Below are 57,671 nucleotides of genomic sequence, written 5' to 3' on the forward strand. Positions count from 1 at the left end.
ATCAACTTGCACATCTAACTTACCCTGTAAATTAAAAATCAGTACACAGTGGCCATGGCTAATCCATGATGTTACCGACTCGCTGGATACCCACTGTAGGCGCGCTAGATACTTTTCAGGGTTATAAATCACATTAAAATCGCGGATGGCTTCATTGATTAATTCGGCATACACATCACTTTCACCATGAAAGGCATGAAACTGTTTTTGTAATAAAGAAACGGGCGGGTTGTTATCTATCTGCAATACCATCCCAGAGCCTTCAAGCACCCCAATTATCCGTTGCTTGTTCGGAAAATACGAGAATGGACCTGCTGATTTCACATCCGCAATCGATACCCGCCAATCAAAGTTTTCTAACCCTTCACCGTGGCTTCGCGCCAGCTCTAAAGTGAATCCCTGACCATTTTTCCATGGCATTTTTTTATAATCTTGAGATGTTAGTATTTGGATCATGGCGCAGTATGACCTCTGTTGATGAACGAAAATGTAATTTGCAAGTGCACAGATAGTACGCGGAAAGTGAATGTATAGACAACCTAAAATGAGGCTGATAAAAAAAAAGCCCCTAAAAGGGGCTATAAAGACAGGGATGGTGTCTATGGCAAGGAAAAACTTCAGTTATTGCTACTTCACTACTTACTTCAAAAATCAACGATCAACTCAAAACTCAACTACAGGCTTTAAAAACTCAACTACAATCACTACTAGGATCTCTACTGCTTCACTTGATACTCAACGAACTTATGCTGATTAATCTGCTCAAGTTGCGCCTTCTGTTCTGGCGTCAGTAACTGGTAAAGTTCATGATGGATGCGAGCCATCTCAACGCGTTCATCCAATTCTTTTTGCAATTGTTTCTCAAGTTGCGCTCGGACAGCTTTATCGTCAAAGCGATCCGCTATAATAAGTTTGTGTAATGACTCACGTTCTTGTATTGAGTCAACATTTTCAACATGGCGATGGCGTTGTGTTGCCATTAAGTCGCGAAGCTGTTGACGCTGTTTTTCACTCAACGTGATACCATTAAACATAAATTCACTGGCACGTTCGTCGCTATTTAATGATTCAGGAAGCTGAAATTGAATAGCGATATGTGTTGTTTGTAGTGGCTGGTCAGGCTGCATTTGTAGCACTAATGAGGGTTCATCATTACTACTACTTTCTGATGCTTCACCAAACGCGGCGACTGGACCGAAAACAAATGCAGAAGCTAAAACGTATGCGGCTGTTTTATGTACTGAACTGTGTTTTGTTCTGTGTACTATTCTTTGCATTTAGATACCTTGTCTCCGAACGATGCTCGTGATTCAATGGAGATAAATATACGCGGTCGGCTGCAAACTAGCGTCAGAGCATGTAAAAGAACGTAAAGTCATGGAATCGTGAAGATTGTTATCGTATTTTGGCAGTTGGAGGACTTAATTAATGCATAAAATCCTATTAGTTGATGACGACCGTGAACTCACGTCGCTCTTAAAAGAACTGCTGGAAATGGAAGGTTTCAATGTTGTCATCGCCTATGATGGTGAACAGGCATTACAGCAAATCGACTCATCCATTGACCTATTATTACTCGATGTCATGATGCCGAAGAAAAACGGTATTGAGACCTTAAAAGAGTTACGCCAAATTCACCAAACGCCTGTCATTATGTTAACGGCGCGCGGTAGTGAATTAGATAAAGTATTGGGCTTGGAGCTCGGTGCGGATGACTATTTACCTAAACCATTTAACGATAGAGAGTTAGTGGCACGTATTCGTGCGTTACTACGCCGCTCGAACTGGAGTGAGCAAACTCAAGGGGATAATAGCAACACCCCAACGTTACAAGTGGACAAATTGCAGCTGAATCCAGGTCGTCAAGAAGCTAGCTTCGATAACGAAATCCTTGATTTAACAGGCACTGAATTTACGTTGCTTTATCTATTAGCGCAGCATTTAGGACAAGTGGTTTCGAGAGAACATTTAAGCCAAGAAGTGTTAGGCAAACGTCTCACACCATTTGACCGTGCTATTGATATGCATATTTCCAATTTGCGCCGCAAACTCCCAGAACGCACCGACGGTCAACCTTGGTTTAAAACCTTGCGTGGTCGCGGCTACTTGATGGTTTCTGCCACATGATCAACAGCTTAACCGCTCGAATATTTGCGATTTTTTGGTTTACCCTCGCACTCGTCTTAATGCTCGTGCTGATGGTGCCCAAGCTCGACTCTCGGCAGCTCACCGTCCTGATGGAAAGTGAGCAACGCCAAGGGGATATGCTTGAACAGCATATCGAAGCTGAACTCGCCCAAGCACCCATGAACGACCTACTTTGGTGGCGACGAATCTCTAACGCCATCAAAAAATGGGCGCCCCCAGGTCAACGCTTGATCATTGTGACTAGCGAAGGTCGGGTAATTGGCGCGATGCCGAGTGAAATGCAAGTGATCCGTAATTTTATTGGTCAATCCGATAATGCAGACCACCCGAAGAAGAAAAAGTATGGGCGCGCAGAAATTTTGGGCCCATTTTCGATTCGAGACGGTGAAGATCACTACCAACTGTATTTAGTTCGACCGGCAAGCAGCCCACAGTCAGACTTTATTAACCTCTTGTTTGACCGACCATTTTTACTCTTAATTGCCACCATGTTAATCAGTGCACCACTATTATTATGGTTATCATGGAGCTTGGCTCGTCCTGCCCGTAAATTAAAAATGGCGGCAGATGATGTGGCAAAAGGTAATTTACGTCCGCATCCCGAGCTGGAATCTGGTCCGCAGGAATTTTTATCTACGGGCAACAGTTTCAACCAAATGATCAGTGCGTTAGACGGTATGGTGACCGCTCAACAGCGACTTATTTCTGATATTTCGCACGAGCTGCGTACCCCGCTCACTCGGCTACAGTTGGCGACTGCATTATTACGTCGCCGCCATGGTGAGAGTAAAGAGCTGGAGCGCATCGAAACGGAAACTCACCGTTTAGACAGTATGATCAACGACCTACTCGTTCTATCTCGCAGTCAGCACAAAAATGAAATTCTCCGCGAACACATCAAAGCTGATGAGTTATGGGGAGATATTCTGGATGATGCAAGCTTCGAAGCGGAGCAGATGAACAAAACACTGGATGTCACGTCACACCCAGGTCCATGGCCGTTATATTGTAATCCATCCGCCATTGGCAGTGCGTTTGAAAACATCGTGCGTAACGCACTTCGCTATTCAAACACCCATATTGCGGTTGATTTCAAAGAAGAAAATAACGGTATTCTGATTACTGTCGATGATGATGGACCTGGCGTCAGCCCAGCTGACCGTGAGCACATCTTCCGTCCGTTCTATCGTACAGATGAAGCGCGAGACAGAGAAACTGGCGGCACAGGGCTTGGCTTAGCGATTGTTGAAACGGCAATCTCCCAGCATAAAGGCTGGGTGAAAGCGGACGACAGCCCATTGGGCGGGTTACGCCTACAGATTTGGCTGCCAGAGCACGGTCGTTAATCGCCTCTCCTTATTGAGGTCTTTGGTGCTGATGTGCCAAAGACCTTTTTTATATAACCGCCATATATTCCTATCATATTCCGACAAATATTCCTTTCATCGTACAAAGCTGTAGATAATTAATCTTCCAGAACAAACAAAATGATTATATTAATTCCTCAATCGTTTGATGATATTTGCATATTCGGGTTTGCTGCATAAACTAGTAAGTAACAAAAATGCTCAGACAATTCTTATAAATATTATATTTCAACAACTTCATCATTGTTCGAGTATTTATCTTTATCTACACCATACGAGCGTGTTCTTCTGAAATATTAATAACATACATCAAGTCACACGTGTCATTATCATTATTTTTTATACTATTTAACCGTGTACAGGCTTTTCCTTGACTATAGCCTCAACCTCTACCCGCCATTGAGACCTTTATCAATATATCGATCAATCTCAAATTTCACATTTAAAATGGAATGATATGCTAGTAACTGACCAATTATCTCCAGATAATGACTAAGAAATTCCACACACAGTAGTGATTTCTAGACGCCTCACATCGATAGTCACCCCGATACTTTAGTGCTATTATTAAGGGCTTTTGATTGATCGTGCTTACGGCACGAGCCAACCGATAAGAGAAGGCGGTCATAAGCAGTGTTTATTAATTGAGCGATTTTGTAAAAAATGCAGTATTTTCAATTAATAAGTACTAAAATTGAAAATCTAATGGCGCTCTGGGACCCGATAACCCAGTGCGGTAGCTATGGGTGTTTGTTGATATATTCGCTCGTTATAATTCGTTTAAAATATACATCTCCATGAAGAATTTTTAATCAGATATTCATAGCTAAAGAGTGTTATTGATTCATTTTAGTATTAATTGAATAGCCCTAATTATTTAATAATTGGAGCTCAATTATTAAAATATAAAAGAACAATTAGGAATTGAAAAGTGAAGGGCATTATTTTAGCTGGTGGTTCAGGAACAAGATTATATCCAATCACCATGGGTGTATCGAAACAATTACTCCCTATTTATGATAAACCAATGATTTATTATCCACTTTCAGTTTTGATGTTAGCGGGTATTCGTGAAACACTCATTATTACAACTCCTGAAGATCTAGAAAGCTTTCAACGTTTATTAGGCGATGGCTCTCAATTCGGTATCTCTCTCCAATACGCTGTGCAACCTAAACCTGAAGGCTTAGCTCAAGCCTTCATTATTGGTGAAGAGTTTATTGGCAATGATAGTGTTTGCTTAGTACTTGGCGATAACATCTTCTGGGGTCAAGGTTTTTCTCCTAAATTACTCCATGCAGCAAATACTAAAGACGGTGCAACCGTATTTGGCTATGAAGTGCCAGATCCTGAACGTTTTGGTGTAGTTGAATTTGATGAACACTACAATGCGATTTCAATTGAAGAAAAACCATTAAAACCAAAATCCAAATATGCTGTCACTGGTTTATATTTTTATGATAATGATGTCATTAATATAGCTAAAAATATCCAACCATCAGACCGTGGTGAATTAGAAATTACAACCGTCAACCAAATTTATCTTAAAAATAAAAAACTTAAAGTTGAATTACTTGGTCGTGGATTCGCTTGGTTAGATACAGGTACCCACGATAGCCTTTTAGATGCATCTAGCTTTGTTGAGACGATTGAAAAACGCCAAGGCTTTAAAATTGCTTGCTTAGAAGAAATAGCCTTTAGACAAAAATGGTTAACTACAGAACAAGTATTAAAAACAGCAAATAAGTTCCGTAAAAATAATTATGGGCAATATTTAATTAACCTCATTGAGAAAAGAAATGAAATTAATTAATACTATTGAATTCAAGAAACTCGGGGATGACCGAGGTTCATTAATTTCATTGGAACAACATAAAAATATTCCATTTGAAGTAAAACGTATTTATTACATTTTTGGCACTAAAGAAGGCGTTTCTCGCGGATTTCATGCACATAAGGAACTAAGGCAACTCGCCGTTTGTGTTAGAGGAAGCTGCCGCTTTATTATGGATGATGGTAAAAATAAGGAAGAATTAGTTCTTGATTGTCCTCATAAAGGCTTACTAATTGAACCAATGCAATGGCATGAAATGCATGATTTTTCAGAGGATTGTATCATAATAGTTCTCGCTAGCGATTACTACGATGAAACTGACTATATCCGTGATTACAACCTCTTTTTAGAAGGATATAAAAATGTATATTCATCCATTAAGTGATGTCCAAACTTGCCATATTGGTGAAAATACACGGATATGGCAATTCAGTGTTATTCTTGAGCAGGCTCAAATAGGTACTGATTGTAATATTTGTGCTCATACTCTAATCGAGAATGACGTTATCGTTGGTAATAATGTAACGATAAAGTCAGGCGTCTATTTATGGGATGGTTTACGGATAGAAGATAATGTTTTTATTGGTCCCTGCGTAACATTTGCTAATGATAAATATCCTCGCTCAAAGCAGTACCCTGAACAATTTCCAAATACCATAATTCAAAAAGGTGCATCTATTGGTGCAAATGCAACCATCCTGCCCGGCATAGTGATTGGTGAAAACGCCATGGTGGGAGCAGGAAGTGTGGTAACAAAAAATGTTCCCGCTAATGCCCTTGTAGTGGGAAATCCAGCTAAAATTACACGTTACATAGAATAACTGTAGGATTAAAATAAATATGATAAATTTTCTCGACCTTAAAAGCATTAATCAACAATATCAACAAGAATTACATGATGCTTGCAAGAGAGTAATTGATTCTGGTTGGTATATTATGGGTAACGAACTCGAAAGTTTTGAAAAAAACTTTTCTGACTACTGTGGAACAAAATATGCTTTAGGTGTCGCCAACGGACTTGATGCACTAACACTTGTACTAAGGGCATGGAAAGAACTTGGAAAAATCAAAGCCGGCGATGAAGTGATTGTACAAGCAAACACTTATATTGCTTCTGTTTTAGCCATCACCGAAAATGATCTTATCCCTGTACTAGTTGAGCCAGATGCGGATAGCTATAATCTTTCAATTAGCAACGTAGAAGCTGCAATCACAAATAAAACTAAAGTTATCCTACCAGTTCATTTATATGGGCAAATTTCACCAATGCCAGAAATTATGGCATTAGCGAAACAGCACAACCTGCTAGTTTTAGAAGATTGCGCTCAATCTCATGGCGCTATGCTTGATGGAATCAAATGTGGTAATTGGGGTGATGCAGCGGGCTTTAGCTTTTACCCTGGTAAAAACCTCGGAGCTTTGGGGGATGCAGGGGCAATAACAACAAATAGTGAAGAATTAGCAAATACCCTGAAAGCTTTGCGTAACTATGGGTCACATCAGAAATATTTAAACCTTTTTCAAGGTGTAAATAGCCGATTAGATGAAATTCAAGCTGCAATGCTAAATGTGAAATTAAAATATTTAGACAAAGAAACTGAAACTCGTCAAAAAATTGCACTTACTTACCTTGAGAATATTGATAACCCATTAATTAAATTACCACTTACTGCAGATAAATATAAACAGAACCTTCAAAGCCACGTTTGGCATTTATTTGTTATTGCAACAGAGCATAGAGATACATTTCAAACTCACCTAAATAATCTAGGTATACAAACGTTAATTCATTACCCTACACCACCACATCAGCAACAAGCATATATAGGCTATAATAATTTATCTCTTCCTATTACCGAGTCAATTCATAAAGAAGTACTGAGCATTCCATTGCATACTTCACTTAAAAATTATGAAATTATAAATATATCGCGAGCAATCAATGAATTTTCTTATAAAAAAAATAATTATAAAAATATTTAAAATAACTAGAGTGCTTGCCTACTCATATATTTCAGATCAAAAACTGAAATGTAAAAAATTACAACCTGTTTTAGTCAAAGGTGATGGAGTTATTAATATAAACAGTAGTGTAACATTTGGAGTAGAAAGATCTAATCACTTTTTTACTAGTTATGCTTATATTGACTCCAGAGGGAAGAGCTCATCTATTAGTATTGATAAAAATTGCGTATTCAACAATTCAGCAACAATAATTTCAGATCATGAAAAAATTACAATAGGAGAAAATTGTATATTTGGTTCCAATCTGGAAATTATTAACTCGGATTTTCATAAACTCTATAATTCAAATGCTATTAAACGAAAAAAATAATTATTGGAAATAATGTATTTATAGGTAATAATGTAAAAATTCTAAAAGGAAGCATTATTGAAGATAACGTAACAATTGCAAATGGTTCTATTGTATGCTCGCATATACGAATGGGAGTCACTGCAGCAGGTATACCCGCAAAAGAGATTAAACAAAATGAAAATGCTTGAAACATCACTACTCACAGGCATTTACACCATTTTAAAAATGAGTATATCCTTCATATCTAATAAAATAATCGCGATATATGTTGGTCCTGCCGGAATTGCAATACTAGGGAACATACAGAACTATATAACCTTAGTGTATCTTATATCTGGTGATGTGTTAAAGTCAGCTATAACAAAATATACTGCCGAGGATAAAACAAAAAGCAGAGAGTATATAAAAAGTGCTATTTATATATCTTTCATGCTAAATACAATCATAATTAACTTTATTATTTTCTTTTCAAATGAAATAAGTGAATTCCTAACTAAAAGCACTGAATTTTCATTGTATTTAGCTGCATCATCTATCACTATACCTTTAGCTATAATCCCCGTTATTATATTATCCTATTTAAATGGGATACAAAAAATAAATTTATTTATAAAATATAATTTCATCTCCAGCCTACTTGGATTATTTTCCACTATATTTTTAACTATTAATTATGGTTTAATCGGTGCTATAATATCTGTATTAACAAATCAGTCATTAATTTTATTTTATATTTTAATTGAAAATAGAAAGCACCTATATTCTGTTCTATCCATATTGAAGACAAAGACCTCCATTAAAACATATAAAAAGCTATTCACTTTTAGCTTTATAACTTTCATTGCTATCATATGTTCTACTAGTTGTATATTCTTCATTCGTGAGTTAACCATCTACTATACATCTATCAATATTGCAGGAGAGTGGCAGTCCGCTTGGACAATTTGCCAATTAATATTAACACTATTAACAATTTCATTAAATACATATTTCTTACCTAAGATATCGAGCTTAAAGATTAGAGATGATTTAAATAAAGAAATATATAAAGGAATTAAGATATTTATTCCACTTACACTTATTGCTTGTTTCTTTCTCTATATCTTGCGTGAGAACATTATAATTTTGTTGTATACAAAAGAATTTTTACCTGCAAAAGAATTATTTCCATTCCTACTTGTTGGCATATTTTTTAAATCTGTCAGTTGGTTTTATGGTATTAGCTTTGTAGCTAAAGCAAAAGTTAAGATTACTGTATTTAGTGAAATATTTATTTCTATTTTATGGTGTTTAACATCTTGGTTTCTGATAGCGAAGTATAGCGTTGTAGGATTAACATACTCATATGCTATAACATCATTTATACATATGTTAATAATGTATTTATTATATATAAGAGAGAACAGGCTGTGTATATTGTAACAAATCCGTATAATTCATTTAAAGTAACAATAATAATTTTATCTTACAATGGTGATTTATACATAGAGGAAACAATAAACTCAGCGATTAAGCAAAGCTATAAAAACATTGAAATCATTATAATTGATGACCATTCAAAATCAGAAACTGTAAATAAAATTCTGCATTTTAATGAAAACCCCAAAATACAAATATTTTTAAATAAAGAAAATAAAGGGATTACTTATAATTTAAATAAAGTGGTTTTAAATTTAGATAGCGATTTTTTCCTATTACTTGGCCATGACGATATAATCCCAGCTAATCATGTAGAAACAATGCTTTCAGAATTTGATGATGAAACTATTTCTGTTCATTGTAATTCATACATTATTGATTCTTTAGGAAAGAAAAAGAAACTACTAAAAACAGATTCTATTCAACAAGATCATAGCCAACCTGAAAAAATATTCAATGCTTTAGCCATTGACAACTTTATTTCAAGTTGCGGAATGCTCCATAGAACTAAAATATTTAAACTAGTAAAAGGCTGGGAACCTAAATATAAAAACTATGGAGAATGGCTTTACTATATTAATTCTCTAAAATTTGGACATATAAAGTATACAACAAAAACTATAGCTTTCTATAGGATTCACGAAACAAACATTACAAAAACCTTTAATAAAAAAGGTATAAAAAACGATGTAATTTCTTATAAGAACTATTGCCGCCATAAAGCGTTCAAACTAGCAAAAAAAAATCTACCTTTTTTAATTCGTTATTTATTTATCAAAATTAAGAGTCGTTACTAGTTATGAAAGAAAAAGTAATATTAGTGATTAATGAAGGGTATTCTGATAATCTTGGTGACAAAGCAATTCAGAGGTCTGCATTATCATTCTTCAATAAAAACGATATCCAAGTTCAATACTCTGACTTTACTAGAGTTAACAATACAGAAATATCATCTAATGTTAAAGAATCAAAAATGGGAAAAACAAAGTACTTTAGATTTCTACTAAAGATTATCCCACCAAAAATACGATGGACAGTTTTGAATTTAAAGAGACTCCTCAAGGATGCGAAGGAAAAATATTCGCTCGTTTCGATTGGCGGAGGTCAGTTGATACTTTCCAATGAAACATTTTCAATAGCATTATACCTTTGGGTTAATATTCTTCATTATTATAAAAATAAGAATATAATTTTATTATGTGTAGGTGTTGCCGATAAATTCACTTATTTCAATAAGTTTCTTTTTTTACGTTCGTTGAATAAGATTAACAAGATTTATGTTCGTGATGAACAATCACTAATCAATCTAAAAAAAATATTTAATATTGATGGAGAGATAACATACGATATTGCTTTTTATGAAAAACACTGCAGTACTTCCTATATTCCTCAGTACCATCTATTGGGAGTTACAGAACTTAGTGTGTACAATAATTATAATATTCCAGTATCTAAGAATGAATATTATCACTCATGGATAAATTTATTAAATAAGAATAATATTTCTTTAAACAAAGATGTCAAACTTTTTTATACTACACATGGTGACTTATGTGAATGTATAGAGTTTAAAAAGTTTTGTATGACAGCGTTTAATATAGACCTTGAAATTCTAAATACAAATGATTTAGATAAACTAAACGTATCATTACTTAAAGCTAGAACAGTAATATCTGGTAGAATGCACGCATTAATATTAGCTTATAACTTAAAAATAAAAGTAATTTCATATCCTATATCTCAAAAATTAATAGCCTTTGACAGAGAGATAATATCTTCCAAAGCTAATCTTCAAGTAATAAGAGAAAGATTGACCAATACAAAAAATGAGATACTTCAAGCATACGATTTATGAACATACTAATTATCAGCCATGAATTTCCGCCTAGTGGCGGAGGCGCAGGAATTGTTGCAAAACAGTATTGTAATTATTTCATTGAAAATGATCACAGTGTTACTTTACTTTCAGCTACCGCAAGAGAAAAAAATAGCAATTTATTTAAAGTCATAAAACCTACCAATATTAAATTACTTTGGCCAATAGCTTACTATTTTAAGCTAAAAGAATTAAATCTAGAAAATTACGATAGAATTATACTAAATGATATAGGTGCTACAATTGTAGCCGGCTTATTTTTCAATACTAATATACTAGCAAAGTCTATTATAGTTTTACATGGGCAGGAGCCCGAACAAGTTTATGAAAATCCAAGCTGTATATACAAAATAATTAATGTGGAAAAATATTATCATCGTTCTATTTTGTTATCAAAAAAAATTATTGCTGTAAGTTTTTATATGAAAAGTAAGTTTATAGATTCCTTACATAAAAAAGATAAAAAAATAATAGAAAGCAAAATAATTGTGGCATATTCAGGTGTGGATTTAAAAAAAAGCAGCCATCTGAAAAATAAAAATAAAAATAAAAAAATAAAAATAATTACTGTAAGTAGAATAGAGAAAGATAAAGGCATAGATGATATAATTTATTTATCTAATAAATTTAAAAGCATGGGGTTGGATTTTGACTGGACTGTTATTGGTAGTGGCTCTTATCTTAAGAAAATAAAAAAAATAACCCTTAAGAGCAATCTAAACGACTCTGTTTTCTTCATCGGAAAAATTCCTCATGATAATTTATCTTCATATTATGAGATGTCAGATGTTTTTGTGTTACTTTCTAGGTTAAAAGAATCTTTTGGTTTAGTATATCTAGAATCTCAGTTATGTGGTTGCCCTGCAATAGGTTTAAATCAATATGGAGTGAAAGAAAGTATATTTCATAATAAAAGTGGCTTCCTTGTAAATAATATTGAAGAGATCATTCCTATTATATCCAATAAACTATATGAAGAATTAGTATTTGATGTTAACTTATTTTCTGAGTTTTCGAATTCAAAAGCAAAAGAAAGAATAAACAGGATAATTCATGAGTAACGCAACTGTTTTTCTAGAGAAAAACTTAATAAAAAACACTTTCCTGTTCCTATTTGTTTTTGGAATCCCATTTTCTTTCATCCCAATGAATTCGTCAAAATTAATCTTCTTTGCTTTAATAATGATTTTTTTATTGAAAGGTAACATCTATGGGATAAAAAAAGAAAAATAATTACTATTGTCATATTACTCCTTGCTCTTGTTTGCTCTAGCTTAACACCAATAATTATAAATAACACAGAAGACTTCAGCAATATTTATTCTACAATTATTTTTTCAACAGAGGCCTTTTTAGGTTCAATTCTTATCATCTATTTTTTATTTAAAAAAACAAATGTTAATGAATTCCTATATTCAATAGTAATTATATCATTCATTCAAGCTGTAATAATTTTATTAATGCTATTTAGTTCTTTTTTTAGAGAGCTTATTTTTAGTATAACACTTACAACAGGTGCAACACTATTTGAAAGGTATGATGGCTTTCGTGGATTAGGCTTAGCGGCTAGTTTAACATATGATTTAGCAGTTTTTTTATCTATTTCTCTAATACTACTTTCATACCTATTTATAAATGCCTTCATAGGTATAAAAAAAATGTTTTTCTTTTGGCTTGTCATATTCTTTGCCATTTGCATTACAGGTCGAACTGGTTTGCTAGGTGCATCATTTTCACTTCTAATGTTAATAACATTATCAAGAGAAAATATAAATAGAATTTTAAAACTATTTTTTTATTCAGCTCTATTTTTTTTAACTTTGATAATATTACTAGATTTTTTATCACCTAAAACATTTGATACCTTATCATCCATCTTAACAAAATATACTTTTGAATTTATTTCAAATATAAATAATTCAGGAAAAATAGAAACTGAATCAAGCAATGTATTAAAAAACATGTATTTCCCCATTTCAGAAAATACTTTCCTTTGGGGAGACGGAATGTGGCTAGATCCCCTTGGAGATGGATATTACATGCATACAGATGCTGGCTATATGAGAACAATTCTATATGGTGGCATAGTAAATTCGATTTTAATAATATCTGTTTATTTAGTTGGATTTTCATTTATATATAGTTTTCAAGGTAAAAAGAAATTTAAACTTACAATATTCTTTATAGCAACAATATACTTTATATCCCAAATAAAAGGTGACTTTTTATTAGGTTCTTCTATTAATATAAAATTATTCTTTATCTTATTATCATACTTTTCGCTTTTAAATTTCCATAAAAATATATTTAAATTAATTAAAAGGGAATGATGCAAATGAATTTGATGTACATAGTTCCATCTTTAGGTAATGTTGGCCCCACTAATGTAGTTTTAAGTTTAGTTAAAAAACTATCACAAAACGGCATTGATATTTCAATATTTTCATTTAGAGATGGTGAAATGAAAGATGAATTTTCACACTATTCTAAAGTAATTATAACTAGAAATATATTTACAATAATAAAAGCCGCAAGAAAAGAAGAAACTGTCGTACACTCTCATGGCTTTTTCCCTGATTTCATTAACGCTATATTAAACACTTTACTGTTAAATAAAAATAATTTCTCAACCATTCATAACTTTATCAAGTTAGATTATAAGTTGTTAAAGGGAGATATATTAGGAACTATATATACCAGTATTCATAAGCTATTTTTAAAAAAAATAAACTTCACCGTAAACTGTTCAAAATCAGCAATGGTATATAATAACATCAGCAAATACTATATTTATAATGGTGTTGATGATTACTACTCACCATTAAATCATCATTCGAAAGAAATAGAAAAAAAATTAGGCTTGTTTGCCTTGGCGTATTGAGCAAACGCAAAAATATAGAAGTAATTCTTTCTGCTTTTGCATCTAAAGATAGAGATAATATGGAACTATATGTTATTGGAAATGGAGAAAACTATAAAAATTTCAAGGAAAAGTATAACCAAAAAAATATATTCTTTACGGGGAAAATAAACTATCCATTCAATATAATTAATGATTGTGATTTCATCATATCGTCATCTTTAGCTGAAGGTTTTCCTCTAGCAGTATTAGAGTCTCTATCCTGTAGGCTTAGTTACATATTATCTAAAATCCCTCCCCATGAGGAAATTTTCAGCCTTACTCATGAAAATGGATTTCTTTGCGAAAACACTACTGATTCTTATATAAAAGTAATTGACTCCCTTGAAAAAATTGATTACGAGCACCTAAAAAATAATTGTCGCAACTATTACCTATCTAACTTCACAACTGAAATTATGGCAGCTAAGTATTTGGATTTATATAAACAAGCTTTATATGGAACTAACTCATGATGGAGAATTCCCATAGTAAAATTGTAGTTTTGATGAGTGTCTATAAAAATGATAGTTATGATAACTTTATGAGTGCACTGGATAGCATATTACATCAGTCAGAACCATCCGACTTAGTTATATTTTTAGATGGACCAGTAGCCCCGACTATAAAAAATGAGATAGAAAAACTTGAAACTGAACCTTCTGTTAAAGTTCTACAATCAAATAAAAGTTATGGATTAGCTAAAGCTTTAAATGTAATGATAGATTATTGTTTGAAATATGACTACCAATATATAGCCAGAATGGATAGTGATGATATATCTCTCCCTGAAAGGTTATTCTTACAAAAAACTTTTTTAGATAATAATCCTAATGTTGATATCCTCGGCACAGGTTGTGAAGAATTTGGTACATCATACTCTCTTACTGAAAAAAGGCTTCCGTCAGAACACAATGATTTAATTAATTTTAGTATAACTCGTTGCCCATTTATACACCCATCCGTAATGTTCAGACGTAAAGTTTTTGAAGATGGAAACCGCTACCCAACACATACCTGCTTTACTGAAGATATGGCATTCTGGTTAGAGTTATTATATAAAAATTATAAGTTCCACAATTTACCCGATGTCTTATTAAAATATCGACTAGAAAAAAACACAATGAGTCGTAGAGCTGGTTTATCTAAAGCAAAAAGTGAAGTTTCACTACGCCTTGGTTATATGTTCTTACTGAACAAGTTCAGTTTTAAAAATTTAATTTTTATCTACAGCCGTTATTTTTTCCATTTGCTCCCACCAAAACTAATGAGTCTAGCGTATAAATATTTACGATAGTTTTTATTATTCCATTGAGTCTATTATTTAATTATTCACATATTAAAATGACATTTCCTAATTTTATATTAAAGTTAATAATTGACAGGATGCAATCATGAGTAGTTCTTGTGTATTAGTCACCGGCGGTCTTGGCTATATTGGTAGCCATACCTGCGTACAAATGATCCAGCAAGGTATTCAGCCGATCATTTTAGATAACCTCCACAATGCTAACCTTGAAGTATTGAACCGCATTGAAACCATCACGGGAACTAAACCGACGTTTTATCAAGGTGATGTTCGTGATAAAGCCGTACTTGATGCCATTTTTGCACAGCATACGATTAGTTCTGTGATCCACTTTGCGGGTTTAAAAGCGGTAGGCGAATCGGTTGAAAAACCGATTGAATACTATGATGTGAATGTGAATGGCACCTTAGTTTTAGTCCAAAGCATGCGTCAGGCGGGTGTTAAGAGCTTAATATTCAGCTCATCTGCAACGGTATATGGTGAACCTGAACATACCCCGTTAACTGAAGAATCCTCCGTAGGAAACACCAACAGCCCATATGGCACGAGCAAATATATGGTTGAGCGTATTTTAACTGACCTCAGTATCTCTGATAGCGAATGGTCCATTTCCTTACTACGCTACTTCAACCCAGTTGGCGCGCATAACTCCGGTTTGATGGGTGAAGACCCGAATGGAATCCCGAATAACCTCACGCCATTTATTGCACAAGTGGCAGTAGGTCGTCGTAAAGAACTTGCCGTATTCGGCGGAGATTACGCAACCAAAGACGGTACTGGCGTCCGCGATTATATCCACGTTATGGATTTAGCTGATGGACATATTGCTGCATTAAATCATATGAATCAGGGTTCTGGGCTTTATATCTACAATTTGGGTACCGGTACTGGAACAAGTGTGCTAGAAGTTATCGCTGCTTTTGAAAAGGCAGTAGGTAAACCAATTCCTTATAAAATAGCAGAGCGTCGTGCGGGAGATATCGCTGAATATTGGTCAACGCCAGCAAAAGCAGAACGTGAGCTTGGTTGGAAAGCGAAATATTCTATTCAAGATATGGCTGATGATGTATGGCGCTGGCAATCCATGAATCCAAATGGTTATCAAAGCTAAGTAACATTTATTTTGTAATAATCAGGCGAGCACTCAGCTCGCCTTTTTTATATTTAAAAATCCCCCTTCTATACCCCCCGTTCGAACTCTCTTCCTTAACTCTCTTTTCCTCTAAAAATAACGCTCTGATATTTAAATAAAGTCTTAAAAATAATTCCATTCTCGTCATTACACAAAAACATCCAAAAAATCAATAACCTTTTTTATTCTATTATATTTTTATATAAGTGGATTTTTCAGACAAAATATTTGAATATCAATTAAGAATTAAATTATTATGCCAGCCAGAATTATATGTTTGTGTAACTTCAATGTCTGAAATGCACGATTTCCTATCCTGATTTAGGGCGATTACCATGTTGATTAAATACCTTATTCCTATAGCAGCCAGCGCGCTCATTGCTGGGTGCCAAATCGTCCCTGGAACGTATATTTCCACATCAGAAAAAACCATTATTAACACTGGCAAACATGACATTAATACGCTTGTGGATATCTACCCTATCTCCCCACAGTTGCTAAATGAAATGCAGGTCTTCCCTGTGATCGCAAAGCCAAATCCACAACTGGAAAAACAATTAGCCACTTATGACTATCGAGTTGGCGTTGGCGATGTATTGGCCATTACGGTTTGGGGTCACCCCGAGCTCACCATCCCTGCGGGTTCTTATCGCAGCGCAGCTGATTCCGGAAATTGGGTTCACTCCGATGGCACAATGTATTATCCCTATATTGGAAAAGTATCCGTTATCGGAAAAACAATTAGTGAAATACGAAAATTAGTGAGCCTCCGACTCGCCGCCTATATTGAAACACCGCAAGTTGATGTCAGTATTGCGGCATTTCGCTCACAAAAAATGTATGTTTCTGGTGAGGTCATCAAGGCGGGAGCGCTTCCCATCACAAATATACCGCTAACCCTCTTAGAGGCATTCAATACGGCAGGTGGACTCACTGAAAACGCAGATTGGAATAACGTGGTGCTTACCCGTAACGGCAAAGAAATCAAGATCTCACTGCAATCCTTAGTTCAGTATGGCGACCTAACTCAGAACCACTTAATGCAGCCCAATGATGTACTATATGTGCCCCGCAATGATGCACAAAAAGTATTTGTGATGGGAGAAGTCGAACAACCAGCGACCCTGACGATCGACCGTGCAGGCATGAGTATTACCGAGGCACTCAGTAAATCCAGTGGACTCAATCAAACAACAGCAAGTGCGACCGGTATATTTGTGATTCGCCCTATTAATAAGCAAGTACCGAATAATCATATGCCAAATGAGCTACCGCCTCAAAAAATAGCGGTTATTTATCAGCTAGATCTATCCGATGCGACCGCATTAGTGATGGGAACCAAATTTAAATTACAGCCTTATGACCTTGTTTATGTGACCGCAGCGCCTATAGTTCGCTGGAACCGTTTAATTACCCAACTCTTGCCAACCATCACGTCATACAACCTGTTAACCGAAAGTACTAAGCGTATTTATAACTGGTAATACCTATGTTCAATAATATCCTTATTATATGCATGGGTAATATCTGCCGTTCCCCCACTGGAGAACGCTTAATGCGGTCGTTTTTCCCTCAAAAAATGATTCATTCCGTCGGCTTTATCGCGCCACTGAACAAACCTGCGGATAACAATGCTATCCGTATTGCTAAAAACCATAATCTCTCTTTAGAGGGGCATTATTCTCGCCGTTTAACTGAACCCCTATGCCAATCAGCAGACTTAATCCTTGTGATGGAAAACCACCATATCCAAAAACTCTATCAGCAGTTTCCGCAAACTCGCGGTAAAGTCATGCTATTCGGTGAATGGCTAAACAAATCTGAAATTCCCGATCCTTATAAACATAGTGATGAGATGTTTGAACATGTTTATCAACTTATGGAACAAGCGGCCAGTTCCTGGCAAGGGAAAATTTAATTTTTAACTGATGGCAAAACTAACATAATGATAAATAAAGAAAAAAACCAATCGCTAAATGCAGATGAAATCGACCTTCTCGCCTTATTTAAAGCATTACAATTCAATTATTTAACAATAAGTATTTCGACTGTTATTTTTATATTCATTGCAGGAATATACTGTTTTATGGCTGCCCCCATCTATCAAGCTAATGCCACGCTGCAATATGACAAAGCCAACCAAGCATCATTATTAGATCAAATGAATGACGTGATGCCCTTCGGCAGTCATGCAAATCCGGTAGAATCAGAAGTTGAAGTGATAAAATCCCGCATGGTTTTAGGTAAAACAGTCTCAGACCTTAATTTGGATATTCAAATATCACCATCAGGGCTGTTGCCTAAACTGAGCAGAAATACAATCGCCATCGATATTGGGCAATATTATTTACCCTCTAGCTTAATGGATCAGCCAGCAACACTAACGTATCTCAATGAACATCAATATACTTTGGCTATTGCAGGGGAAACTTATCACGGCAAAATTGGCTTCCCCATCGAGCAACAGGGTATTCGCCTATTAGTGAATTCATTCATGGCAGAAACGGGAGATAAACTGACCCTGATAAAAAATGATCGGTTTTCCACTATCGAAAATTTGCGTAGCCGTATCAGCGTTAATGAGCTTGGAAAAAGTACTGGAATCATTAATCTATCGATTAAGGGACTCAATAAGCAAGAAAACACCAAAATACTGGATAGCATTATTCAAAATTATATCGATCAAAATATAGAGCATAAGAAAAAAGCCACTGATAACTCGTTGGTCTTTTTAGAGAATTATTTGCCCCAAATAAAAAGTAAGCTTGACCATTATGAAAATCAATTAAATGCTTTTCGTAAAAAAAATGAGTCTATTGACCTCTCTTTAGAAGCGAAATCCGCACTTGAAAGCGCATTACAAATAGAAGAAAAACTCAACGAGCTGACATTTAAAGAAGTGGAAATTCAACAGTTATATACCCGTAATCACCCTGCTTACCAATCCTTGATAGATAAACGCCAAACATTACTACTCGAAAAAGAACGTATCAGTAAAAATATCCAACAGCTGCCAAATACTCAGCAACAGATTGTTCGGCTAACTCGAGATGTTGAATCTGAGCAAGCAATTTATAATCAATTGGTTGCGAAGCAACAAGAGCTCAGTGTACTCAATGCTGGGATAACCTCTAACATGCGCATCATTGACCCGGCAGAATCGCAGCCCGCGCCTATTGCGCCGAAAAAAACCTTAATTATGGCTTTAGCATCCATTCTAGGTTTCATTGTCGGTAGCGGTTATGTGCTCGCCAAGGAATGCCTGAATAATAAAATTAAAAATTCTGAAGATATCGAAGCGCTCGGTGTTCAGGTTTATGCAGCCATTCCATTTTCTTTTGATGAAAAAAGATTACAGTCTAATCAACATCGAAAGCCATTAGCGATTGAAAATCCATGCGATCTTGCAATAGAAGCCATCCGTTCATTAAGAACGAGCATCTATTTTTCAGTCATGAACCAAAACAATAACATTGTCATGCTGACTAGCGCGTCGCCCAACATTGGCAAAAGCTTCATTGCTTCAAATATCGCTGTTGTCCTGGCAAATGCAGGTAAAAAAATTCTGCTTATTGATGCCGACTTACGTAAGGGCCATATCCATAAAACTTTTGGCTTAGAAAATAAATCGGGGCTTTCAGAGTTCTTATCTCAACACAATCCTGACCCAATCATTATTCATAAACAAGTTATTGATAATTTGGATATTATAAGCCGAGGAAAGAGTGTTTCTCACTCTTCAGAGCTCCTCATGAGTGAACAATTTAAACATTTATTGGACTCTCTTAAGCATCAATATGACATGGTACTGCTTGATACGGCGCCTATTTTTGCAGTAACCGATCCTGCAATTATTGGTAAATATGCGGGAACCTCGCTTCTAATTGCACATTATGATGTCAGTACCGTGAAAGAGATCGAACGTGCTCTTAAACATTTCGCTCAAAATAATATTGAGATTACAGGTGCAATCCTTAATGGTATTCACAAGAAATCAGAGGATTATCGCTATGTTTACCAGTATTAATGGGATGGCGAGCGATTAGCTCGCCTTTTTATACCCTCAAATTATTCCGTTTCACCCTCGTGCCATGCAATAGATGCATCTTTCCAAATTTGCGCGTAAACTCTGCATCATCTTTTTTCATCTAGACCAATAGCCATTAACGTTATGCCACATATTGTTTTATTCGAACCTGAAATCCCACCCAATACGGGCAACATCATCCGCTTATGTGCTAATACAGGTTTTAGCTTACATCTTATTCACCCGCTGGGTTTTACTTGGGATGACAAACGCTTGCGCCGCGCAGGACTCGATTACAGTGAGTTTGCGGACATCAAACATCACCATGATTATTATGCATTCTTAGAAAGTGAAGGGTTAAATCCTGATAATAATCAGTCGCCAACAGGCGCTCGTGTGTTTGCGTTGACAACCAAAGGTAAACCGAGCCACAGCAATGTGAGCTATCGGGAAGATGATTATTTGATGTTTGGACCAGAAACTCGTGGCTTGCCGCCTTATGTTCTCGACAATATGCCAATCGAGCAGAAAATTCGTATCCCGATGCTAGCTGAAAGCCGCAGTATGAATCTTTCTAACTCAGTTGCCGTTGTGGTATTCGAAACTTGGCGCCAGCTTGGATATCCGGGTGCGCTGCTGAAAGACTAAAACAACAAAGGAGCTGGTTAAGCTCCTTTGGTTTTTAATCTTAATATGACGCCTAATTCTCTATTTCAATATTACGGACATCAGTTAATCCATCTGAATGGCTATTATACTGATCGAGATTTTTAAGCAAGTCTACTTCTAAAAGGACAGGTGAATGTTTCTTACTTAGCTGAGAATAGCGGCACCTAAGTAGCTCAACAAACCGAATTGAGCTCGAGCCCTGAATTTTTTTCACCAGCTAGATCCCATCCCCGCTTTCAAAACCATCAACGTTACCATTAAAGTTTTGATCCATCTCTAGCGATGGCTTATCGCTTGTTGGCTTACCAACAATACGAGCAGGAACGCCCGCCACTGTCGTATGAGGAGGAACGGGATGTAATACCACAGAGCCAGCGCCAATTTTCGCGCCACGACCAATTTCAATATTGCCCAGAATTTTAGCGCCAGCGCCAATCATCACCCCTTCACGTACTTTAGGATGACGGTCGCCACAGGTTTTACCGGTACCGCCTAGTGTAACAGACTGAAGAATAGACACATCATTTTCGACAATCGCCGTCTCACCAATCACAATTCCTGTCGCATGGTCGAGCATAATTCCGCAACCAATTTGTGCAGCAGGATGAATATCAACACCAAAAGAAACTGAAATTTGGTTTTGTAAGTAGACCGCAAGTGCCTTACGACCTTCTCCCCATAACCAATGCCCAATACGGTAGGCTTGTAAGGCGTGAAAGCCTTTTAAATACAACAGAGGAGTCGAGTACTTATCAACCGCGGGGTCACGTAAACGTACCGCAGAAAGATCCATCGCCGCAGAAAAAATCATTTGCTCATCATTGCGGTAAGCTTCTTCTACGATCTCACGAACTTCGATTGCAGGCATAATGGGGGAACTAAGCTTATTTGCCAACATATAGCTAAGCGCGCTACCTAAATTATCATGCTTTAGTAATGTCGCGTTAAAAAAACTGGCGAGTAAGGGCTCACAGTCAGCAAGCGCCTTGGCTTCTTCCTTAATGTAACCCCAAATTCTATCCAATTCTTCACGCGACATAATGGCTCTCTTCTATATTATTATTGGCTTATTATTAGCTTGGTAATTTAGGCATATCCGCAATTTCATCTTTAGTTGCCCGACCTAACAGCGCTTGGGAGGCTTCTAACACATTTTTATTGCAATAGAGGATTTGGTAGATTTGTTCTGTGATTGGCATTTCAACACCGGCACGTTCCGCAAGGGCTTTCACCTCTTTGGTATTACGATAGCCTTCAACCACTTGCCCAATCTCTTTTTCCGCCTCTTCAACACTGACACCATTTCCTAGCATCATACCAAAACGGCGATTACGAGATTGGTTATCCGTGCAGGTTAGCACTAAATCACCTAACCCAGCCATACCCATAAATGTTGAAGGGTCAGCGCCTAATGACACACCTAAGCGGCTCATTTCAGCTAATCCACGCGTGATTAATGCTGTACGAGCATTTGCACCAAAGCCCATTCCATCCGAGATCCCAGCGCCAATCGCAATCACGTTTTTCACGGCACCACCAAGCTGCACACCTATCATGTCTGGGTTTTTATAGACACGGAAGCTTTTGCCACAATGGAATAATTTTTGTAAATCATCACCAAACTGGCTATCAGATGCTGCCACTGAAATTGCAGTAGGAAGACCCGCCGCTAACTCTTTCGCAAACGTAGGTCCAGACAATACCGCCAGAGGAATTTCATTACCTAATACCTCACGCGCGACATCTTGCAACAAACGTCCAGTATCTCTCTCTAGCCCTTTGGTTGCCCAAATAATGCGGGAGCCCGCTTGCAGATACGGTTTGATTTGCTTCAGTACGTCACCAAATACATGGCTAGGCACTACAATCAAGATATTCAGGCTCGCTTCAACAGCACTTTTTAAGTCCGTCTCGAGAGATAAACTATCAGGGAAAGAAACGCCAGGCAAAAACGCCTGATTGCTACGTTCTTGGTTTAATTTGCGGATATGTGCAGGATCATGCCCCCACAGCACCACCTGATGACCATTACGTGCAAGGGTAATGGCTAAAGCGGTGCCGTACGAGCCGGCACCGATCACTGTCATTGAAGCAGTATTCATTAAGCGACCTTATTGAACTTCAGGGTTCTGCGCTTGTTCACCTTGTTGCTGCTGTAAATAATTCATGAACAGTGCATCAAAGTTAACTGGCGCTAAGTTCAATTGTGGGAATGTACCGCGACCCACCATGTTAGTGATCGTTTCACGCGCATATGGGAACAGGATGTTCGGGCAGTATGCACCTAAGCAATGCGCCATTTGCGTTCCTTCGATACCATCGATAGAGAACACGCCCGCTTGCTGAACTTCACACAAGAATGCAGTTTCTTCGCCCAATGTTGCAGTCGTTGTTACACGCAGAACAACTTCATATACGCCTTCAGCTAATTGAGTTGAAGAAGTATCTAAATCTAATTTGATCTCTGGCTGCCACTCTTTTTGAAAGATTTGAGGTGCATTAGGTGCTTCAAATGAAACGTCTTTTGCATAAATACGTTGAATTTGAAATACCATTTCCGAGTTGTTTTGTTCTGACATAATAATTACCTTACTTCCATATTAGAGTTTCGAGATATATTCAGTTGCCGACACCGCGCCGGATGATTACTTCTTACCACGAGCCAGTGGCAGATTTTCACCCGCCCAACCAGCGATCCCTTCTTTCAGGACAAAGACTTTTTCAAAACCATGTTTAGCTAGCTGTTCAGCAGGTTTACCTGCTTCCATACCACTCGCAGAAACCATAATCACTGATTTTTGTTTGTGTTTTTCCAGCTCACCTAAATTATTATCTTTAATTTCAGATGGTGTTAAGTTAATTGAATCAATAATATGCCCTTTGCGGAACTCTTCACGCGTACGTAGGTCCACAACAATGGCTTCTTCTTTATTGATCATCGCAATCGCTTGAGTGCGCGCAATGACTTTAGTTTTAGAGAATAGGCTTCTGAAGGTCATCACGACCACAGCAACAAATAACACTATCCAAGTCAGACTAACAAACGTGTTACGACCGACAAATTGCATGATTTCTTGGATCATGGGGGGCAATTACTCCCGTTAGTTAAAAACGAATATCAAAGGGTTCAGAGTATACCTTTGTGCTGAGCTAATTACAGCCAGTTAGCGCAAACTAGAATATCTTTTTTGCGAAAACACTCGCAGAGTTAACACCTTTTTACTGAAAAAAAGAAATTTTTCCTCGAAGCTGCACGCAAGCATTTTAACATAAACATGCTCAGACTAGGCCTCGACGATAAATTAATTCCCGTCAAGATAGAAAAAAAGCCCCTAAAACTAGCTATACAAAAAAAATCAGTGATAATACGCCTATAATTTGACTTAGTATTACGTTGCATAATAGCAACATTCTTAATTTTTAAGCGTTTTTATGACTATTTTTAAGAGAACACTGGAAAGCACGACTTGCAGATGAAATAATCAGTTATTGCATTTAATTGAGGTGATCTATCACAATGGCCCATACATCCCATCGAATAAAGACATTTTTTGTTCGTCAGGCAATGATTCCTGCCCTGCTTGGTTTGGGATTATTTACTTTGGCGCCTTCTCATGTCACACTCGCGAATCCGATCACCGAAAATAAAGGTCAGCTAAACGACCTACTGAAAAGTATCGCTGAAAAAGAAAAAAGCGTTAAAGAACAGCAGGCTAAAAAAAACAATCTCCTCCAGCAACTGAAAGAACAAGAACAAAGTATTTCTGCCGCAAGCCGTGATTTGCACCTAACCCAAAACCAATTAAAACAACTAGATAAAGAAATATCCGCTTTATCCGCCAATATTAGTCGATTGCAGAAGAAAAAAAATGAACAAGAAAAACTGCTTGCTGAGCAATTAGATGCCGCATTTCGACTTGGCAAACATCAAGGTTTATCACTACTTTTAAAAGGTGAAGAAGGTCAACGCGAAGAACGTATTCTTGCCTACTATGGCTACCTTAATCAGGCCCGCGAAAAAACGATTCTTGGGCTGGAAGAAACAACCCAAGAACTGCATGAGCAAAAACAGTTAGAACAAAAAAAACAGGCGGAGCAAAAAACAACGCTCACACGCCAGCAGCAAGAAAAACAAAAATTAGATAATGCGCAAGCTTCAAGGCAAAAAACATTAACTGTCTTAGAAAGCGCATTAAAAGAAGATCAGAAAAACTTAGCGGTATTAAAGCAAAACGAAGCCAGATTACGTGACAAAATTGCCAAAGCAGAGCGTGAAGCTAAAGCTCGAGCGGAACGCGAAGCGCGTGAAGCAGCTCGAATTCGTGCCCAAGTAGCTGAAAAAGAGCGAAAAGCGAAACAGAAAGGGGCAACCTATAAGCCATCCGAAAGTGAGCAATCACTGATGTCCCGAACAGGCGGTTTAGGTCGTCCAGCCGGTCAAGCTATTTGGCCAGTACGCGGTTCAACGCTACACAATTACGGTGATGTCATCTCCAGTGAATTACGCTGGAAAGGGATGGTTATTGCGGCGAATGAAGGTACCCAAGTTAAAGCTATCGCTGATGGTCGAGTATTACTCGCAGACTGGTTACAAGGTTACGGTCTGGTTGTCGTCGTTGAACACGGTAAAGGCGATATGAGCTTATATGGCTATAACCAAAGCGCCCTAGTTAACGTCGGACAAGAAGTCCGTGCCGGTCAGCCAATTGCCTTGGTAGGAAGCAGTGGTGGTCAAGAACGCCCTGCTCTTTATTTTGAAATTCGTCGTCAAGGTAAAACCGTTAACCCTCGTCCATGGTTAGGTCGATAAAAATATCAATAGATAGCTGTACCCATAAATAAATAGATAGCGAGTTGATAACATTCTAGTCTCTCGCTAATTCTATAATCTGTTAGGAAAATCATTATGTTAAAACACTCACCCATAAAATTACTGATTAGCTTACTCCTTCTCATAATTGGCTTTCAGGTGAGTGCAGCTAAGCTTGCAATTGTCATTGATGATTTCGGCTATCGCGTAAAAGAAGATAATCAAATACTCGCGCTACCTGTGGCAATCAGCATTGCGATTTTACCTAACTCACCTCATGGTGCTGAGGTTGCGGCAACCGCCTATCAACAAGGGCGAGATATTTTGATTCATATGCCAATGAAACCTTTGAGTAAACAACCACTTGAAAAGGATACTCTCGCTCCGTCGATGAGTGCTGAAGAGGTTGACCGCATCATCAAAAATGCCATTAGCCGAGTTCCTCACGCTAAAGGAATGAATAACCATATGGGCAGCGAGATGACCTCCAGCCTTTCTGGGATGCGCAATGTGATGCGCTCGCTGTCGCAATCGAACCTCTTTTTCTTAGATAGCGTCACCATTGGCAATACACAAGCTGTGAATGCGGCAAAAGAATTCGGTGTCCCCTCCGCAAAACGAAATATTTTTATTGATAACCACCAATCTGAAGAAGAAACGCGCACTCAGCTGAATAAAGCCATTGCCTACGCACGTAAGCATGGTAGTGCGGTCGCCATTGGTCACCCACATCCTTCGACAGTACGAGCATTACAAAAATTTATTCCTCAAGTTCCCGCAGATATTGAATTAGTCCCTGTCAGCACTTTAGTCAATCATCAATCAGCAACAGGCGAGCCTCGCAAAACACTCAGAATGCAGCCTGAAGGTATGACTCATTCGTTACCAACAGAAAAGCCTGAAGTAAAAACACCAAGTCAATCCGATGAAAAACTGACTGAGCCTACGCAGCCAATCTCCGCTGACAAAACCTCCGTACCAGAAAATTCAGAACTCACAGAGGCCAATAAAAACGCTCAACAATCTGAGAAACCGACCGAATTAGGAATTTGTGAGATAGAGCTTCCAACTACCCGCCTACAAGGCATTGACCTACTCATGTTTGTGGTAGAAGCCATTTATCAAGATAAAACCTTGCAACCTTTAATTGCAGGAAAGAAAGCCTCATAGCAATAAATAGGCAGAATATAAAAAGGGTTCAAAGGCATTTATCCTATGAACCCTTAGAAATAACCGATTGATTAAACTTAATTTAGTCCCAGTTTAAAATCACTTTTCCTGATTGCCCTGAACGCATGACATCAAAGCCTTTTTGGAAATCATCAATAGAAAACTCATGAGTAATGATTGGTGATAAATCAAGACCAGACTGTACTAAAGTCGCCATCTTGTACCACGTTTCAAACATCTCCCGACCATAAATTCCCTTGATAAACAATCCCTTGAAAATCACTTGGCTCCAGTCTGTTGCCATCGATGCTGGAGGGATACCTAACAGAGCAATTCTGCCGCCATGATTCATGGTGTCTAGCATGGTTTGGAAAGCGGCTGGCGCCCCTGAAACTTCTAACGCCACATCAAATCCTTCTTTCATCCCCAGTTCATTCATCACATCTTTAAGGTTTTCACGGCTCACATTCACCGCACGTGTTACACCCATTTTCTTTGCTAATTCAAGACGATAATCGTTCACATCGGTGATCACCACATGACGAGCGCCAACGTGTCGGCAAACAGCCGCCGCCATAATACCAATGGGACCTGCACCAGATACCAGCACATCTTCCCCGACTAAATCAAAGGACAGCGCTGTATGTACCGCATTACCAAATGGGTCAAAGATCGATGCAATTTCATCTGGGATATTGTCAGGAATTTTAAACGCATTAAACGCAGGGATCACTAAGTACTCAGCGAAACACCCTGGGCGATTGACACCTACGCCAATCGTGTTACGGCACAAGTGGGTACGCCCTCCACGGCAATTTCGGCAATGACCACAAGTGATATGCCCTTCGCCAGAAACGCGGTCACCAATTTTAAATCCTTTAACTTCCTGCCCAATCTCAACAATTTCCCCTATATATTCATGACCTACCACCATGGGGACGGGAATCGTTTTTTGCGACCATTCATCCCAATTGTAGATATGAACATCCGTCCCACAAATCGCGGTTTTACGGATTTTAATCATCACATCATTGTGTCCCAGTTCCGGTTTCGGAACATCTGTCATCCATATACCTGGTTCTGCTTTTAATTTGGACAGTGCTTTCATAGGCGACCTTTTATTAGAGGCTAAATTAATTGGAGTTTTTTGCCAATACGGGTGAATGCATCAACAGCGTGTAAAATATCCTCCTCACTGTGAGCCGCAGACATTTGCGTGCGAATTCGCGCTTGTCCTTGCGGAACAACAGGATAGAAAAACCCTGTTACATAAATACCTTCTTTTAATAACTCAGAAGCGAATTCCTGTGCCACTTTGGCATCACCTAACATCACAGGAATGATGGCATGGTCAGCGCCCGCTAAAGTAAAACCAGCAGCAGACATTTTTTCTCTAAATAACACCGCATTACGCCATAATTTTTCACGACGCTCTTTTCCATCGGTCATCATATCGATCACCTTAATCGAGGCGGCGACAATGGCTGGCGCAAGAGAGTTAGAAAATAAATAAGGGCGAGAACGCTGACGTAACCACTCAATCACCTCTTTTTTGGCAGCAGTATAACCACCTGATGCGCCACCCAATGCTTTTCCTAATGTGCCAGTAATAATGTCAACGCGCCCCATCACTTTACAGTACTCATGGCTACCGCGACCATTTTCACCAACAAAACCAACTGCATGAGAGTCATCAACCATCACTAATGCGTTATACTCATCCGCAAGATCACAGACTGTTTTTAAATCCGCGATCACACCATCCATCGAGAAAACGCCGTCAGTGGCAATCAAAATATGGCGTGCCCCTGCGGCTTTAGCTTCTTCAAGACGTTGCTTTAATTCCGTCATATTGTTATTGCTGTAACGGTATCGCTGGGCTTTACATAAGCGAACACCATCAATAATAGATGCATGGTTTAACGCATCAGAAATAATTGCATCCTCAGGTCCTAACAGCGTTTCAAACAGTCCTCCATTCGCATCAAAGCAGGATGAATATAAAATCGCATCTTCCATTCCAAGGAAATCCGCAATTTTCTTTTCAAGAACTTTATGGCTATCTTGGGTTCCACAAATAAAGCGCACTGATGCCATACCAAAACCGTGGCTATCCATTCCTTGTTTTGCAGCTTCAATTAATGCGGGATGATTGGCTAAGCCTAAATAGTTATTTGCACAAAAATTAATAACGCGCTGCCCACCTTGGATTTCAATATCCGCATCTTGAGATGTCGTTATAATGCGTTCATGTTTAAACAAGCCCTCAGCTTCTATTTGCACCAATTGTTGTTTAATCTGCTGGTAAAATTGTTCTGACATGATTTGTTCCTGTAAAGAAGTTGTTTACAGAGTTTAATTATAGTCACTAGAACTAGCGATATCTGGTGAGCAAATAAGTTAACTTTGTAGACAAGATCACGATAATTCCCTTTAAAGAGGTATGACAACTAGGACAATTATCTGGTCGATATACTGTTGTCTGCACAAAGAGGTGTTATTATAGACCCCAATTTTATATCCCATTTATTCTTAACCCACTTGAGGTATTCACGATGATCGTAGTCACTGGCGGAGCTGGTTTTATTGGCAGCAATATTATTAAAGCTCTGAATGAAATAGGTCGCACCGATATTCTAGTGGTTGATAACCTGAAAGATGGTACTAAGTTTGCCAATCTCGTTGATCTCGATATCGCCGATTATATGGATAAAGAAGACTTTATCGTAAGCGTGATTGCTGGTGATGATTTTGGCGATATTGATGCCGTTTTCCATGAAGGTGCTTGTTCATCCACCACTGAGTGGGATGGTAAGTACATCATGGACAACAACTATCAATTTTCTAAAGAGCTACTGCATTACTGTTTAGAGCGTGAAATTCCATTCTTATATGCTTCTTCTGCTGCTACTTACGGTGGACGTAGCGATAATTTCATCGAAGAACGCGAATTTGAAAAACCGCTGAACGTATACGGCTACTCTAAATTCCAATTTGACCAATATGTTCGTAACATCATGCCGGAAGCGCAATCGCAAGTCTGTGGTTTCCGCTATTTCAACGTATATGGACCAAATGAAAACCATAAAGGCAGCATGGCAAGCGTGGCTTATCACTTAAATAAACAGATTAATGAAGGACAAAATCCCAAACTGTTTGAAGGAAGTGAGACTTTCCGCCGTGACTTTATTTATGTCGGTGATGTTGCTGCCGTAAACTTATGGTTCTGGGAAAACAACGTTTCAGGCATTTTTAACTGTGGCACAGGTCGTGCAGAATCTTTCCAAGCGGTAGCCGATGCAGTGACTGCATTCCATAAAGATAAAAATGTGGCGATTGAATACATTGAATTCCCAGAGAAATTAAAAGGTCGCTACCAAAGCTTCACGCAAGCGGATCTCACTAAACTACGTGCTGCTGGCTATACTGCACCGTTTAAAACGGTTGCCGAAGGCGTCACCGAATATATGCAATGGCTGAATAAGGACGCGTAATCCTCATTTATGAAAATATTGGTGATCGGTCCCTCGTGGGTGGGGGATATGATGATGTCCCAGAGCCTTTATCGCACGATCAAGGCGCTGCATCCTCATGCTCAAATTGATGTTATGGCACCAGACTGGTGCCGTCCCTTGCTGGCAAAAATGCCCGAGGTATCTGAAGCCATTTCCATGCCATTAGGGCATGGAAAGCTAGAAATTGGTGAACGTCGCCAATTAGGTATCAAATTGCGCAAAAATGGCTACGATCAGGCGATTGTTTTACCGAACTCGTTAAAATCTGCACTGGTCCCTTTCTTTGCCAAAATAGCCAAAAGAACTGGATGGCGTGGTGAAATGCGCTATGGGTTGCTCAACGATTTACGCCCATTAAATAAACAAGCATTTCCGTTGATGGTTCAGCGCTATGTCGCATTGGCGTATGATAAACAACGTATTAAATCAGCCGAAGATATCCCTGCGCCTATTTTATGGCCGAAATTAGTCACGGATAAACAACACGTTGATGAAACCGTTCGCCAGTTCAATATCGATTCTTCTCGCCCCATTATTGGTTTTTGCCCAGGTGCGGAATTTGGTCCAGCCAAACGTTGGCCACACTACCACTATGCCGCTCTTGCCGAAAAATTGATTAGTGAGCAAGGCTATCAAGTGCTGTTATTTGGCTCTCAAAAAGACCATGACGCAGGTGAAGAGATCCGTCAAAGTTTAACTGACAGTGCTCGCAATTCATGCCTTAATTTTGCTGGGAAAACGTCATTAGAACAAGCGGTTAACCTTATTGATTCTTGCCAAGCCGTGGTGAGCAATGACTCTGGTCTCATGCACGTTGCTGCCGCACTGGGTAAACCACTCGTCGCTTTGTATGGACCAAGTAGCCCAGACTTCACTCCCCCACTAACAGATAAAGCGGAAGTGATACGCCTCATCACGGGTTATCACAAAGTCCGTAAAGGTGATGGCGAGAGTGGTTATCATCAAAGTTTAATCGATATTCAACCTCAGATGGTACTTGATGCCCTTACACGTTTAAATATAGGTATTAAATAATGAGAGTGTTATTAGTAAAAACATCATCTATGGGAGATGTTTTACACTCTCTGCCTGCATTGACAGATGCGCAGGCTGCGATACCAGATATTCAGTTTGATTGGGTGGTTGAAGAGGGATTTGCTCAAATTCCCACATGGCATAGTGCTGTAAACAAAGTGATTCCTGTCGCCATTCGCCGTTGGCGAAAAAATTGGTTTTCTGCACCCATTCGAGCTGAACGTGCAGAATTTCGTCGCCAATTACAGGAAACGCACTACGATGCGATTATCGATGCACAAGGGTTACTTAAAAGTGCATTGCTAGTGACTCGTCTCGCTCATGGTCCTAAACATGGTTATGATCGCCATAGTATTCGAGAACCGATCGCCAGTTTCTTCTACGATCATCGTTATTCCATTAGTAAACAGCAGCATGCTATAGAACGTATTCGCCAGTTATTTGCCAAAAGCCTTGGATACAGCTGCCCCACAACGCAAGGTGATTACGCGATTGCTCGCCACTTTTCACAATCCAGTCACGAAGATCTCGCACCTTATGTGGTGTTTTTGCACTCGACCACGCGTGATGATAAGCATTGGTCTGAGTCTCATTGGCGTGAACTTATTCAGTTAATGAAAGAAACTGGACTGAAGGTGAAGCTCCCATGGGGTGCAGAACATGAACGCCAACGCGCAATGAGGCTAGCAGAAGGTTTTGATTTTGTTGAAGTTTTACCAAAATTAACGCTAGCACAAGTCGCACAGCAAATTGCGGACTCTAAAGCAGTGGTTTCTGTTGATACTGGTTTAAGCCATTTGACTGCGGCCTTAGATAAACCAAATTTCACTCTATTTGGTCCCACTGATCCAGGCTTAATTGGTGGTTATGGAAAGGGACAAAATGAGATAAAAAGTGCGGATAAATGTATGGATAGCATTACAGCCAATACTGTTTTTCAGCAATTAAGTGCCTATCTTTAAACTACCTGTTCTAGCTTCCCATCTACAGTATGGGATCCAAAAAAATGAAGCGGTCATTTGACCACTTCATTATTTCTCAATACAGAAGAAGATTGCTATTTTTTCTCGGGCGCGATAAACCCAAAACACATGGTTTTCGGCTCAGCATCCGGTTCAGAACGATAAATGACGTCTTCTTTCTCAATCGTAAACTGTGGCCAGAATTTACGTACTTTCGCAAAATCTTCATGTGCACAATCATCATATTTACGACCTAATAAAATAGCACCGTGTTCACGAATTTCTGCTTCAGTAATATCACGGTTATACACATTTGGTGGCATATGATTTTCTAGCGTCCACGGCTGAATAACATGTGGTCTATCTTGAGCATAGATAATAAACCATTGATGCAAGTTATCCTCTCCGCCGACATATTTCACTGGTGTGCCATAACGCTGGTACCAACGCTGCTCGCCTTCAGCAATTAAGGTTTTCACCCCAATGAACTTTTGACCAGCGCCACGAATATTTCCTGCTTGAACAACCAAGTAGCCCAGAATCATCAATACGCCAACCACTACTAAACCAATTAATGGTTTTTTCAGAGATTTCTTTGGCATTACCGTGATTGAACCAACAAACAAAGGTGCACATACCATCATAAATGGTTGTAGCCATTCCGTAATTCGTCCGCCATCATGGAACGAAAACCAACCGTAAATAACCGCTAATGGAAATAAAATAATAAAGTTTGCCATGCGATTAGATAATGCTTTTGGCCAACCAATTTTTCCACCACAACAATACAAAATAATGGCTGCAATGATCAGTGGATAAAACACACTTAATGCGGCTTCAGTCGTATGTAAATTAAAACCAGGATCAATTTGCGAACCTACCCATTTAAAGGCAGAAAAATCACTCGCTATTAGCCAGAATAAGTTTGGCAGTATCATGGCAAACCAAAGTGCTATCGCGAGATAAAATACCGGATGGCGGTAGCTTTGGCGGGCTTGCTTCACAAATACAGTTAGCAAGAACACTGAACCAACTAAGGCTAATGTAGAATATTTCCCCATCGTCGCGAGGCCTGCAACCAAAGCAAACGGTAGCCACCACAGCGGGTTATCTTCAACAGAGCGAAGAAAAAAGTAGAGTACCCACGGCCAGAGTGTTACTAAAATATAGTTATCATTATAAGGAATGATATCGAAGTTAATAACACCGGATAAATTCATCATCAGCATCGCAAACCATGCAAGGTCTCGACGCCCGGTTAATCGATACGCTAATTTCCATACTCCGAGTAGCCCAAATGCAATACCGACAAAATGGCTAAAGTACCAATAGAAACTATAGGAAATACCCAAATGGATGGCTGGCCACATCATCATGCCCACGAACCAAGGGTTTTTTGGAGACCCCCATTCACCATTCATTCCCCAGTTCACCGCTTCGACGGTATCATAGGGAACCGTTGGGTCAAAAAAGAAACTCGCAAGGATCCAGGCGATGGCATAGCCAATGATCCAAAGATACAAATACTTATTTGAGGCTGGTTGATTGGTAGTTGGCATTCTTTTTTCAGCGAAATTTATCAATAAAGTTAAAGGGAAATACGCATTGTTTTATCTCGAGATTTAGAGGATGCCCCCTAACTCGAGCGAGTATGCAAAAATGTGACTGGATAGTTTACTATACTTTAAACAAAATAATTAGAAATGAGAGAAATTGTCATTACTCATTATAGTAATATTCAAGTTAACTATATTTTTGCTAAATATTATTGTTCTCTTGGGGGTAAATAAGGCTGTAGTAATTTCAGTAAGCGTTGTAATGCGCCTTGGTTTTCATGCAATACTTCAGCCGCATGACGACCATAATACAAGCGGTAATCTTCATCAGACAATAAGCTCGTAACCGCTTGAGCCATGGATTCACTGTCTGTTACGGTAATCAATCCATCAGCTTGAATGAGCTTCGCGCAAATATCTTTAAAATTAAAGGTATGCGGTCCCATTAAAACTGGTAGTGCATGAGCCGCGGCTTCTAAGGGATTATGCCCGCCAGTTTCGACTAAACTGCCACCAACAAAAGCAATATCTGCAATTCCATAAAGCAGCATAAGCTCACCCATGGTATCACCAATAACGACTTGCGTTTCTGGAGATGGGATAGCGCCACTACTACGTCGAATAAAACTGAGTCCAGCCTTTTGCGTCAACTCTTCCGCTTTAGCAAAACGTTCAGGGTGCCTTGGGACTAAAATTAACAATAGATTAGGAAACTTTTGCAGCAACTGTTGATGCGTCTGTAAAACAATAGCTTCTTCACCTTCATGGGTGCTCGTCGCAATCCACACAGGTCGGTGTGCCGCCCACTGTCTGCGTAATGTAATGGCTTTAACCGCCAGTTCAGGGGTAACGGAAATATCAAATTTTAAGCTTCCCGTCACTTCTAACTGCTTACGCCTTAATCCTAATTGAATAAAACGCTCACCATCTTCTTGATGTTGAGCCGCAACCATCGTGACGTTTTGCAGCATACGTTTCACGAAGCTACCTAGTTTTTGGTAACCCGCGGCTGAACGTTCAGATAATCGAGCATTGGCGATCACTAATGGAATATTTCGCTTATGCAGTTGGTTGATCATATTGGGCCATAATTCCGTTTCCATAATAATGACCAACTTAGGGTCAACTTGTTTAAGAAAACGGTTCATTGAACCCGGTAAATCATAAGGTAGGTAAACATGGCTGATATCATCGCCAAAAGCAGACTGGACGCGCTCCGAGCCTGTTGGAGTCATTGTCGTGACAGTGATAGGGAGTGATGGATAGTGATGGCGTAATGCGCGAACTAGGGGCACAGCCGCAAGAGTTTCCCCCACCGAGACTGAGTGCAACAAGATACCTTTCGGAACGACTTTTCCGCTACAAAAGCCATAACGTTCCCCCCAGCGTTTACGATACGCAGGCGCTTTACGGCTACGCAGTAATAAGCGTATCCAAATTAGTGGCTGGATGAGATAAAGAAGTACCTGATATACACGCAATAGCATTCGATCTGATTCACTTACCAAAATTGGCGGTATCTTACCATAAACCATTACTGAAAGTGTGTAGAATCTGTGCCTAAAATTAGACTTAAAATAAATGTATACCTATCCGTGCTTGTTGCAACAGAACCCAATTGCCGTTAATGTGGATTTCACCGTCACTTATTCATCTTTATATATTAGAATAAGCATTAATAAACAATGAGATAGCAATATTATGAACCATAAAGCTATTTACCCGGGCACCTTTGACCCGATTACCTCTGGGCACGTTGATATCGTAACCCGCGCCGCCGCAATGTTTGATCATGTCCTACTCGCTATCGCAAATAGCCAACGCAAAAGCCCTATGTTTAATTTGGAGGAGCGCGTTGAACTGGCAAAGCAAGTAACCGCTCATTTGGATAATGTGGAAGTTGTTGGTTTTTCAGAGTTAATGGCAAGCTTTGCCCAAAAGCATGGTGCGAATATTTTAATTCGTGGAGTGCGCTCAGTCGCGGATTTTGAGTATGAATGGCAGCTAGCCAATATGAACCGCCACTTTGTTCCCGATTTAGAAACCGTGTTTTTACTCCCATCACAAAGTTTGTCTTTCGTTTCATCCTCTTTAATTAAGGATGTTGCGCTTCATGATGGGGATATTTCGTCGTTTTTACCGCCGGTTGTCGCCGAGGCCATGCTGAAAAAGCTCAATAAAATCTAGCAGTTAATTCTGACATTGAGGGCAATAAAAGGTTGTCCTCTGCCCTTGTTTAATGCTTTCAATCGGTGTTCCACATAAAGAGCATGGCTCACCTTTTTTCCCATAAACAAACAACTCTTGGGCAAAATAACCAGGCTTCCCATCTGACTGTAAGAAGTCTTTCAGAGTCGTTCCACCTTGCTCTATCGAACGTTGCAGCACTTTTTTAATCTGTGTCACGAGTTCAGTGATTTCATGGAGTGTCAGTGTATTCGTCAATTTTTCTGGTGAGATTTTTGACGCAAATAGCGCTTCGTTAGCATAAATATTTCCCACCCCAACAACCACTTTGTTATCCATCAACCACGGCTTAACCGCAACTTTACGTTTTGCCGCTAAATCAAATAAATACTGAGGGTTAAATTCATCTGAGAGAGGCTCAGGACCTAAGTGGGCAAGCACAGAGCTGGATGCTAAATCCTCACACCAAAGCCATGCACCAAAACGTCGAGGGTCGGTATAACGCAAAACTTTTCCATCACCTAAAATAAGATCTACATGGTCATGTTTTTCTTCTGGAAGTTCTTCGGTTAAAATCCTGACACTACCAGACATGCCCAAGTGGACAATAATCCATCCTTTGCGCAGCTCAATCAGCAAATATTTTGCCCGGCGTTGGACACTTAGCACGGTTTCATCAGATAAACGTTTGATTTGTTCACTGACCGGCCAACGTAAACGTTCATTACGCACAATCGCATAACTAATTGTATTACCAACCAAATGAGGCTCAATACCTCGGCGACTGGTTTCAACCTCGGGTAGTTCTGGCATGGTGAGCTCCAATCTCTCTTATATAAATTCAATCATTTCTTCTAAGTTGAATTAACATCAGTTATTCTAATGAGAAATATTTTATCCATTATCATCATTTCTGAGCAATGATATTATGACCAAATTATCTTTCAGCAATAATTTTTTAGTTCAATCATGTCATCGATATCTTCCCACCCTGATGCTCGGATTGTGTTTTATTGCAATTTTGTTATTACCTTTTAAACCTGATATTACCAGTAAAATATTTAATTTTGCAGGCATACTTTCAGTTTTAACATTTTTATCCTCACCTAAGGTATATTTAAAAAACAAAATAGTCATTGTTGCTATCCCTTTATTTTTGATTGGTATAACTCATCTGATTTGGGTAGAACTTTACAAAACAAGTGATTCTATTTATAGAAATGTCTACCATGGATACTTCCAAATGGGGAAAATAGCTCTGTTTGGTAGCTTTATATTACTTATCACCCATAATGCGTTGAAAAATATTTTAATCTCGAAGTTGCATTTAATAACCGCAACAATAAGCCAGATAAGCATACTGGGTTATACTGTGTATCAAGAGTTTTACCTCCATATTCCAAGAGTTGAGTTAGCATTTCATAATGCCTCAAATGCTACTGGGGCAGCTTATGCCATGATATTTTTATCTTTATATGCACAATTTATCTTTTTATCTCACGGCTCAAGGATAAAATATTATTTATATTCTCTATCTATTTTAATCACTTTTTTCTGTGTAGTTCTAACTGAAACGAGAGCGGGAATTTTATTGTATCCAGTTATTAGCCTCTGTATCTTTTTTCTTTATTTTAGACAAAATAAAAATTTAAAATTAAAATTTGTGTTGTTCCCTATCATTGCGGCGTTAATTATATGCGCAATCTTTAGCGAAACAATTATACAAAGAATGCAAAGTGCTAGTAATGAAATCATTGCCTATATCAAAAATGACTCTACATCCACATCTGTTGGAGATCGGCTATCTATGATCCAAACTGGATTTTATGCATCTAATGGATTTCTATGGCAATCAGCAGAAGAAAGAAATAGTAAAATTATCGAATTGGCAAAGAATGATAAAAGATTCGCTGGTGCAATTGAGCATATGCAAGCCCATTTACATAATGATCTAATGGAAGAATTATCCACCAAAGGCTGGATTAATGGTGTTCTTCTTATCTTATTATTCTATGTCGCAATATTTGCATATGGCTATAAACAAGCCAAAAACCCTTTTATCTTAGGGTTTACATTCGTTTTAATCGGGTTAGGACTTAGTGATACATTGATTATTTCAACTCAAGTATCACTATCGTGGGTATTAGTGCTTATTCTTATGACTAGCTGCTTTTCTTCACGATTGAAACTCTCATAATTTGGTATTTTTCTTAGTATAAAACACGTTAATTAGAGCCCAAATGGTCGGGTTATTAAATGCAATAATCTTTGCTCTTTTTTTATATTTCTTGGGTAATACACTAATATCATAATCGGCAAAGAATTTCTGGTTATTCAGGCTGGCTAGCTCACGGTACTTTTTAGCTAGAAACAGTTTCCAGCCATATCTCAATTTACTACTGAACACATTTGAAGCTAATTGATGGCAAACGAAACTGTGATCTTCCCCTGTATAAATTTGCTTAATTTCTTTTTCTATCGTCACCTTAGCATCGATATCATGAAAATAATCTTCTTTAGTCCATGCAGAGGTTGTTAAAGAGCCCTTTCGATACTGATGGTGATATAAGTAACTTAAACAAATGTTTAGTTTCGCTACAGATAATATCTGGCATATAAATAAAATGTCTTCCGCTAAGCGTAAATCTGGATTAAATCGAATATTTACTTTGTCTAAAAATGACTTTGAAATTAACATTGAACCTATATGGAATGACATATCACCTAAAAGGTACTGACTAAGAATTCTTTGGCAATCATTAGACTTAGGTAATTTTTCAACCGTATTAGCGTAATGTTTATAATACCCACAGAGTTGAACATCAACTTTATTTTGGTTAATTTTCTCAACAAGCGTTTCCAAAAATGTCGGTTCTAATTTATCATCACTATCAAGGAAACAGATATACTCACCCTCAGCATATGTAATACCAGTATTACGAGCTTTAGAAACACCACCATTAGGCGTAGTAATAACCTTAAAATTTAGGTTATTACCCAATTTTTTGGTAATAACCTCTACCGTGTTATCGGTTGAACCATCATTAATAATCACAATCTGATAATTCGAATAGGTTTGCTGTAAAACTGAATCAATAGTCTTACAGATGAATGACGCTGAGTTATATACAGGAATAATGACTGAAACTAAGCCATTCTGGATTTGATTACTCTTTAAAAAATGTTGGTTATCCATACAATTATGCCGTAGAATCATTAATAAATATATCTATGCATATAGATTAAACCAATCATAAATTAATGTATATGCCCATTTTATCTGATACTCAAATTTACACTTTTCTATTGAAGAACAATTTAAGTTAAATACGCTAAGCGCTTATTTTAGACATTACAGACCCTATTGGCCTTGAAAAATGAAAGAAAATATAGATATAAAAAAAGTACTATTTACCATTATCTCTCTCGTCATTCTTGTTATTTTTTCTAAAATGATGCTTAAAGGAGCTGGTATTGCACATCCTAGTGTCCGCGAAATAACGCTAGTTTGTTTATTTTTTATTATTTTAAGCTCATCTAAAAAAGCCTATTGGTATTTGGGATCTATATTCACCATAGCCTATGTTATATATACTCCAATAGGATTAACATTTGGTATTCCAACCTATCAATATTTAGCATCATTAATTGCCACAGATGCTCTAGAAACACAGGAATTTTTCACTCAAATTCCGATTAAAAACTATTTATCTAGTTTAGTAATTATTGGTGGGTTCATTGCCTTTAAAAAAATAATTACAATAAAAAAAATTAACCTATATAGAAATAAGACCTTAATGATTTGCCTCGTGATTATTGCCCTAATCAACCAATCTCCATTTCAATTTTTCAATGAAAGCTATCAATCTTTTGTCAATCTGAAAGATGAAGTGAATTCATTAAGCGATTTGACAAAAAAGAGTGAATGGGGTCAGTCTGAGCTAAAAAATAATAATACTCAGTATGATGACTATGTTTTGATTATCGGGGAAAGCGTCCGACGTGATTATATGGGAATTTATGGTTACCCAATAAACAACACGCCATTTTTATCTAAAGTAAATGGAACCATTGTTGAAGGATTAACTGCAGGTGGTACCAATACCATATCCTCATTACGTTTAATGTTAACCTCCGCTAATAAAACTGATTGGCAACCTAACTATGGGTTAAATTTTATCGACCTCGCTAAATCCGCTGGAATAAAAACATATTGGTTATCTAACCAAGGGTTTATCGGTGATATACGATACTCCAATTAGTTTTATTGCATCTCGCAGTGATACGAAAAAATTTATCAAAATTGGGGCGTATAACTCAAGTAATGCAAGTGATTTTGAACTCATTGATATGTTCAAAAAAGAACTCAATTCCAAGATAGCGGAAAAACAAAAAAGATTATTTGTTGTTCATCTTTACGGCTCACACCCTGACGCCTGTGCAAGAATTGAAGATTATGGTAATCAATACATTACGAAAGATGAAAAATATAATAATGTTTCCTGCTATGTAACGAGCATTCAAAAGACAGATGAAATCATCGAGAAAATTTATAATTTGTTAGGTGAACAAGAAAAAAGAGATAAACGTACTTTTTCTATTCTTTATTTTTCTGATCATGGTCTATCTCATAGCGAAGTTAACAATGAAATTCGAATGAATTTAAGCAACTCTACAGCAAAAGTTCTCGAAATCCCATTGATTAAAATATCATCTGATGATAAAGAAAGAATAATGGTGAAAAATTTTAAATCTGGCTTACTATTTGTAGATGGACTCGCTAATTGGCTAGGCATTAATAATAGTAAAGTTGATTCAAACCATAGTTTATTTACACCTAAAGATGATGTCACTGATTATGGGCTATATAATAAGTATTCTAAGCTAAAAAACTTAGACAGTGACCAAGCTATTGATATTAGAGAAAAATAATTCTTATGCGGTGGTGATTAATAATCACCACCGTTAATTTTTATTTAAACTTTTTATATTTAATCAAACTAGAAATTCCAGTTAAAAACTTCTTCTGATTAAATTCATGTTTATATCTCTCTTGATACTCTGGTTTTTTCTTTGCATCAACTAATTCATCATTTTTCCAAGGTGATGTTTCAAAAGCGACTTTAAACGTTTGACTTGCTGGGTAATTAACCGCCCAATAGTGCCAAGGTTTGGTCGCCCCTGTATAATGAATTAATTTAGTTTCTGATGTAATATAGTCTTTATAATTCTCATGTTCTAATTCATTCTTTAGAGTATAAATGCAATTATAATCTCTTGGCAGATAAATATTCTGGCAATTAAATATGATATTTAACGCATCTTGATCTAAATATTTTAATGTCTTTCCTGTGTGGTTATTCGTAATCAAGTTAAATGCCTGCTTAGTGAATTTATTTTTATCCCAAACTTTTAGATTCAGAAAAATAACGCCAGCATTAAAATATTTATCTTTTATCTGAGGCATAGAAAGACGGTCAACACAAGAAATCTGCATGTTTGGTACATCCGGAATAACAGCTGCATACTCTCCATTAAAAGCAATATCTATATATTTTCTCAAGCTGCCTTTACAAAAGACATCCGCATCCAAATATAAAATAGATGATAATGTTTCACATAAATGATCAAAAATAAAAAATCTGAAATAGGTCGCGTAAGACCAAACATGAGATATTGGTAGTTTTTTTAGTTCATCCGCATTAATGATGTAAATATCGATATTAACATTCTCATTTAATGTTAATTTTTCTAATTTAGATAAAAATTCATCATTCATATAATCAGTAAATAGATGGAATTTTAGCTTAATATCTGAATTATTAATAATAATTGAGTTCATAGATAAACCAGAACCAAATAAAAATCCTTTATCTACACCATAGGCAATATTTAGTTCAGCAGCACCATTTTGTGCTCCCAACTCGATTTTTTCTTTTATTAAGTTCACGTAAATACCTATTTATATTTTACTAAAAAAATATGCTATATAATTTTTGAAAGCAAAAAAATACTTTCTTTGATTAATATTATGCTTTGCACAATACCGTAGATGATTGCTGCTTTTTGCTTTAAGCAATGGTACATTTCGCCATGGAGAGACAGCCCTCGCCTCTAAAAATGGTTGTGCTGTCTCATAATTAGCCCACTCATGCCACGGTTTTGTTGGGCCCACATAATGAATAAATACAGTAGTTCGTTTTACGGGAAAATCAAAACTCTTTTTTAACTCGTAGTTCAAGCTAAATTGAGTATTAAAAATAGAACTAATAAATAATACACTATCCGTTAATAAGATATTTAGCACGTCTTGGTCAGGATAAACCAGTCTATGGCTAACCTCGTTATCCATCAGTAACGCCATCGATTTTTCTGTTACATTGTTCGTTTTCCACGTCCGTAGATTTATATACATGACGCCGCTATTAAAATAGCCTTTCGATACAGATGGGAAACCTAATGAATCGGCTCTTTTTTGCCACCAGGCCTTATCTCGCTCAGGAACAACCGCCGCAATATAACCCAATAAGTTATGGCTTAGGAGCTCATCGATATTACGGTTACAGACCACATCTGCATCGAGATAAAGTAAATAATCTATTTTATCCTTAAAATATTCTGCGATAATAAATCTAAAATAGATAGCATGAGTCCAGTTTTTGGTCGTAGGTAGCTTTTTAACGTTATTTGAATCAATAAAATAAATCGTAATTTTTGTATTATATAAGTGACAAATTTCAGCAAATTTAGCGATATCTTCGTCACTCATTGAATTATCAATAAAGATATGAAATGCAAACTGAATGTGTGGATTATGCATCAATAAAGATACAATCGAGACGCCGCTACCATACAAAAAATTATGATCAATCCCATATGCAACATGCTGGCATGACGAATCATCTATCTCGATATTTCCAATCGGAATTGTTTTTTTTACCATACCATCAAAATTAATTACCATGCCTATGTTCCATACCGAATTTTAATTACAAGCCGCGTTTTTCAGTTCTTTCTTTAATTCGCTTTGCCTTACTTTTTGCTTCAGCCATCAAACTAAATTCTTTAGTTAGTATCTCTTTTAACGGCAGATCAAAATAAATCTTCATAAATCTGAAAATATCGCGCTGCGTCAAACCGATTTCTAATGAAGAAAAGTATAGCCCAATCAAATCCTTATTTCGCCAACGGGTAGGGACTGAAGATCTTAACTGTGCACGATGTAAATCAATGACTGAAATTTTTAAATCTTGCTGATTTTCCGTAAACGGTAAATGCAGTAAGAAATGGCAGATATAGCAGTCGCGATGGTTAATACCGATGCTATGCATCTTACGTACCATTTCAGCGACTCGCTGGATCAACATTTGCTTAGTTTTGAATTTAGGCGGTTGAGTGACCCAATTAGCGCAGTAATCTTCTAAGCTCACTGTCGGCGTTAAATCTTCAGTGATAATAAATGAATGACGGCGAAGTGGATTCCAACCTTTTTGCCCGAAAGCTCGCCCGTTCATTGTATCAACGCCGGCTTCAGTTAATCGATGAATAGCATTCCACTCACGGTCTGCACCTAACACAGGTAAACGGAATGAAAATAAATTCTTCAAAACTTCTTTTAGTGTCGTACCGTAGTGGATCTTAATAAAATAGCTTTTATCATCGAGCTGAAAACGTAACGTTCGACGTGTTTCTAATGCACGAAAAACTTCACCATCCAGTTTGTCTGTCTCAGCAAACGGGTCTTTATCTTTCCATAATTCGTTAAAAGGCGCTTTTAACTCAACCATTAGAGCATCCTAAAATAATATCGGCCGCTTTTTCCGGTAAACTATACAGATCTTCTGCATCTGAATAATATTTTGCATTGTTTGCCCATTGAACCAGTTTCTGAGTATCTTGCAAACTATCGCATAGTGACTGATTTAAAATAGACTGTTCGAACGGCTCCGCTATCACTACGCCACATTGCGCTTTATTGATAAATGATGCATAACCACACACTTCGGTCACAATAATCGGTAATCCTGCCACAATGGCCTCAAGAAGTACGATTCCTGCCGCTTCTTGATAAGCTGGATGCATTAATAAATCAGCAGCTGCCATTAACTCAGCGATATCATTGCGTCCGCTAAAAAATGACACTTGTTTTGCAATCCCTAAGCTTTCCGCGAGTTTCTGATACTTAGCAGGTTTATCTTGTCCAACGACCATTAATAATGTGTTATTTCTGATGGTTTCGGGCAGTGCAGCCATTGCTTTAAGGGTTCTATCAACCCCTTTACGCTTAAAATCGGATCCCACTTGAAGCAATAAAAAAGCGGAATCAGGTATTTGATTTTTTTCTCGATAAATACGCTTCGCATCAGCAATTTGCTGGTCATATTTTCGGTCAATGGCAATGCCTGGGGGAAGCATATGAAAACGTTCAAACTCAGTTGCATAATGCTTTTCAAAATGAGCAATTTGATGAGGGGTAAGCATCATTAGCTGGGTTGGCTGACCTTTTTGGAAGACCGCTTTTTCAAACGCAGCATAATGTTTATAACGTGGAGTCAGCTTATAGAAAAACCCTTTCTCTTCTGCGACTTTTTGCGCATAACAAACATCCGCAGCAAAATAAACATCTAACCCCGGCATTTTATTAAAACCAACAATCCTATCTGCAGGATGTTGCTTCAGATCTGCCATCACCCACTCATAATATTGCCGATTCCGACCATGGTTAGTGCCTGAGCTAACAGGAACAATAACAATTTCAAACTGTTCCGGTCTTTCGCCTTCCCATGATTGGGTATAAACGCGAATGTGATGCCCGCGAGCTTGGCACGCTGTCGCAATACGTAAAAAGTCCCGTTGTAACCCACCGAATGGGAAATATTTATACAGACAGAATGCCAATACCATACTAATACCTTCCCATCATTGAACGCATATTCATCGGTAGCATTTTTTCTGTTGCATCAATCACATCACAAGCTGGGATCACCGAAAGGTATTTTTTATTGCGATCCAACTCATCTCTTGGCGGCATTTTTTCGTAGTCGCCAGCCCAGAATTTCACCACATTGTCACTCCATGGGCGCCAAAAAATATGGTTTGTCGCACCAAACAAGCAAACAATTGGCGTTTTCACTGCTGCCGCAATATGCATCGGCGCAGAATCAACGCCAATAAAAAGTGCGGCATGAGCAATTAATGCCCCTAATTCAGGAAATGATGTTTTACCCGCCAACTCAGTTGTTGGCTTCGTTTGGCAATTGTTGGCTATTTCATTCACGCACGCTAAGTCTTCTTTGCTTGGACCTGACGTGAGTACAACTTGATATCCACGAGACTGCAATGCGTCAATCACCGCCGAGAATTTTTCATTATCCCAACATTTAAAGATTTGCCGAGCTGTAGGCTGAATCACTACGTAGCTACTGTGTACCCCAAGATCGAGCAAGCGTTGGTCAATTTTTTTCCAATCTTCTTCCGTATAAGACATGGTTAGGTCTGTGTTAAATTCTTGGATTCCTAACGGCTTTAATACAGAAAGATTATTTAAAACAACATGCTCCCCTTCAGGAGGAGTCAGATGCGTGAAGCTATTTCGCCAAAATTTTGAATCGCGATGCCCAAAATCATGGGAAATTTTCGTTGTAGCGGGAATCGCGCGAACCAGTAGTGAAACCATCCACTGATCAGCAAGGTTAACGACCAAGTCATACTGATTACGACGTAATTTAAACAGTAAGCTTAAAAAGTTACAGGCTTTACTGAGCCCGCCACTTTTTTTACCTTTCATACCATATAGCGTATGGATTTCTTGGTTTTCCGATAAGATAGGAATTGTGTCCTGATAAAGTAAAACATCAATCTGAGCATCAGGATAATTTTGCTTCAATGAGCTGATAACAGGCGTCGTCAGTAGCATGTCACCATGAAATCGCATCTTGATCACAAGAATTTTTTTGTACTGTTTTTTCACCAGGCGCTCTTAATCAGGTCTATAGATAAATTGATATGGATATTTGACAATAAAATGCGTTATTAATTCCATGAATACTGAATATGTTACTACGTTCAGATTAACGGTTATAGCTTTTAATCAATATCCCAATGGATAGCTATTTTATCGCTAATTTTTGGCAAAAAAAACCCAGCCTAAGCTGGGTTCTTCGTACGCAGAAACAAAATTATTTGATTTTTGCTTCTTTGTAGATCACATGCTTACGAACAACTGGATCGAATTTTTTCAGTTCCAGTTTTTCTGGCATTGTGCGCTTGTTCTTCGTAGTGGTATAGAAGTGACCTGTACCTTCAGAAGAAACCAGCTTGATTTTCTCGCGAATACCTTTAGCCATTTTTTAGCTCCTTAGTACTTCTCACCGCGGGTACGCAGTTCAGCAAGAACAGCATCAATACCCTTTTTATCGATAACACGCATACCTTTAGCAGATACACGCAGTGTTACGAAACGTTTCTCAGACTCAACCCAGAAACGGTGAGAGTGCAGGTTTGGCAAAAAACGACGTTTGGTCGCGTTTAATGCGTGTGAACGGTTGTTACCGCTCATTGGACGCTTGCCGGTAACTTGGCAGACTCGTGACATGTCTATTCTCCAAAAATCTAATCAGCTCGAGCTTTTTTGTTCTGGGCTTGACTGCCTCGTCAGGCTTAGGAGCCCATCTCAGCAAACTTTTAAGTGATCAACAAAATGTATTTATCTTAGCAAAAAAATTTACTGAGATAGGCTCTTCTCGTCAAACCCGAGATCCTTAAAGGTGGCGTAGTATACGCTTTCAATCGTTTTCACTCAAGCCCAACACAGCAAAAGTTGTCATTTTTTAGTCAAAAAAATGATTTTACAGCCATCCGCGCTCAGCAAATGAGATACAAGATTTGTGTCCAACGACAAAATGATCGAGTAATTTAATCCCCATCACGTCGCAAGCACCTTGAATTTGCTCAGTCACATACTTATCTGCCATGCTGGGTTCCGGATTACCCGATGGATGATTATGGGCAAGCACTATCGCACTCGCATTCATTCTCATTGCAAACCGAAGAATTTCTCGCGGATGAACTTCAACACGATTGATCGTCCCTTTAAACATTTCTTCATGGCAAATAACCTGATGTTGGTTATTGAGAAATAGCACTATAAACACCTCACGCTCCTGCCCTGAGAATAACTCAAGTAGCTTAGATTTCAGCGCGTTAGGGTTATTCATGATATCCGTGCACAACACTTGCATTGAAAAACAGCGCTTCGCCAATTCACTCGCAGCTTGCAATTGCGTCAATTTACAATTTCCCACACCTTTGCATTCAATTAACTTCTTATAGTCGGCTTGCACTAATAAATAGAGTGAACCAAACTCATAAAGTAACCGTTCAGCAAGTTGTAAAACAGATTCACCCCGTGTTCCTGTACGTAAGAAAATGGCTAATAGCTCTATATCTGATAATGAAGCAGCGCCGTATGCGAGCATTTTTTCTCGCGGTAAAAGCTCCGTGTATTCATGCATCGACCAACCTCCTTTCGCGTCGTTGCTTTCTTTTTAGCTAACGAATCCGCAAACGCCAATCGTCTCAGCTGTCCTTTGCGTAGCGCTTCGCAAAAATAGCATCGGGATACAAAATCGGCTCTCTCACCAAGCTCATTGATATGGTAAGATGCCCCCCATGTTGACCAAATCGGACAGAGACCATGACTCAACAAACTTCAGTTAACTCATTATTAGGTAAGCGAATTGTTCTCGGTATTAGTGGTGGAATAGCCGCGTATAAAATTCCAGAACTCACTCGCCGGCTGCGTGATGAAGGGGCATCTGTACGTGTTGTGATGACACCTGCGGCAAAAGCGTTTATTACGCCTCTTACTTTGCAAGCGGTATCCGGTTATCCGGTCGCTGACGATTTGTTAGACCCCGCTGCTGAAGCTGCAATGGGTCACATTGAATTGGCAAAATGGGCTGATATAATTATTTTAGCGCCAGCCACTGCGGACTTAATCGCGAGACTCAGTGCGGGTATGGCGAATGATTTACTCACAACGGTTTGCCTTGCATCATCTGCCCCTATTGCGGTCGTTCCCGCAATGAACCAACAAATGTACCGCGCGGCAGCAACCCAAGATAATTTAATCAGACTGCAACAACGCCAGTTTATGATATGGGGACCCGACGAAGGTAGCCAAGCATGTGGTGACGTAGGTCCTGGACGCATGATAGACCCACTCGCTATTGTGAAATTGGCAAGTCAGCATTTCCAGCCACATTTAGATCTACAAGGGATTTCAATCATGGTCACGGCAGGTCCAACCCGTGAAGATTTAGATCCTGTGCGTTTTATTAGTAATCATAGCTCTGGAAAAATGGGTTTTGCCATCGCACAAGCGGCAAGTGCTCGCGGTGCAAAAGTCACTCTGGTTGCAGGTCCCGTTAACCTTGCAACACCAAGTGGTGTAAATCGAATTAATGTTATCAGTGCCCTTGAGATGTATGAGCAAGTGCACCAATCGATTAATCAGCAAGATATCTTTATTGGCTGTGCGGCCGTAGCCGATTACCGCGCCAAAACCGTTGCTGAAAATAAAATTAAAAAACAAGGTAATGAAGTCTCCATTACTCTTGTAAAAAACCCTGATATTGTGGCGAGTGTCGGGAAGTTGACGCAAAATCGACCTTATGTGGTTGGTTTCGCTGCAGAGACCCAAAATGTCGATGAGTATGCACGACAAAAACGCCAACAAAAGCAACTTGATTTAATTTGTGCCAATGACGTTTCCCTAGCAGATAATGGTTTTAATAGTGATAACAACGCATTACATCTGTTTGATGCTTTCGGTGATGTTCGATTGCCACACAGTAGTAAAATTGAATTAAGCCACCATTTACTTGATGAGATACTTCAACGTTATGAAAAAAATCGATCTGAAAATTCTTGATCCCCGTATTGGGAACGAGTTTCCACTGCCAACTTACGCAACCACTGGCTCTGCGGGTTTAGATTTACGTGCATGCCTTGATGCACCTATCGATTTAGCACCGGGTCAAACTGAATTGATCCCGACGGGTTTGGCTATCCATATCGCTGATGAGCAACTTGCTGCCGTGATCCTGCCACGTTCAGGGCTGGGTCATAAGCATGGTGTTGTTCTGGGAAATTTAGTGGGTTTAATCGACTCCGACTACCAAGGTCAGTTAATGGTGTCAGTATGGAACCGTAGTGACAAAGCATTCACCGTTGAACCAGGTGAACGTATGGCACAAATGGTATTCGTTCCTGTTGTTCAGGCACAATTTAATATTGTGGATGATTTTGATGCGACAGAACGTGGTGAAGGTGGTTTCGGACACTCTGGTCGCCAATAAGTCGAACCAATTCACGCTGAAATACCGAATATAGGCGTTCTAAAAACGCCTATATTTGTGAATAAAAACAATCATTACGGTATTTTTTATCTCGTGAGCTGTTTAGATTTGGTTATAATCTCTACATATTTTAAACCTGTTTTATTCTGAGGGTGACTTTACTCAGAGCGAAATTTTGGATAGTTTGTCTTGCTGTTTTAGCAGGGGTCTTATCAGACATGGCAGAGAATACAATACAAAAACGTAACAGACGTGATGAGATTTTACAGGCTCTTGCGTTAATGTTAGAAAGTAGCGACGGCAGCCAGCGTATTACAACGGCAAAACTCGCGGCAGCGGTGGGTGTTTCAGAAGCGGCGTTATATCGTCATTTTCCAAGTAAAATGAAGATGTTCGACAGCCTAATTGAGTTTATTGAAGATTCACTCGTTTCACGCATCAATCTGATTTTAGCGGATGAAAAAGATACACTTGTCCGAATTAAATTGGTTTTAGCGCTAATTTTAGGTTTCTCAGAGAAAAACCCTGGATTAACGCGTATAATGACAGGGCATGCGCTAATGTTCGAGCAAGATAGACTGCAAGGGCGCATTAACCAATTATTCGAACGTATAGAATCGCAGCTGCGACAAGTCCTAAAAGAGAAAAAAATCCGTGATGGGCATGGTTTTATCCATGACGAATCATTATTAGCTTCTCAACTATTAGCCTTCTGTGAAGGTATGCTGTCGCGCTTTGTACGTTCTGAGTTTCGTTACCGCCCAACGGTAGAATTTGAAGCTCGCTGGCCTTTAATTTTGGCTCAGCTACAATAACCACTTATTTATACTACTCACCCCGCCCGTTATTGGGCGAGGGCTTTTTTTCAATTAAATACCATACTGCTCACGATATGCTTTCATCGCAGCAAGATGCTGTTGCATACCTTCTTTTTCGGTTAAATACGTGATTAAATCGCTCATTGTGATGATCGAATACACTTTACACCCATAATCACGCTCGACTTCCTGCACCGCAGAAATTTCCCCTTTCCCTTTTTCTTGACGATCCAAGCACAGCAACACACCATTTAAGGTGGCTTCTTGTTGTTTGATAATTTCCATTGACTCACGAATTGCCGTGCCAGCAGTAATAACATCATCAACAACCACAACGCGTCCCTGTAATGGACTACCCACTAATGTGCCGCCTTCCCCATGATCTTTCGCTTCCTTACGATTAAAACAATATGGCATATCGATATCGTGATGTTCTGCTAACGCCACTGCCGTTGTTGTTGCAATAGGGATCCCTTTATAAGCAGGACCGAAAATCACATCACACTCAATCGCACTCTCTTTTAATGCTTGTGCATAAAAACGACCCACAAGAGCCAAGTCACGCCCTGTATTAAATAGCCCCGCGTTAAAGAAATAGGGGCTTTTACGACCTGATTTCAGCGTAAACTCACCAAATTTTAGTACCTGTTTTTTCATGGCAAGTTCAATAAAATCGCGCTGATAGGCTTTCATTGGTCATTCTCCTCATTAATTAATATTGGTCTTTTTTATTAGAACTACTTTCGCGGTTTATCTTTATCAGTAAGCAACTTAATCAATAAACAGCGGACATAAAAAAGGCGACTTTTCAGCCGCCTATTCAATCATAAATCTATTTCAGCGCTTCTCGCTGAGCTTCGAAAATGGTGTCTAACCCCGTCTTCGCGAGGGCGAGTAGTTCGAGTAACTCTTCATGGCTGAACGGCTCACCTTCTGCGGTACCTTGTACCTCAATCATGCGACCATCCTCCATCATCACCACGTTCATATCGGTTTCTGCGGCGGAATCTTCCACATACTCAAGATCACATAAGCCTTCTTGCCCTACGATACCAACCGATACCGCTGCAACCATAGATTTCAGTGGGCTTTTCGCTAATTTACCTTGAGCAACCATATTATTCAGGGCATCGACTAATGCGACACAAGCTCCTGAAATAGATGCAGTACGTGTACCACCATCCGCTTGGATAACATCACAGTCTAAGGTAATGGTGTACTCTCCGAGTTTTTTCAGGTCGACCGCAGCACGTAATGAACGGGCGATCAGTCGTTGAATTTCCATCGTACGACCTGTTTGTTTACCCTTTGCCGCTTCACGTTGATTACGAGAATTGGTTGCACGAGGTAACATGCCATATTCTGCGGTTATCCAACCTTGCCCCTGACCTTTTAGAAAACGCGGAACGCCTTCCTCAACCGTTGCATTACATAACACCTTCGTGTCGCCAAACTCAATAAGAACAGAGCCTTCTGCGTGCTTTGTATAATTACGCGTAATTTTTATAGGACGCATCTGATCTGCTAATCTACCTGCTGGGCGCATGGTGTTATCTCCGTTATCAACTCAAATTGGCACGTATTATACGTTGTTAATCGGATAATGCCTATCCTGTCATCCGTCATAGCGCTATAATCCTGTTATCTTAATGAATGATAGGAACGAATTATGATCCGTAGTATGACTGCTTTTGCCCGCCGTGATATCAAGGGTGAATGGGGGAATGCGGCTTGGGAGCTGCGTTCCGTAAACCAGCGTTATTTAGAAACCTATATCCGTTTACCTGAACAATTCCGTAGTCTAGAGCCAGTTATCCGTGAGCGTCTTCGTTCCCGATTAACGCGTGGTAAAGTCGAATGTAACCTGCGTTTTGAATTAGATGGTGCGCAACGTGGCGAATTACTTCTGAATGAAGATCTTGCTCGTCAACTGATTAGCGCTGCTAACTGGGTGAAAAATTATAGCCACGAAGGTGAAATTAACCCATTAGAAATTTTACGTTGGCCTGGCGTGATGTCTGCGGGTGAACAAGATTTAGATGCTATCAGTGAACAGCTGATGGCGGGTTTAGATGAAACCATCGATGCCTTTATTCAGAGCCGTGAAGCCGAAGGTGCTGCACTGCATAGTCTCATTGAGCAGCGTTTAGATGGCGTTTTAGTCGAAGTTGCCAAAGTTCGCCAACATATGCCAGAAATCCTACAGTGGCAGCGTGAACGTCTGCAAAGTAAATTAGACGAAGCGGGTATCCAATTAGAAAACAATCGTTTAGAACAAGAGCTGATTTTATTGGCACAACGTGTCGATGTGGCTGAAGAATTAGACAGACTAGAAGCTCACGTTAAAGAAACGCGTAATATTCTGAAGAAGAAAGAAGCTAGCGGCCGCCGCCTTGATTTCATGATGCAAGAGTTTAACCGTGAGTCAAATACCCTAGCCTCTAAGTCTATCAATAGCGAAGTGACTAATTCCGCTGTTGAGCTGAAAGTGCTGATCGAGCAAATGCGCGAGCAAATTCAAAATATCGAATAAATTTCACTTTTCAGAATAACTTCAAAGCCAGCTTATTCAATAAATTCGCTGGCTTTTTACTATTCGTACATAGCAGAGTGAAGCACAATAACGCATTGCCAGCGTGTGCCGTTAAGGTGCATCACCGAGATAAAGCTACATTAACTGTTACTTACAACGATAATGCCGAGGCTATCGATTAAATGAAAGATTTGATCTTCGTTTAACTTAACGCCACTAAAATCCACTCGTCTAATATCTAAAGCCCCAAGCTGTGAATTCGTTAAATCACAGCCCGTAAAATCTGCATCACTCCAATTAAATGAAGAAAATTCTCCACCTGAAAGATCTGAATTCCTAAAAACTGATCCTATAACCGTTGTTTCGTGCCAGCGATTCTCCCACAGCTCACATTTCTCTAAGATAACCCCAGAAAAATTCGCATAACTCAGATTCGATTTTGTGATATATGCAGAGCAAAACCATGTTTTCGCCGTAATCAAATTCATAAAACTGACACCACGAAAATCAGCCCCTTGAGCAAGACACTCTCGGATTTCTAATCCAAGAGCCTGTGAATGCCTAAAATCTACCATGGATAAATCACAATTTTTAAAGCTGGCATCTTTTAAAATTGAACGGTTAAAACGGCACGCTTTTTGAGTATCTCTATCATAGAACCTACAATTGAGAAACTCGGTATCCGTCAAATCAGCGCCTGAAAAATCACAGTTTGAAAACACTGCATCTTTGATGCTCGTCCCTTTAAACTGATTTTTCACTATTTTTTCGTCATTTAATAACATAATAAACCATTCAAAAAAGATTGAACTGCAATGTTCTGCTAATGGCAGGTGATATTGTCTATATCAAATCCTGCAATCATCAGGTCGATGGCTAACAGTATTAGCACAAAAGCAGTGGCAAAGGGAACCCTTACAAAGATCTCAAATTGAACATTATTTGATCGATTTATTGGAGCGCGCCAATTGAATCTGTACCCAATGGGGTCCCTCTGAATCCAGTCACTACGTACATTTGAGTCACTGGATCAATGAATAGATTTATCACTTTTTAGAACAATTTAAAGCCAGCATATTCGCTGGCTTTTTTTATTCAATCAAACTCAACAGTTAGTTCGCTTTAGCGACCAGCAACGGTTTTTCTCGCTGATGCTTATAGTGAAATGAGAAATAGAAAATCACCGCTAAAATGACCGTATAAGACGAGAATACCAGCCAAATTGATTGCCAATCCTTCACCCCATCCACGCTAAAGTAATCGACGACCAACCCACTCAATATCGCGCCAAAGTATGCGCCAACCCCATTAACCATCGTCATGAACAGACCTTGGGCACTGGCACGCATTCGATGGTCAACTTCCTGCTCAATAAAAATAGAACCGGAGATATTAAAGAAGTCGAATGCGCAACCATACACAATCATCGACATGATTAAGAACATCAAACCAATCGTCGATGGGTCGCCAAATGCGAAGAAACCAAATCGTAATGTCCACGCTAGCATACTGAGCAACATGACGGTTTTTATGCCATACCGTTTCAAGAAGAATGGAATAGCGAGAATGAACGCCACTTCTGCCATTTGGGAGACAGATAATAGAATTGATGGGTATTGCACAATTAAACTGTCTTGATACAGTGGGTTACGTGCAAAATCATGCAGAAACGGGCTACCAAAAGTATTGGTAATTTGCAGCACTGCGCCCAGCAACATCGCAAACAGAAAAAAGACCGCCATAATCGGCTTTTTAAACAGGACTAATGCATCTAGCCCAAGCTTGCTCATCCAGCTAGTGGTGATCGCCTGCTTATTGACTGCCATTTTTGGCAATGTGAAAGAATACATGGCTAACAGTAATGAACAACAACCTGCCACATACAGCTGCATGCTACTGAGTTCAAATTTTAATAGGCTGATGCTCCACATCGCCGCAATAAATCCAACTGTCCCAAACACACGGATTGGTGGGAAATTCGCGACAGAATCTAGCTGATATTGGCTCAACGAGGAGTAGCTGATGGTGTTAGACAGCGCAATGGTTGGCATAAATGCCATGGCATTGATTAACATCACCCAGAACATGACGGAAGAATCCGTGACTGTCGCGGCATAAAATAGAGAACCTGCGCAAATCACATGACAAATCATATACAACCGATTTGCGGGAATATATTTATCCGCAATAATGCCAATTAAACCGGGCATTAAAATAGCGGCAACCCCCTTAGAGCTATAGACCATACCGACTTCAGCCCCTGAAAAACTCAGAGTTTTCATCATGTAGGCACCTAATGTCACCAGCCAACTTCCCCAAACAAAATATTGCAGAAAAAGCATGACCTTTAAACGAGACTTAATATTCATACTAGGCTCCGTTTGAAGTAAGTTTGGCGGGTGACATTCTCAGCTTGACGATAACGTCCTAAAGGAAAACCGTTCCCGCACTGTCTTTCTATTAATTTGAGATTAAGTAACTTGACGTTAGAAGCGCTCGATGACACCAGTCACTAATTTTAAGAAGGTCGCCTTCACTTTTTCAGCGGTCTCAATCACTTCGTCATGGCTCAGCGGTTGTTCTAAAATGCCGCATGCCATGTTTGTCAGGCAGGAAATACCCACCGTTTTAATCTGAGAATGGTGCGCCACTAGTGCTTCAGGTACTGTGGACATACCGACTGCATCAGCACCAAGGGTTCTGATCATGCGAATTTCTGCTGGCGTTTCATAGGTTGGACCCGTCCACCATGCATATACACCTTGACGCAAAGACACGCCTTGCTCTTTTGCTACATCGAAAATCGTTTGGCGTAGCTCTTTGTTGTACACTTCACTAACATCAAGGAAGCGCACCCCTAGCTCAGGATTATTTGGTCCCATCAATGGGTTATTAGCTGTCAGGTTAATATGATCTGTAATCACCATCAGGTCGCCTGGGTTAAACTCAGTATTCACGGCACCGCATGCGTTAGTGATAATCAGTTTTTCAACGCCTAATGCTTTCATTAAACGCACAGGAAATGTCACTTGATCCAGCGAAAAACCTTCGTAGTAATGGAAACGACCTTTCATCGCCACGACATTTTTGCCCGCTATCGTTCCGATCACTAATTCGTTTGCGTGACCCACCGCCTCAGATTTAGCAAAATGCGGGATCTCGCTATAAGGAATATGCACCGCATTCTCTAACGTATCGGCAAATGGACCTAAGCCTGAACCTAAAATGATCCCAACGGTAGGTTTTACATCTGTACGAGACTGGATAAAACTCAAGCTTTCTAAGATATCTTTGGTGTTGTGCATAATGCGCTCCGCAATCAAGTCAAATAATGAATATGATTGGGATAATAACGTAATTAAAAAATCTAACCGCGATCTTAATCTCATTTTGAGAAAATGTTGATAAACATGATATCTATTAAAGTACTCATCATGTGAATCTGTTAATCTTGATAAAAGCCAGCATGGCTTGGTTCATCACGAATATAAATAGGAGGGGGAGAACTTGTTACACCGTTTATTGAATGAATTTCGCACATCTAAAAATTCCAAAACGCAAAAACTCAAAACGCTGTACCGACTGATCCTCAACCACGGACCAATCAGGGCGGAAATGTTGACGTCCCTCGCCAACATGAAGCCAGCTACTTGTGCCAGATTGCTTGATGAACTCAGTAAGTGCCAATTGATCTCGACCTCTGAGCTCGGAGAATCGACGGGGGGACGCAAACCGATTCTGTACAGCGTGAATCCTGCGGATGGTTATCTTGTGGGTATTGAAATGAGTGATATTTACTCTACGATTGTCCTGCAAAACCTGAAGCTAGACATTATTGGTAAGGTTAAAATCAAGTACGAGCATCTTGAAACTGCCGAAAATATGCTCGACCACTTGCTAGATAACGTTGATGACCTCCTCGCTGAGCATCAATTGGATACTCAGAAGATATTGGGGATTGGCATTGCCATTGACCATATTTTAGAGCGCGATAAAGTACCTTATTCCCACTATAAAGAAAGAATCCAAGAGCTTTATCAATATATTACACAGCGTGTTCCATGCTTCGTTCTATTAGGGAGTGGGATCAGTTTTGCGGCTTTTGCAGAGTACCGGTTACGTTATTCAGCGAATAGCCAACGTTTCCTATTCACAACCTGTGATACTGACATTCGTAGTTCAACTATCATCAATAACCAATACGCTCCGACACCAATTAGTACAGCGCAAGCTTTTGGGCACATCACAATTGATATCAATGGGCAGCGCTGTGATTGCGGCTCATTTGGCTGTTTAAAACAGTACAGTTCTTTGCAGGCGATCAAATCACGCGTCATCCAGCATCTTCGACTTGGCAAACCATCAGTCATTAACCAACTCGTCACATCCGAAACCGAAATTAACTACCACACTATTTTCCAAGCTCTCGCTCAAAATGATGAAGTGTGCCTTGAAGCACTTGAGGAAGCGGCTTATTACTATGGAATTGCGATTGCCAACGCCGTGTTAATAACCCAAGCCGATGTCGTGGTTTGTGGCGGAACCCTCACCCCGAAAAACCACTTCTTCGACATGACCAAAAAATCTATTGAACAGAAACTCTCTATTTTTCCCAATATTAAGCCCAAAATTTATCCCGCGAATGATTCCTATGAAATTGTCGCGCAAGGCGCGGGGGGAATGGTAATGGAAAGCTATCTGTCCGAATAGTTATCGACTCAGACTTA

At 38.7% G+C, this 57,671-nt stretch carries 59 protein-coding genes (1 of these 59 only partly in view); 34 read left to right on the forward strand and 25 right to left on the reverse strand.

Annotated features, from left to right (window positions below; genetic code table 11):
• Both PROVALCAL_RS16805 and PROVALCAL_RS16810 read right to left on the reverse strand, forming a co-directional pair.
• Positions 1–456: the 5' portion of a HutD/Ves family protein gene (locus PROVALCAL_RS16805; protein WP_006660533.1), read on the reverse strand. It extends 126 nt beyond the left edge of the window; only the first 456 of its 582 coding nucleotides appear in the window; the start codon lies at positions 454–456; its stop codon lies off the left edge, out of view.
• Between the two features lie 260 nt (positions 457–716).
• Positions 717–1,277: a Spy/CpxP family protein refolding chaperone gene (locus PROVALCAL_RS16810; RefSeq protein WP_006660534.1), complete on the reverse strand. Its 561-nt coding sequence runs from the start codon at positions 1,275–1,277 to the stop codon at positions 717–719.
• A 151-nt stretch (positions 1,278–1,428) separates the two neighbouring features.
• On the opposite strand from PROVALCAL_RS16810, the gene cpxR reads away from it, so the two are divergent.
• The 20 genes from cpxR (at position 1,429) to trmL (ending at position 20,976) form a co-directional block, all read left to right on the forward strand.
• Entirely contained in the window at positions 1,429–2,127 is a 699-nt protein-coding gene (cpxR, locus tag PROVALCAL_RS16815) for an envelope stress response regulator transcription factor CpxR (RefSeq protein WP_006660535.1), read from the forward strand.
• Positions 2,124–3,494 (forward strand): envelope stress sensor histidine kinase CpxA, encoded by a 1,371-nt coding sequence (cpxA, locus tag PROVALCAL_RS16820; RefSeq protein ID WP_006660536.1) that lies wholly within the window; start codon positions 2,124–2,126, stop codon positions 3,492–3,494. The genes cpxR and cpxA overlap by 4 nt, the downstream gene beginning before the upstream one ends.
• 952 nt (positions 3,495–4,446) lie before the next feature.
• A complete protein-coding gene (gene rfbA / locus PROVALCAL_RS16825; protein ID WP_039862302.1) occupies positions 4,447–5,328 on the forward strand; it encodes a glucose-1-phosphate thymidylyltransferase RfbA in 882 nt (293 codons plus the stop codon).
• Entirely contained in the window at positions 5,315–5,734 is a 420-nt protein-coding gene (locus PROVALCAL_RS16830) for a sugar 3,4-ketoisomerase (protein ID WP_006660538.1), read from the forward strand. The genes rfbA and PROVALCAL_RS16830 overlap by 14 nt, the downstream gene beginning before the upstream one ends.
• Positions 5,712–6,170, forward strand: a complete 459-nt coding sequence (locus PROVALCAL_RS16835) for an acyltransferase (RefSeq protein WP_006660539.1) — start codon at positions 5,712–5,714, stop codon at positions 6,168–6,170. Before PROVALCAL_RS16830 ends, PROVALCAL_RS16835 begins: the two co-directional genes overlap by 23 nt.
• Positions 6,171–6,189: 19 nt before the next feature.
• The gene (locus PROVALCAL_RS16840; protein WP_006660540.1) at positions 6,190–7,332 is read left to right on the forward strand and encodes a DegT/DnrJ/EryC1/StrS family aminotransferase; all 1,143 of its coding nucleotides are present in this window, start codon (positions 6,190–6,192) and stop codon (positions 7,330–7,332) included.
• 354 nt (positions 7,333–7,686) lie between these two features.
• Positions 7,687–7,854, forward strand: coding sequence for an LbetaH domain-containing protein (locus PROVALCAL_RS20285; protein ID WP_409371735.1), 168 nt, complete (start codon positions 7,687–7,689; stop codon positions 7,852–7,854).
• Positions 7,841–9,088 (forward strand): O-antigen translocase, encoded by a 1,248-nt coding sequence (locus PROVALCAL_RS19105; RefSeq protein ID WP_165480224.1) that lies wholly within the window; start codon positions 7,841–7,843, stop codon positions 9,086–9,088. Before PROVALCAL_RS20285 ends, PROVALCAL_RS19105 begins: the two co-directional genes overlap by 14 nt.
• The gene (locus PROVALCAL_RS19110; protein ID WP_006660543.1) at positions 9,076–9,882 is read left to right on the forward strand and encodes a glycosyltransferase; all 807 of its coding nucleotides are present in this window, start codon (positions 9,076–9,078) and stop codon (positions 9,880–9,882) included. Before PROVALCAL_RS19105 ends, PROVALCAL_RS19110 begins: the two co-directional genes overlap by 13 nt.
• A 2-nt stretch (positions 9,883–9,884) precedes the next feature.
• Positions 9,885–10,940 carry a polysaccharide pyruvyl transferase family protein gene (locus PROVALCAL_RS16860; protein WP_006660544.1) on the forward strand — a complete coding sequence of 352 codons (1,056 nt, stop codon included), beginning with the start codon at positions 9,885–9,887 and terminating at the stop codon, positions 10,938–10,940.
• Positions 10,937–12,022, forward strand: a complete 1,086-nt coding sequence (locus PROVALCAL_RS16865; RefSeq protein ID WP_006660545.1) for a glycosyltransferase family 4 protein — start codon at positions 10,937–10,939, stop codon at positions 12,020–12,022. The genes PROVALCAL_RS16860 and PROVALCAL_RS16865 overlap by 4 nt, the downstream gene beginning before the upstream one ends.
• 399 nt (positions 12,023–12,421) lie before the next feature.
• Positions 12,422–13,291, forward strand: a complete 870-nt coding sequence (locus PROVALCAL_RS19650; RefSeq protein ID WP_131657919.1) for a hypothetical protein — start codon at positions 12,422–12,424, stop codon at positions 13,289–13,291.
• A gap of 5 nt (positions 13,292–13,296) precedes the next feature.
• Entirely contained in the window at positions 13,297–13,842 is a 546-nt protein-coding gene (locus PROVALCAL_RS16885; RefSeq protein ID WP_131657920.1) for a glycosyltransferase family 4 protein, read from the forward strand.
• Entirely contained in the window at positions 13,839–14,336 is a 498-nt protein-coding gene (locus tag PROVALCAL_RS16890) for a glycosyltransferase family 4 protein (RefSeq protein ID WP_006660551.1), read from the forward strand. The genes PROVALCAL_RS16885 and PROVALCAL_RS16890 overlap by 4 nt, the downstream gene beginning before the upstream one ends.
• The gene (locus PROVALCAL_RS16895) at positions 14,333–15,157 is read left to right on the forward strand and encodes a glycosyltransferase (protein ID WP_006660552.1); all 825 of its coding nucleotides are present in this window, start codon (positions 14,333–14,335) and stop codon (positions 15,155–15,157) included. Before PROVALCAL_RS16890 ends, PROVALCAL_RS16895 begins: the two co-directional genes overlap by 4 nt.
• Positions 15,158–15,254: 97 nt before the next feature.
• Entirely contained in the window at positions 15,255–16,280 is a 1,026-nt protein-coding gene (gene galE / locus PROVALCAL_RS16900; protein WP_039862312.1) for a UDP-glucose 4-epimerase GalE, read from the forward strand.
• Positions 16,281–16,636: 356 nt separating this feature from the next.
• Entirely contained in the window at positions 16,637–17,785 is a 1,149-nt protein-coding gene (locus tag PROVALCAL_RS16905) for a polysaccharide export protein (protein ID WP_006660555.1), read from the forward strand.
• A gap of 5 nt (positions 17,786–17,790) precedes the next feature.
• A complete protein-coding gene (locus PROVALCAL_RS16910; protein WP_039862314.1) occupies positions 17,791–18,219 on the forward strand; it encodes an arsenate reductase/protein-tyrosine-phosphatase family protein in 429 nt (142 codons plus the stop codon).
• A 27-nt stretch (positions 18,220–18,246) separates the two neighbouring features.
• Positions 18,247–20,328, forward strand: a complete 2,082-nt coding sequence (locus tag PROVALCAL_RS16915) for a polysaccharide biosynthesis tyrosine autokinase (RefSeq protein WP_006660557.1) — start codon at positions 18,247–18,249, stop codon at positions 20,326–20,328.
• Positions 20,329–20,472: 144 nt separating this feature from the next.
• Positions 20,473–20,976 carry a tRNA (uridine(34)/cytosine(34)/5-carboxymethylaminomethyluridine(34)-2'-O)-methyltransferase TrmL gene (gene trmL, locus PROVALCAL_RS16920; RefSeq protein ID WP_006660558.1) on the forward strand — a complete coding sequence of 168 codons (504 nt, stop codon included), beginning with the start codon at positions 20,473–20,475 and terminating at the stop codon, positions 20,974–20,976.
• A gap of 238 nt (positions 20,977–21,214) precedes the next feature.
• Here trmL and cysE read toward each other — a convergent pair whose 3' ends face one another.
• The 4 genes from cysE to PROVALCAL_RS16940 all read right to left on the reverse strand — a co-directional run bounded on the left by cysE (position 21,215) and on the right by PROVALCAL_RS16940 (position 24,077).
• Positions 21,215–22,036 (reverse strand): serine O-acetyltransferase, encoded by an 822-nt coding sequence (cysE, locus tag PROVALCAL_RS16925; protein ID WP_006660559.1) that lies wholly within the window; start codon positions 22,034–22,036, stop codon positions 21,215–21,217.
• A gap of 34 nt (positions 22,037–22,070) precedes the next feature.
• Positions 22,071–23,099: an NAD(P)H-dependent glycerol-3-phosphate dehydrogenase gene (gpsA, locus tag PROVALCAL_RS16930; protein ID WP_006660560.1), complete on the reverse strand. Its 1,029-nt coding sequence runs from the start codon at positions 23,097–23,099 to the stop codon at positions 22,071–22,073.
• Positions 23,100–23,108: 9 nt separating this feature from the next.
• Positions 23,109–23,576, reverse strand: coding sequence for a protein-export chaperone SecB (gene secB, locus PROVALCAL_RS16935; RefSeq protein ID WP_006660561.1), 468 nt, complete (start codon positions 23,574–23,576; stop codon positions 23,109–23,111).
• 66 nt (positions 23,577–23,642) lie between these two features.
• The gene (locus tag PROVALCAL_RS16940; protein ID WP_224051067.1) at positions 23,643–24,077 is read right to left on the reverse strand and encodes a rhodanese-like domain-containing protein; all 435 of its coding nucleotides are present in this window, start codon (positions 24,075–24,077) and stop codon (positions 23,643–23,645) included.
• 437 nt (positions 24,078–24,514) lie between these two features.
• Between PROVALCAL_RS16940 and envC the strand changes: the two genes are divergently transcribed.
• Together envC and PROVALCAL_RS16950 are read left to right on the forward strand one after the other, a co-directional pair.
• Positions 24,515–25,807: a murein hydrolase activator EnvC gene (gene envC, locus PROVALCAL_RS16945; protein WP_006660563.1), complete on the forward strand. Its 1,293-nt coding sequence runs from the start codon at positions 24,515–24,517 to the stop codon at positions 25,805–25,807.
• Positions 25,808–25,903: 96 nt separating this feature from the next.
• Positions 25,904–26,977 (forward strand): divergent polysaccharide deacetylase family protein, encoded by a 1,074-nt coding sequence (locus PROVALCAL_RS16950; protein ID WP_006660564.1) that lies wholly within the window; start codon positions 25,904–25,906, stop codon positions 26,975–26,977.
• An 82-nt stretch (positions 26,978–27,059) separates the two neighbouring features.
• Here PROVALCAL_RS16950 and tdh read toward each other — a convergent pair whose 3' ends face one another.
• Both tdh and PROVALCAL_RS16960 read right to left on the reverse strand, forming a co-directional pair.
• Positions 27,060–28,085 (reverse strand): L-threonine 3-dehydrogenase, encoded by a 1,026-nt coding sequence (gene tdh, locus PROVALCAL_RS16955; protein WP_006660565.1) that lies wholly within the window; start codon positions 28,083–28,085, stop codon positions 27,060–27,062.
• Between the two features lie 20 nt (positions 28,086–28,105).
• Entirely contained in the window at positions 28,106–29,299 is a 1,194-nt protein-coding gene (locus tag PROVALCAL_RS16960; RefSeq protein WP_006660566.1) for a glycine C-acetyltransferase, read from the reverse strand.
• 233 nt (positions 29,300–29,532) lie between these two features.
• Here PROVALCAL_RS16960 and rfaD point away from each other — a divergent pair, with 233 nt between their 5' ends.
• Genes rfaD through rfaC form a run of 3 tightly spaced genes read left to right on the forward strand, consistent with a single transcriptional unit; the run spans position 29,533 to position 32,489 of the window.
• The gene (gene rfaD / locus PROVALCAL_RS16965) at positions 29,533–30,471 is read left to right on the forward strand and encodes an ADP-glyceromanno-heptose 6-epimerase (RefSeq protein WP_006660567.1); all 939 of its coding nucleotides are present in this window, start codon (positions 29,533–29,535) and stop codon (positions 30,469–30,471) included.
• 9 nt (positions 30,472–30,480) lie between these two features.
• Positions 30,481–31,527, forward strand: a complete 1,047-nt coding sequence (gene rfaF / locus PROVALCAL_RS16970) for an ADP-heptose--LPS heptosyltransferase RfaF (RefSeq protein WP_006660568.1) — start codon at positions 30,481–30,483, stop codon at positions 31,525–31,527.
• Complete coding sequence (gene rfaC / locus PROVALCAL_RS16975; protein WP_006660569.1) at positions 31,527–32,489, forward strand: lipopolysaccharide heptosyltransferase RfaC; 963 nt, start codon at positions 31,527–31,529, stop codon at positions 32,487–32,489. The genes rfaF and rfaC overlap by 1 nt, the downstream gene beginning before the upstream one ends.
• A 95-nt stretch (positions 32,490–32,584) precedes the next feature.
• Here the strand turns inward: rfaC and PROVALCAL_RS16980 are convergent, their stop codons facing one another.
• Both PROVALCAL_RS16980 and waaA read right to left on the reverse strand, forming a co-directional pair.
• Positions 32,585–34,048 (reverse strand): ArnT family glycosyltransferase, encoded by a 1,464-nt coding sequence (locus PROVALCAL_RS16980; RefSeq protein ID WP_006660570.1) that lies wholly within the window; start codon positions 34,046–34,048, stop codon positions 32,585–32,587.
• Positions 34,049–34,254: 206 nt separating this feature from the next.
• Positions 34,255–35,532 carry a lipid IV(A) 3-deoxy-D-manno-octulosonic acid transferase gene (gene waaA, locus PROVALCAL_RS16985; RefSeq protein ID WP_006663224.1) on the reverse strand — a complete coding sequence of 426 codons (1,278 nt, stop codon included), beginning with the start codon at positions 35,530–35,532 and terminating at the stop codon, positions 34,255–34,257.
• A gap of 214 nt (positions 35,533–35,746) precedes the next feature.
• Here waaA and coaD point away from each other — a divergent pair, with 214 nt between their 5' ends.
• On the forward strand, positions 35,747–36,232 hold the full coding sequence (coaD, locus tag PROVALCAL_RS16990; RefSeq protein ID WP_006660572.1) for a pantetheine-phosphate adenylyltransferase: 486 nt from the start codon (positions 35,747–35,749) through the stop codon (positions 36,230–36,232).
• A 3-nt stretch (positions 36,233–36,235) separates the two neighbouring features.
• Here coaD and mutM read toward each other — a convergent pair whose 3' ends face one another.
• Positions 36,236–37,045, reverse strand: coding sequence for a bifunctional DNA-formamidopyrimidine glycosylase/DNA-(apurinic or apyrimidinic site) lyase (mutM, locus tag PROVALCAL_RS16995; RefSeq protein ID WP_006660573.1), 810 nt, complete (start codon positions 37,043–37,045; stop codon positions 36,236–36,238).
• Positions 37,046–37,160: 115 nt separating this feature from the next.
• Here mutM and PROVALCAL_RS17000 point away from each other — a divergent pair, with 115 nt between their 5' ends.
• Positions 37,161–38,429 (forward strand): O-antigen ligase family protein, encoded by a 1,269-nt coding sequence (locus PROVALCAL_RS17000; protein WP_226890342.1) that lies wholly within the window; start codon positions 37,161–37,163, stop codon positions 38,427–38,429.
• On the opposite strand, the gene PROVALCAL_RS17005 is transcribed toward PROVALCAL_RS17000, so the two are convergent.
• Complete coding sequence (locus PROVALCAL_RS17005; protein WP_006660575.1) at positions 38,424–39,428, reverse strand: glycosyltransferase family 2 protein; 1,005 nt, start codon at positions 39,426–39,428, stop codon at positions 38,424–38,426. The two genes, PROVALCAL_RS17000 and PROVALCAL_RS17005, sit on opposite strands and share 6 nt — an antisense overlap.
• 181 nt (positions 39,429–39,609) lie before the next feature.
• Here PROVALCAL_RS17005 and PROVALCAL_RS20185 point away from each other — a divergent pair, with 181 nt between their 5' ends.
• Both PROVALCAL_RS20185 and PROVALCAL_RS19615 read left to right on the forward strand, forming a co-directional pair.
• Complete coding sequence (locus PROVALCAL_RS20185; protein ID WP_006660576.1) at positions 39,610–40,494, forward strand: sulfatase-like hydrolase/transferase; 885 nt, start codon at positions 39,610–39,612, stop codon at positions 40,492–40,494.
• A complete protein-coding gene (locus tag PROVALCAL_RS19615) occupies positions 40,472–41,164 on the forward strand; it encodes a sulfatase-like hydrolase/transferase (RefSeq protein WP_006660577.1) in 693 nt (230 codons plus the stop codon). Before PROVALCAL_RS20185 ends, PROVALCAL_RS19615 begins: the two co-directional genes overlap by 23 nt.
• Before the next feature lie 40 nt (positions 41,165–41,204).
• On the opposite strand, the gene PROVALCAL_RS17015 is transcribed toward PROVALCAL_RS19615, so the two are convergent.
• From PROVALCAL_RS17015 to radC, 8 genes are all read right to left on the reverse strand, one after another.
• Positions 41,205–42,182 (reverse strand): glycosyltransferase family 8 protein, encoded by a 978-nt coding sequence (locus PROVALCAL_RS17015; protein ID WP_006660578.1) that lies wholly within the window; start codon positions 42,180–42,182, stop codon positions 41,205–41,207.
• Between the two features lie 12 nt (positions 42,183–42,194).
• Positions 42,195–43,196 (reverse strand): glycosyltransferase, encoded by a 1,002-nt coding sequence (locus PROVALCAL_RS17020; protein WP_006660579.1) that lies wholly within the window; start codon positions 43,194–43,196, stop codon positions 42,195–42,197.
• 25 nt (positions 43,197–43,221) lie between these two features.
• Positions 43,222–44,019, reverse strand: coding sequence for a lipopolysaccharide core heptose(I) kinase RfaP (rfaP, locus tag PROVALCAL_RS17025; RefSeq protein ID WP_006660580.1), 798 nt, complete (start codon positions 44,017–44,019; stop codon positions 43,222–43,224).
• Positions 44,012–45,136 carry a glycosyltransferase family 4 protein gene (locus PROVALCAL_RS17030; protein ID WP_006660581.1) on the reverse strand — a complete coding sequence of 375 codons (1,125 nt, stop codon included), beginning with the start codon at positions 45,134–45,136 and terminating at the stop codon, positions 44,012–44,014. Before PROVALCAL_RS17030 ends, rfaP begins: the two co-directional genes overlap by 8 nt.
• 1 nt (position 45,137) lies before the next feature.
• Positions 45,138–46,202: a lipopolysaccharide core heptosyltransferase RfaQ gene (rfaQ, locus tag PROVALCAL_RS17035; protein ID WP_006660582.1), complete on the reverse strand. Its 1,065-nt coding sequence runs from the start codon at positions 46,200–46,202 to the stop codon at positions 45,138–45,140.
• A gap of 208 nt (positions 46,203–46,410) precedes the next feature.
• Positions 46,411–46,578, reverse strand: coding sequence for a 50S ribosomal protein L33 (gene rpmG, locus PROVALCAL_RS17040; protein ID WP_004265124.1), 168 nt, complete (start codon positions 46,576–46,578; stop codon positions 46,411–46,413).
• 11 nt (positions 46,579–46,589) lie between these two features.
• Positions 46,590–46,826, reverse strand: coding sequence for a 50S ribosomal protein L28 (gene rpmB / locus PROVALCAL_RS17045; RefSeq protein ID WP_004265123.1), 237 nt, complete (start codon positions 46,824–46,826; stop codon positions 46,590–46,592).
• A 253-nt stretch (positions 46,827–47,079) separates the two neighbouring features.
• Positions 47,080–47,745 carry a RadC family protein gene (gene radC / locus PROVALCAL_RS17050; protein ID WP_006660584.1) on the reverse strand — a complete coding sequence of 222 codons (666 nt, stop codon included), beginning with the start codon at positions 47,743–47,745 and terminating at the stop codon, positions 47,080–47,082.
• A gap of 182 nt (positions 47,746–47,927) precedes the next feature.
• On the opposite strand from radC, the gene coaBC reads away from it, so the two are divergent.
• The 3 genes from coaBC to slmA all read left to right on the forward strand — a co-directional run bounded on the left by coaBC (position 47,928) and on the right by slmA (position 50,408).
• Complete coding sequence (coaBC, locus tag PROVALCAL_RS17055) at positions 47,928–49,166, forward strand: bifunctional phosphopantothenoylcysteine decarboxylase/phosphopantothenate--cysteine ligase CoaBC (protein ID WP_006660585.1); 1,239 nt, start codon at positions 47,928–47,930, stop codon at positions 49,164–49,166.
• Positions 49,120–49,593, forward strand: a complete 474-nt coding sequence (gene dut / locus PROVALCAL_RS17060; protein ID WP_181665331.1) for a dUTP diphosphatase — start codon at positions 49,120–49,122, stop codon at positions 49,591–49,593. Before coaBC ends, dut begins: the two co-directional genes overlap by 47 nt.
• Before the next feature lie 218 nt (positions 49,594–49,811).
• Complete coding sequence (gene slmA, locus PROVALCAL_RS17065) at positions 49,812–50,408, forward strand: nucleoid occlusion factor SlmA (RefSeq protein WP_006663233.1); 597 nt, start codon at positions 49,812–49,814, stop codon at positions 50,406–50,408.
• A gap of 54 nt (positions 50,409–50,462) precedes the next feature.
• Here slmA and pyrE read toward each other — a convergent pair whose 3' ends face one another.
• Together pyrE and rph are read right to left on the reverse strand one after the other, a co-directional pair.
• On the reverse strand, positions 50,463–51,104 hold the full coding sequence (gene pyrE, locus PROVALCAL_RS17070; RefSeq protein ID WP_006660588.1) for an orotate phosphoribosyltransferase: 642 nt from the start codon (positions 51,102–51,104) through the stop codon (positions 50,463–50,465).
• 139 nt (positions 51,105–51,243) lie between these two features.
• On the reverse strand, positions 51,244–51,957 hold the full coding sequence (gene rph / locus PROVALCAL_RS17075) for a ribonuclease PH (protein ID WP_006660589.1): 714 nt from the start codon (positions 51,955–51,957) through the stop codon (positions 51,244–51,246).
• 123 nt (positions 51,958–52,080) lie between these two features.
• On the opposite strand from rph, the gene PROVALCAL_RS17080 reads away from it, so the two are divergent.
• Positions 52,081–52,944, forward strand: a complete 864-nt coding sequence (locus tag PROVALCAL_RS17080) for a YicC/YloC family endoribonuclease (RefSeq protein ID WP_006663234.1) — start codon at positions 52,081–52,083, stop codon at positions 52,942–52,944.
• Between the two features lie 140 nt (positions 52,945–53,084).
• On the opposite strand, the gene PROVALCAL_RS17085 is transcribed toward PROVALCAL_RS17080, so the two are convergent.
• The 3 genes from PROVALCAL_RS17085 to PROVALCAL_RS17095 form a co-directional block, all read right to left on the reverse strand.
• The gene (locus PROVALCAL_RS17085) at positions 53,085–53,729 is read right to left on the reverse strand and encodes a Qnr family pentapeptide repeat protein (RefSeq protein ID WP_006660591.1); all 645 of its coding nucleotides are present in this window, start codon (positions 53,727–53,729) and stop codon (positions 53,085–53,087) included.
• Between the two features lie 327 nt (positions 53,730–54,056).
• The gene (locus PROVALCAL_RS17090; protein WP_006660592.1) at positions 54,057–55,313 is read right to left on the reverse strand and encodes a nucleoside permease; all 1,257 of its coding nucleotides are present in this window, start codon (positions 55,311–55,313) and stop codon (positions 54,057–54,059) included.
• 117 nt (positions 55,314–55,430) lie between these two features.
• The gene (locus PROVALCAL_RS17095; RefSeq protein ID WP_006660593.1) at positions 55,431–56,249 is read right to left on the reverse strand and encodes a purine-nucleoside phosphorylase; all 819 of its coding nucleotides are present in this window, start codon (positions 56,247–56,249) and stop codon (positions 55,431–55,433) included.
• Positions 56,250–56,451: 202 nt separating this feature from the next.
• On the opposite strand from PROVALCAL_RS17095, the gene PROVALCAL_RS17100 reads away from it, so the two are divergent.
• On the forward strand, positions 56,452–57,654 hold the full coding sequence (locus PROVALCAL_RS17100) for an ROK family protein (RefSeq protein WP_039862318.1): 1,203 nt from the start codon (positions 56,452–56,454) through the stop codon (positions 57,652–57,654).
• Positions 57,655–57,671: the final 17 nt, after the last annotated feature.

Origin of the sequence: Providencia alcalifaciens DSM 30120 (assembly GCF_000173415.1) — a bacterium.
In the GTDB taxonomy this organism is placed as follows: Bacteria; Pseudomonadota; Gammaproteobacteria; order Enterobacterales; family Enterobacteriaceae; genus Providencia; species Providencia alcalifaciens.

Excerpts from the sequence above, each read along its gene's own strand:
- gpsA (WP_006660560.1), bottom strand. The coding sequence starts at position 23,099 with ATGAATACTGCTTCAATGACAGTGATCGGTGCCGGCTCGTACGGCACC.
- trmL (WP_006660558.1), top strand. The coding sequence starts at position 20,473 with ATGCCACATATTGTTTTATTCGAACCTGAAATCCCACCCAATACGGGC.
- secB (WP_006660561.1), bottom strand. The coding sequence starts at position 23,576 with ATGTCAGAACAAAACAACTCGGAAATGGTATTTCAAATTCAACGTATT.
- PROVALCAL_RS16915 (WP_006660557.1), top strand. The coding sequence starts at position 18,247 with ATGATAAATAAAGAAAAAAACCAATCGCTAAATGCAGATGAAATCGAC.
- PROVALCAL_RS16860 (WP_006660544.1), top strand. The coding sequence starts at position 9,885 with ATGAAAGAAAAAGTAATATTAGTGATTAATGAAGGGTATTCTGATAAT.
- PROVALCAL_RS16960 (WP_006660566.1), bottom strand. The coding sequence starts at position 29,299 with ATGTCAGAACAATTTTACCAGCAGATTAAACAACAATTGGTGCAAATA.
- PROVALCAL_RS19105 (WP_165480224.1), top strand. The coding sequence starts at position 7,841 with ATGAAAATGCTTGAAACATCACTACTCACAGGCATTTACACCATTTTA.
- slmA (WP_006663233.1), top strand. The coding sequence starts at position 49,812 with ATGGCAGAGAATACAATACAAAAACGTAACAGACGTGATGAGATTTTA.
- radC (WP_006660584.1), bottom strand. The coding sequence starts at position 47,745 with ATGCATGAATACACGGAGCTTTTACCGCGAGAAAAAATGCTCGCATAC.
- PROVALCAL_RS16810 (WP_006660534.1), bottom strand. The coding sequence starts at position 1,277 with ATGCAAAGAATAGTACACAGAACAAAACACAGTTCAGTACATAAAACA.
- rpmG (WP_004265124.1), bottom strand. The coding sequence starts at position 46,578 with ATGGCTAAAGGTATTCGCGAGAAAATCAAGCTGGTTTCTTCTGAAGGT.
- rfaD (WP_006660567.1), top strand. The coding sequence starts at position 29,533 with ATGATCGTAGTCACTGGCGGAGCTGGTTTTATTGGCAGCAATATTATT.
- rph (WP_006660589.1), bottom strand. The coding sequence starts at position 51,957 with ATGCGCCCAGCAGGTAGATTAGCAGATCAGATGCGTCCTATAAAAATT.
- PROVALCAL_RS20185 (WP_006660576.1), top strand. The coding sequence starts at position 39,610 with ATGAAAGAAAATATAGATATAAAAAAAGTACTATTTACCATTATCTCT.
- PROVALCAL_RS16910 (WP_039862314.1), top strand. The coding sequence starts at position 17,791 with ATGTTCAATAATATCCTTATTATATGCATGGGTAATATCTGCCGTTCC.
- PROVALCAL_RS16980 (WP_006660570.1), bottom strand. The coding sequence starts at position 34,048 with ATGCCAACTACCAATCAACCAGCCTCAAATAAGTATTTGTATCTTTGG.
- PROVALCAL_RS17090 (WP_006660592.1), bottom strand. The coding sequence starts at position 55,313 with ATGAATATTAAGTCTCGTTTAAAGGTCATGCTTTTTCTGCAATATTTT.
- cysE (WP_006660559.1), bottom strand. The coding sequence starts at position 22,036 with ATGTCGCGTGAAGAATTGGATAGAATTTGGGGTTACATTAAGGAAGAA.
- envC (WP_006660563.1), top strand. The coding sequence starts at position 24,515 with ATGGCCCATACATCCCATCGAATAAAGACATTTTTTGTTCGTCAGGCA.
- mutM (WP_006660573.1), bottom strand. The coding sequence starts at position 37,045 with ATGCCAGAACTACCCGAGGTTGAAACCAGTCGCCGAGGTATTGAGCCT.
- dut (WP_181665331.1), top strand. The coding sequence starts at position 49,120 with ATGAGATACTTCAACGTTATGAAAAAAATCGATCTGAAAATTCTTGAT.
- rfaP (WP_006660580.1), bottom strand. The coding sequence starts at position 44,019 with ATGGTTGAGTTAAAAGCGCCTTTTAACGAATTATGGAAAGATAAAGAC.
- PROVALCAL_RS16950 (WP_006660564.1), top strand. The coding sequence starts at position 25,904 with ATGTTAAAACACTCACCCATAAAATTACTGATTAGCTTACTCCTTCTC.
- PROVALCAL_RS19650 (WP_131657919.1), top strand. The coding sequence starts at position 12,422 with ATGCTATTTAGTTCTTTTTTTAGAGAGCTTATTTTTAGTATAACACTT.
- PROVALCAL_RS16835 (WP_006660539.1), top strand. The coding sequence starts at position 5,712 with ATGTATATTCATCCATTAAGTGATGTCCAAACTTGCCATATTGGTGAA.
- cpxR (WP_006660535.1), top strand. The coding sequence starts at position 1,429 with ATGCATAAAATCCTATTAGTTGATGACGACCGTGAACTCACGTCGCTC.
- coaD (WP_006660572.1), top strand. The coding sequence starts at position 35,747 with ATGAACCATAAAGCTATTTACCCGGGCACCTTTGACCCGATTACCTCT.
- rfaF (WP_006660568.1), top strand. The coding sequence starts at position 30,481 with ATGAAAATATTGGTGATCGGTCCCTCGTGGGTGGGGGATATGATGATG.
- waaA (WP_006663224.1), bottom strand. The coding sequence starts at position 35,532 with ATGCTATTGCGTGTATATCAGGTACTTCTTTATCTCATCCAGCCACTA.
- PROVALCAL_RS16885 (WP_131657920.1), top strand. The coding sequence starts at position 13,297 with ATGAATTTGATGTACATAGTTCCATCTTTAGGTAATGTTGGCCCCACT.
- cpxA (WP_006660536.1), top strand. The coding sequence starts at position 2,124 with ATGATCAACAGCTTAACCGCTCGAATATTTGCGATTTTTTGGTTTACC.
- coaBC (WP_006660585.1), top strand. The coding sequence starts at position 47,928 with ATGACTCAACAAACTTCAGTTAACTCATTATTAGGTAAGCGAATTGTT.
- PROVALCAL_RS17000 (WP_226890342.1), top strand. The coding sequence starts at position 37,161 with ATGACCAAATTATCTTTCAGCAATAATTTTTTAGTTCAATCATGTCAT.
- PROVALCAL_RS17095 (WP_006660593.1), bottom strand. The coding sequence starts at position 56,249 with ATGCACAACACCAAAGATATCTTAGAAAGCTTGAGTTTTATCCAGTCT.
- rfaC (WP_006660569.1), top strand. The coding sequence starts at position 31,527 with ATGAGAGTGTTATTAGTAAAAACATCATCTATGGGAGATGTTTTACAC.
- galE (WP_039862312.1), top strand. The coding sequence starts at position 15,255 with ATGAGTAGTTCTTGTGTATTAGTCACCGGCGGTCTTGGCTATATTGGT.
- PROVALCAL_RS17085 (WP_006660591.1), bottom strand. The coding sequence starts at position 53,729 with ATGTTATTAAATGACGAAAAAATAGTGAAAAATCAGTTTAAAGGGACG.
- PROVALCAL_RS16905 (WP_006660555.1), top strand. The coding sequence starts at position 16,637 with ATGTTGATTAAATACCTTATTCCTATAGCAGCCAGCGCGCTCATTGCT.
- PROVALCAL_RS17030 (WP_006660581.1), bottom strand. The coding sequence starts at position 45,136 with ATGGTATTGGCATTCTGTCTGTATAAATATTTCCCATTCGGTGGGTTA.
- pyrE (WP_006660588.1), bottom strand. The coding sequence starts at position 51,104 with ATGAAAGCCTATCAGCGCGATTTTATTGAACTTGCCATGAAAAAACAG.
- PROVALCAL_RS16865 (WP_006660545.1), top strand. The coding sequence starts at position 10,937 with ATGAACATACTAATTATCAGCCATGAATTTCCGCCTAGTGGCGGAGGC.
- PROVALCAL_RS17005 (WP_006660575.1), bottom strand. The coding sequence starts at position 39,428 with ATGGATAACCAACATTTTTTAAAGAGTAATCAAATCCAGAATGGCTTA.
- PROVALCAL_RS16840 (WP_006660540.1), top strand. The coding sequence starts at position 6,190 with ATGATAAATTTTCTCGACCTTAAAAGCATTAATCAACAATATCAACAA.
- PROVALCAL_RS16830 (WP_006660538.1), top strand. The coding sequence starts at position 5,315 with ATGAAATTAATTAATACTATTGAATTCAAGAAACTCGGGGATGACCGA.
- PROVALCAL_RS16895 (WP_006660552.1), top strand. The coding sequence starts at position 14,333 with ATGATGGAGAATTCCCATAGTAAAATTGTAGTTTTGATGAGTGTCTAT.
- tdh (WP_006660565.1), bottom strand. The coding sequence starts at position 28,085 with ATGAAAGCACTGTCCAAATTAAAAGCAGAACCAGGTATATGGATGACA.
- rpmB (WP_004265123.1), bottom strand. The coding sequence starts at position 46,826 with ATGTCACGAGTCTGCCAAGTTACCGGCAAGCGTCCAATGAGCGGTAAC.
- PROVALCAL_RS17020 (WP_006660579.1), bottom strand. The coding sequence starts at position 43,196 with ATGGTAATTAATTTTGATGGTATGGTAAAAAAAACAATTCCGATTGGA.
- PROVALCAL_RS17080 (WP_006663234.1), top strand. The coding sequence starts at position 52,081 with ATGATCCGTAGTATGACTGCTTTTGCCCGCCGTGATATCAAGGGTGAA.